The organism is Cryobacterium cheniae (genome assembly GCF_004403395.1).
GTDB classification, from domain to species: domain Bacteria; phylum Actinomycetota; class Actinomycetes; order Actinomycetales; family Microbacteriaceae; genus Cryobacterium; species Cryobacterium cheniae.
Genome location: NZ_SOGN01000048.1, coordinates 1 through 56,297, shown reverse-complemented (window position 1 = coordinate 56,297; position 56,297 = coordinate 1). Strand labels below are relative to the sequence as shown.

Genomic DNA, 56,297 nt, shown 5'->3' with positions numbered 1-56,297 from the left:
GATCCCGCTGAACGACTGGGAACTACAAACCTGTAACTTGTTGGCAGCCTGTGAGTGGTAATCGAACTACCGTGCCGCGCCCGGTTCGGGGTGGTGAGAGTTTGCACAACCCGGAGAGGAGTTTCTACAGGTTGTGCCCAGTTGTATAAACAATTTCCACAGGGTTATCCACAGGTGTGAAAACTGAAGAAAAACCGCTATTTGTAGCGGTGGTTCTGCTTGATGCGGTTCGTCAGCTCGGTCACCTGGTTGTAGATGGACCGGCGCTCCTTCATCAACTCACTGATTTTTTTGTTGGCGTACATCACCGTGGTGTGGTCCCGGTTGCCGAACAATTGGCCGATCTTGGGCAGGGAGAGGTTGGTCAGCTCCCGGCACAGGTACATCGCTATCTGGCGCGCCGTGGCGATCGCCTGTGAGCGTGATGAACCGTAGAGGTCGTCCACAGAAAGCTTGAAGTAGTCCGCAGTGTTGGTGATGATGTCCACCGGCGCGATTACGTTGTCCTCGTCGAGGGTGATCAGATCTTTCAATACCGTCTGCACGAGATCCATATCGACCGGGGTGCGGTTGAGACTCGCGAAGGCCGTCACCCGGATGAGTGTGCCCTCGAGTTCTCGGATGTTCGAGGAGACCTTCGAGGCCATGAACTCGAGAATGTCGTGCGGAACCTGCAGTTTCTCGCTCTGCGCCTTCTTGCGCAGAATCGCGATGCGCGTCTCCAGGTCGGGTGCCTGGACATCCGTGATCAGGCCCCACTCGAAGCGCGACCGCATGCGGTCCTCGAAACCGGTGAGGTGCTTCGGCGGCAGGTCGCTCGTGATGACAACCTGCTTGTTGTGGTCGTGCAGGGTGTTGAAGGTGTGGAAGAAGGCTTCCTGCGTCTCGGCCTTGCCCTGCAGAAACTGGATGTCGTCGATCATCAGGATGTCGATATTGCGGTAGCGCGACTGGAAAGCAGAACCGCGATTGTTGGCGATCGAGTTGATGAAATCGTTGGTGAATTCCTCGGAGCTGACATAACGCACACGAATGCCGGGGTACAGGCTCATGGCGTAGTGGCCGATGGCGTGCAGAAGGTGGGTCTTGCCGAGACCGGACGAGCCGTAGACGAAAAGGGGGTTGTAGGCCTTCGCCGGCGCCTCGGCCACAGCCACCGCGGCCGCATGCGCGAAGCGATTGGACTGGCCGATCACGAAATTGTCGAAGCTGTACTTCGAGTTCAACCGGGTGTCATGAGGCCGCTCGGGCGAGCTGCTTTCGAAAACCGACTGGGGTGTGGCCGGGGTTTCCACATCGGGGGGTGAGCTCGACTCGTGTACCGGACGGATGGATTCCTTTTCCAGCTCGGGATTGACGACCACATAGAAGGTGGACACCGCGGACGCCTCTTCCAGGTGGCCCATCGCGGTGAGGAGAGGCACGCGCATCCGTTGATTGAGCATGCTGGCCGTGAACTCGTTGGGGACCTCGAGGTAGAACGTCCCGGCGGCGATGCCCTTGGGTTCGACCAGATTGAGAAAGCCGTACAGCATTGGCGTGATGCTGTCGTCGGATTCCAGGCTGGTCAAGACGGACCGCCAGGTCTCCGCAATGGGCTGTTCTTCGGTGGCCATGGTGTTCTCCGCTTTTCTCTCGTTGTTGCCTTCTACAACGACGGAGATCGAGGACAGGGCCCGTCTCTGAACGCGTGGTCCAGCCAAAGCATCCACAAGGTTATCCACCGCCTGTGGGTAAAAAAGCCCCAATTCACAGGGTTTGTTGAAAACCTGTGGATAACTTGTTCTCACGGTAGTCAATCAGCGCCAGTCCGGCCAAATTCGTTCGCATTTCGTGCGCGTGTCGATGCTCGGAATGGGCAAATTTGTGTGTAGGAACGACGATTTCTGGAGGTCGAGTTTGACCCACACCTGCCAAAGCCGTAGTTTTAATCAGTTGACCCCAGCCCGAGGGCTACCTCACTCTTTCCCGGCCGCTCAGTTTGGCCTACGGAGATTTAACACGTGGAGACAGAACAATGAGCAAGAGAACGTTTCAGCCGAACAATCGCCGTCGCGCCAAAGTGCACGGCTTCCGCCTTCGCATGAAGACCCGTGCCGGCCGCGCGATTCTCGGTGCCCGCCGTCGCAAGGGTCGCATCGAACTCTCCGCTTAAGCCCACTCGTGCTCGCGGGGGCCCATCGCATCACCGCCGGTGACGACTACAAGTTGGTTGTGCGCCGGGGTGTGCGAATAGTGGGTCCACACCTTGTGACCTATCTGCGCCGGAACCCCGAAAAGGCTCCGGCACGGTTCGGGTTCATTGTGGCGAAAAGCATTGGCGGTGCCGTGCGGCGCAATCGAGTTCGACGTCGTTTGAAGGCGGCGAGCTTCGCTTTACTCGGAAGCACGCGGCCCGGCACGGATGTCGTCATCCGCGCGCTGCCGTCGTCGACGGATGCTCCCTGGTCGATCCTGCATGCGGAACTGTCCGACGCGCTGGAGAAGTTCCAACGTACTTCGGGTCCATCCGGTGCCGGGAAGAATCAGGCCACGATCCGATTGGATCGATGATTGATGATCAGGTTTCTGACAACGCTTCTCCTCCTTCCGCGCAATGCGGGGGTTCTGGTCCTGCGTGCCTACCGGGCCGTGATTTCCCCGCTCTACGGTGATGTTTGCCGGTACTACCCCTCCTGTTCGGCGTATGCACTCGGCGCCGTTCAGGAGTACGGACTGGTCGTGGGATCAGCTCGAGCCGCGCTGCGGCTGGGCCGATGCCATCCGTGGGCCGCAGGCGGGATTGATGACGTTCCCCACAAACGGAAGCGTCGCTACACCGTGACGCCGTTTGGTTTTGTTATCGCAGCGAGCCACGGAAAGGGCTGACGCAAAGATGGACCTCCTAGGTACGATTCTCTGGCCACTGAAATGGGTCGTCGAGGCTCTGCTCGTCGCCTTCCACTCGCTCTTCTCCGTCCTCGGGATGGATTACAACGGGGGTCTGACCTGGGTGCTGTCGATCGTCGGTCTCGTGATCGTCGTGCGGGCCGCCCTGATCCCCATCTTCGTGCGGCAGATCAAGAGCCAGCGCAAGATGCTCGAGGTTGCCCCGCAGCTGAAGAAGATCCAGGACAAGTACAAGGGCAAGAAGGACCAGTTCTCCCGCGAGGCCATGTCCCGCGAGACCATGGATCTCTACAAGCGCACGGGCACCAACCCGCTGAGCTCCTGCCTGCCCCTGCTCCTGCAAATGCCGATCTTCTTCGCCCTGTTCTCCGTGTTGAACGACGCGCAGCGCAGCCAGGCCGGGGTCGGCCCGCTCAACGATGATCTGGCCAAGAGCTTCGGCAACGCCACCCTCTTCGGCGACGCGCCCCTTCACGACTCCTTCGCCTCCCAGTGGTCAAAAATGGTCGCTGGTCAGGACTTCAATGCGGTGGTCATGTGGATCGCGGCCATCATGGTGGTGCTGATGACCGCTTCGCAGTTCATCACCCAGCTGCAGATCGTTTCCAAGAACATGTCTCCGGAGACCAAGGCCAGCCCCATGTTCAAGCAGCAGCGCATCATGCTCTACCTGCTGCCCCTCGTCTTCGCCTTCTCGGGTGTGGCCTTCCCCCTCGGCGTGATGTTCTACTGGCTCACCTCGAACATCTGGACGATGATCCAGCAGTTCCTGGTCATCCGGAACATGCCCACGCCCGGCAGCGAGGCCGCCAAGGCCCGCGAAGAGCGCCTCGCCCGCAAGGGTAAACTCATCGCCACGGATGGTGACGTGATTGTGGTCGAAGAACCCAAGAAGCCGCAGCGTCAGCAGCCGGTCGCAAAGAATCGTGCCAAGAAGCAATCCGGCCCCAAGAAGTAAGAAGAGACCCAACGTGACTGAGAACACTGATGTGATCGCCGCGCCTGGACCGGCAGACGATTCCCCCACGCTCGACCAGCTCGAGCAGGAGGGGGATATCGCCGCGGACTACATCGAGGAGTTCCTCGATATCTGCGACCTCGACGGGGACATCGACATTGACGCACGCAATGGACGGGCGTACTTGTCCGTCAATTCCTCGGATGTCGCGAACCTGCGCCTGCTCTCCAAGCCGGAGACGGTGAACGCCCTCCAGGAACTGACGCGACTGGCGGTGCAGAACAAGACCGGGTCCTTCTCCCGGTTGATCCTCGACATCGGCGGGTCGCGCGACGCCCGACAGGCGGAGCTGGCCTCGTTGGTGGCCCGAGCCGTGGAGCGCATCCAGGCCGGCGCCGCGGAGGCGGCCCTGCCACCCATGTCGTCCTACGAACGCAAGCTCGTGCACGACCTGGTCTCGGAAACGGGTTTCGTGTCCGAGTCCAAGGGCGAGGGCCGGGACCGTCACACGGTCATCTCCGCCGCGTAGCCCGCCCAGCCACTGTGACTGAAACCCTTGAGGCGGAGCCTGCTGCTGCCGCAGAGCTTTTCGGAGACCAGATCGCGGTCGCGCGCGCATTCGTGAGGAACCTCGCCGCCCAGGGTGAGGAGCTCGGCCTGATCGGTCCGCTCGAACTGCCACGACTGTGGAGTCGACATATCCTCAACTGTGCCATCGTGGCACCGTTGCTACGGCCGGGTCTCGTCGGTGATGTCGGGTCTGGTGCCGGGCTGCCGGGCCTGGTTCTGGCCATCGCCCGGCCGGATGTCACGTTCGTGCTGATCGAGCCCATGGAGCGCCGGGTTGCGTGGCTCACCGGTCAGGTGGCCGCGCTCGGTCTCACCAATGCGACCGTGCTGCGGGCGCGGGCGGAGGACGTCCGCCTTCCCCAGCGGCTGGACCAGGTCACCGCGCGTGCCGTGAGCGCCTTTCGAACACTGATCCCGCTGACGGCTCCCCTTTTGAGGCCCGGCGGAGAGCTTGTCCTGATGAAGGGTGCCGGGGCCCCGGGTGAGGTCGAAGCCGCGGCGAAGGCCATCCGTAAGTTCCGACTCCACGATGTTGAGGTGATCACCCTCGGTGAGGGTGTGCTGCAGGACGTGACTCGGGTGATAAGGGCTACAGTGGATTAGTCCCCGGTGTCTGCTTTTTGTCGGTGCTGAGACACAACCGGAGTCCCTGCGGGATGGCTCATCAATCGTCGAACGCGAAGGTTTCACGTGAAACAACCTGGCGAAGACCAGCAATCAAGCAAGACAACCGCGGTGTTTGACAACACGACTCCGCTTGCGCGTGAGATTTCTGACCTGACGCGGCGCCGGCAGCGGATTGCCTCCGACACGCTTCCGAAGCCGGAGAAAACGCGCGTCATCACCATCTCGAACCAGAAGGGCGGCGTCGGAAAGACCACGACTGCGGTCAACCTGGCGGCGGCGCTGGCCCGGCAGGGAGCGCGCGTGCTGGTGATCGATCTGGACCCCCAGGGAAATGCGTCCACGGCGCTGGGCGTCGAGCACCGAGCAGAAACCCCCAGTGTCTATGACGTGATCGTCAACGATCTGGAGATGGCGGCGGTCGTTCAGGCCAGCCCCGAGTTCGGATCTCTGTTCTGCGTGCCGGCAACGATCCACCTCGCGGGTGCGGAAATTGAGCTCGTCTCCCTGGTCGCCCGCGAGCAGCGGCTCAACCGGGCCCTCGAAGTGCATCTGAAGACGATGGATGATCCTTATGATTACGTCTTCATCGACTGCCCGCCGTCTCTGGGGCTCTTGACGATCAACGCCTTCGTCGCCGCCCGCGAAGTGCTCATTCCGATCCAGTGCGAGTACTACGCACTCGAAGGCCTGAGTCAGCTGCTGAAGAACATCGAACTGATCGAAAAGCACCTCAATCCGGAGCTCGCGGTGTCCACGATTCTGCTCACGATGTACGACAGCCGCACCAATCTGGCTAATCATGTAGCCCAGGATGTGCGCGAACATTTCCCCAAGCAGGTGCTGAACACCCTCATTCCGCGTTCCGTGCGCGTTTCTGAGGCTCCGAGCTACGGTCAGAGCGTCATCAGCTACGACCTCAACTCCGCCGGATCACTTTCATACCTCGAGGCAGCAGCAGAGATCGCCCGTCGGGGCGCACCCAAGTCAGGAGTCACAGAGTAATGGCAAAGAGGACTGGGCTCGGCCGGGGGATCGGCGCACTCATCCCCATTCAGGATGACCCGACGCAGGCTCGTCCAGTCGATGTGTTCTTCCCCTATGCCGATGCGGTGCGCCCCAACGAGGACGAGGGGCTGCTCCCGGTTCCCGGTGCACGGCTCGCGCATCTCAATCCCACCGACATCGTTCCCAACCACGTTCAACCGCGGAACAATTTCGATGAGTCCGACCTGGCCGAGTTGGTGCACAGCATCAAGGAAGTCGGAGTGCTGCAGCCCATCGTGGTGCGCTCCATCGTGGAGAGGCCCGGCAAATACGAGCTGGTGATGGGGGAGCGGCGGCTTCGGGCCACGAAGGAAGCCGGATTGACCACCATTCCGGCGATCATCCGCGAAACAGCGGATGTCGATATGCTGCGCGACGCCCTGCTGGAGAACCTCCACCGTGCGCAGCTGAACCCGCTGGAGGAGGCGTCGGCGTATCAACAGCTGCTCGCCGATTTCGGCATCACCCAGGAAGAGCTCGCCAAGAAGATCGGTCGGTCGCGTCCGCAGATCACGAACACCATCCGTCTTCTGAAGCTCCCCGAGTCCGTGCAGCTGCGCGTTGCTGCCGGCATCCTGTCCGCCGGGCACGCGCGTGCGATTCTTTCCGTGGGAGACCCGGCAGGCATGCTCAAGCTGGCCGACAAGATCGTCAATGAGGACCTCTCCGTGCGAGCAGCGGAGGCCGCAGCCGCGACGCAGCCGCGCGTCGAACCCGTCAAACCCACGGGCGGACGCCGTCAGGGACACCTCGACGAGATCGCGGAACACCTGGGGGATCGCCTCGACACTCGCGTGAAGATTCACCTTGGCGCAAGAAAAGGCCAGATCACAGTGGATTTCGCTACCATCGGCGACTTGAACCGCATTCTTGGGGTGCTCGGCGAGCCCGGTTTCGGAGTCAGCTAGCCCCACTCCGGCGGCCCCGGTCGCGGTCTGTTGTTGGTCGACCGCGCCCCGGTGGTCGAGCCTGTCGAAACCCGATACACCGAAGCCTCGTGTTTCACGTGAAACACGCTCCCGTCTCTATCCTGCCGGCTCGCTTCCTTCGTCGGCGATCGGGCCTGTCGGCGATCGGGCCTGTCGGTGGTTGATCCTATCGGTGGTAGAGCGTGTCGAGACCAAGTCCCGACCCGGGCCTATCGGTAGGTCAAGCCTGTCGAGATCCGAGATCCGAGATCCGAGATCCGAGATCCGAGATCCGAGATCCGAGATCCGAGTCCCGAGTCCCGAGATCCGTGCCTGACGATGGTCGAGCGTGGCGGTGGTCGAGCGTGTCGAGACCCGGCAACCATCGAAGGGTCCGATGTCTTCGGCCAGAGCGCCGCGTACGCGAATTGGCGACGGCGCCCTTCGCAATCTGAATCGCGTCATTCTTGCCGAAAACGACTGATTAGACGTCGTCAGGAAGCATCGTAAGCCCCGAGAAAGTCTCCCAGAATTCTCGAATTCCGTCCTTTCAGAGACCAAACTCGTCGAATTGCAGCTCCAAACTCAGAAAACGTGGCGCGCTTCATTTCCGGTTTCGCATTTCGAGTGTCGGCGCGCGTGCACATGGCGAATCCATCGGGCGTTCTCAATGCCCGTCGTTCTGGCAGAACCTGCTCCAGCATCGCCCGATTCAGTGCTCCGAGTTCTGGACAGGATCGACCACCGCAGCATGGATTACCCCGACGGGCCGCCTGCTGGGCGAGCGATCGAGACCTTCGCGCCGGTTTTGTGATTCGGGCGACGTCGAGCGTGACGGGCAGGACCGGCGGGCGTGTCGAGAGCCGCTCTCCTGACTCCCGCCGGAGCCCCCGCCCGAACTTGTCGGGCACGTTGGCCCGCGCGGTGTTTGAGCGTGCCGAGAGGCGGCCCCGCATTGTTCGGCGGGCACGCGTGGACGCTGGGCTATCCGCGGCGGTCGAGCTTGTCGAGACCGGACCTGGGCCACATTCGAACCGGAATCCTTGCTCGACAAGCTGGGCGGATCCGGTCCGACTTCGCCGCGTGTTTCACGTGAAACATGAGCCAAGGCGGCCGCGTCCGTTTTTGCGACATCAGATCGACGGGCGCGGTGTCGTGCGGGGGAGGGTGGCTCTGGTCTCCGCTGCACTGGGAGACTCGGCCCGGATGGTCGGGATCTCATAGTCAGGACCTGACCCCGACGTTACCGAATGATAGTGCCGAAGACGTGCTTCTGGATTCGATCCTGGAGGGTCTGCGGGACCCCTTGGTGAGGGGGATTGGTGTCGAAACACGCAAGCCGAGCCTGGCTCTGCGGATCGGCCCCCGGGGTTCAGCCAATGGAGCGTACTACTGGGCGACGGTCGGTGCGGTGGATATGTTTCACGTGAAACGCGTGTGGGATCCTGGGATGTGAACCATCACGCCATAGTGCGAGCGCGTGAGACCCCGACAGGCTCAATACGGCCTGATGCACCAGCTGGGCGCGCTCTTTGGTTCATCCTGATGTTTACGCCGTGTGCGTGCGGGTAGTTTCGCGTTCGTCCGGCGTATTCAGTCCTGGTCCCGCATGCGTCGGGTCGAAGCGCACATCATTCGGGCTGTGCTCGGACTTGTCGCCTGTCCTGCATGGCGTTCGGCGGGGAAAAATGGCGGATTGCCTGCGCTCGAAGATGCGCTCAGACAGATACCTGCAGATTCGTTCTGTTGCCGTGGCCGGTGCCCATGTCAAAGCCTGTGGCAGCACGGATCGCGTGTGTGGCGGCTCTTGTCCTTGTTTCACGTGAAACGGTGGATGCGGCCAGTCATAGTGGGTTGGGGGAGCGTTCGGCGCCCTGGAAGAACTATGCGAATTTCAGACACCTCGATGTGTGGACCCACAGTGCGGAGGGGCGGATATGGCATGGCGACCATGGGGCCAGGGGCTGTGGATCGGTTGCAGGTGAGGGGCCGCTGTGTGGGATGTGGGCGTGTGGGGAGGGGGCGTCGCCAGCGTGGATGAGGCCGTGACATACCTCACGGCCATGGGTGCTGCGATGATTTTTTTGTCTTGGGAGGGGGTCTCGCCAGGCTCGACCACCGACAGGCTCGACCACCGGTAGTGGGGGAGTGGCGGTAGTGGGGGAGTGGCGGAACCATGTTTCACGTGAAACTTGGTTCCGTGGGGTGGGCTAGGAATCCGCGATGGCCGCGCGGGCGAGAGCGTCGTAGACGGCGCCGAGGGACTGCCCGGAAGCCTCGATGCTCTGGGGCACCAGGGAGGTCTCGGTCAGGCCCGGAAGCACGTTCGCTTCGAGGAACCAGGGAACGCCGTGCGCGTCCACGATCAGGTCGATTCGCGAGATGTGGCGTAGTCCGAGCAAATTGTGGATGGCAACGGCGGTCTGGGCCACAAGGGCCGCTACCTCCTCGTCGATCCGGGCCGGCGTGAAGAACAGTGTTTCGCCCGCGTTGTACCGTGCCTCGAAGCTGTAGACACCATTTAGCGGGACGATCTCCACGGCCGGCAATGCGACGGGGCCGTCACCGATGTCAATGACGGTGACCGCGAGTTCCGTGCCCTCCACCTTCTCCTCCACGAGGGCGACCGAGGCATACGTGTAGGCATCGACCATGGCGCGTGGGAGGCCGGCGGGCGTGTCGATGATGCTGACACCCTGGGCGGAGCCGCCCTCGGCAGGCTTCACCACGAGGGGCGTGGGCAGGGCGGTGAGGAGGTGCTCCAGGACACTGGCGGCGCCGAGATCCCGGAATGTCTCGGTGGACAGTGCGATGGAGTCGGGGGTGGCATAGCCGGCCCGGCGCACGAGCTCCTTGGCGATCGGCTTCGACCAGGCCAGACGGGCAGGGCCTCCTCGGGATCCCACATGTGGGATCCCGGTGGTCTCCAGCAGGGCGAGAAGTGCGCCGTCTTCGCCGGTGGCGCCGTGCACGACCGGCCAGATCACGTCGGGCTTCCGATCGGTCAGATCAGCGAGCAGCCCGGCCTGGGGGTCCAGCAGGGTGACGGTGTGGCCGAGGCTCGTCAGGGCATCCGCAACCCGGCGACCGGAACGCAGTGAAATGTCCCGTTCATGCGAGATTCCGCCCGCGAGAACAACGATGTCAAGTGCCGAAAAATTGCTCATGGTCAGGGCTTTCCTTGCTATTGTCTGTTCTGGAGACCGGGGGAGTCGAACTACAGGATGTCGGCGGGTGGGGAGCTGAAGCGGCCGTCTTCGCGCAACGGGTTCAGGGAACCGGTGCCGGCGAAGGTCTCGAGCAGGTCGAGTTCGTCACGGAGCACTGTCGCAAGACGGCGGATGCCGACCCGGATGTGATCCGGCGTCGGATAGCAGAACGAGAGGCGCATGTTGCGGCGCCCGTCACCGTCGGCGAAGAACGCGGTGCCCGGCGTGTACGCCACGAGCTCCTTGACCGCCCGCGGGAGCATGGCCTTGGAGTCCAGACCCTTGGGGAGAGTGACCCAGACGTAGAACCCGCCGTTGGGATTGGTCCAGGTGAGATCGGGCAGGTATTCCTCGAGGGCGTCCAGCAGTGCGTTCTTGCGCTCATGGTAGACCCCGCGGAAGGTGTTGATCTGGCCCTTCCAATCGGCCGTCGCCAAATACTCGGAAATGACCAGCTGGCTGAACGAGCTGGGGGAGAGCACCGCTGCCTCGTTGGCGAGCACCAGCTTCTCCCGGATGGCGTGCGGGGCCAGGGCCCAGCCGACCCGGAAGCCCGGCGCGAGGGTCTTGGAGAACGTGCCCAGGTAGACGACGCCATCCTCTTCGACCGAACGCATCGCATCCGGTGCCGGCCGGTCGAAGTAGAGCAGGCCGTAAGGGTTGTCCTCCAGCACCAGGATGTCGTTCTCCCGGGCGATCTCGAGGATCTCGAGACGGCGGGCCCAGCTGAGGGTCACCCCGGCCGGGTTGTGGAAGTTGGGGATCGTGTAGAGGAACTTGATGGTCTTGCCGGCGCCTTTGAGACGCTGGATGTGTTGGCGGAGCGCTTCGGGGATCAGCCCCTGCTCATCCATGGGGACGTGGTCGACCTCGGCTTGGTACGACTTGAAGATGACCATGGCGGTGACGTAGCTGGGACCCTCCGAAAGCACCACGTCTCCGGGGTCCAGGAAGAGCTTGCTGACCAGTTCGAGAGCATGCTGCGACCCCGTTGTCACGACGACGTCATCGGCGTGCGCACGGATGCCCTCAAGGGCCATGACCTCGAGAATCTGCTCCCGCAGAACGGGAACTCCCTGACCAGAGCCGTATTGGAGGGCCACGGGGCCCTGCTGACGCATGACCCTGTCCATGGCATTGATGACCAGGTCGGGCGGTAGGGCGGCAACGAAGGGCATGCCGCCGGCCAGGGAGACGACCTCGGGCCGGGAGGCCACCGCGAAGAGGGCCCTGACCTCGGAGGCGCGCAATCCCGCGGCGCGCTCGGCGTAGTGGTGGTACCACGGGTCGAGGTTGTTGCCGGTCTGGGGGGAGCGCTGTGCGGTCACGTCACTTCCGATCTGGTGAGGCTTCAATCGTATGGGGTTGGCCCCATCGGGCCCGAATCCCAAAAAACCCGCCCGGCGTGAGCCGGACGGGTCAGGGCCTCGGAAGAGGCAGGGCTGGTCAGGCCAGGTAGGCAGCCAGATCCTTCTCGAGGGCGACCTTCGGCTTGGCGCCGATGACCGTCTTGACGACCTCACCCTTCTGGAACACCTTCATTGCCGGGATGGAGGTGATCTGGTACTTGGCGGCGAGTGCCGGGAAGTCGTCGACGTTCAGCTTGACGATGTCGAGCTTGTCAGCGTTCTCGCTGGCAATCTGGTCGAGGATCGGGCTGACGGCGCGACACGGGCCACACCATTCCGCCCAGAAGTCCACCAGAACGGTCTTCTCGTTGTTGATGACTTCCTGGTCGAAGGTGACGTCGGTGACGGCGCGTGCAGACATATGGTTACTCCTTGATTGAGGGATGCAGTGAGTTCGATGATGGTTTACGCGAGTGCAGGTTCGCCGGCACTGGCCAGCAGATCCTCGGGAAGAGAGGACAGGTAGTGCTCTGCGTCCAGTGCGGCAACGGTTCCGGATGCCGCGGCGGTCACGGCCTGGCGATAGGTCGGGTCGATCACGTCTCCGGCGGCGAAAACACCGGTTTGGCTGGTCTTTGAGCTGCGGCCGGCGACGGCGATGGTGCCCTCGGGGGTCAGGTCGAGCTTGCTGTGCACGAGGTGCGTGCGTGGGTCGTTGCCGATGGCCACGAAGATACCACCGAGGGGAAGCGAGGTCTCGTCGCCTGAGACCGTGTGGCGCAGAACCAGGCCGTCGACGGCATCCAGGCCCGTGATGCCGACGACTTCAGAATTCCAGATGAATTCGATCTTGGGGTTGGCGAACGCACGTTCCTGCATGATCTTGGAGGCCCGCAGCGTGTCCTTGCGATGCACGACGTAGACCTTGCTGGCGAAGCGGGTGAGGAAGGTGGCCTCTTCCATGGCGGAGTCGCCGCCGCCGATGACGGCGATGGTCTTCTCTTTGAAGAAGAACCCGTCGCAGGTGGCACACCAGGACACGCCCCGGCCGGAGAGGCGCTCTTCGTCTTCGAGGCCGAGCTTGCGGTAGGCGGAGCCGGTGGCGAAGATCACGGCGAGGCCCTCATGCTTCTCACCGCTGCCCAGCGTGACGGTCTTGATGTCTCCGGCCAGATCCAGCTCGGTGACGTCGTCGTAGACGACCTCGGTGCCGAAACGCTCGGCCTGCTCCTGCATCTTGGCCATCAGGTCGGGGCCCATGACGCCGTCGGGGAAACCCGGGTAGTTCTCCACCTCCGTGGTGTTCATCAGCTCGCCGCCGGCTTCGACCGAACTGGCGATCAGAAGCGGCTTCAGGTTCGCCCGGGCGGCATAGATCGCGGCGGTGAAACCGGCCGGTCCGGAGCCGATGATGATGATCTGACGCACGCGTAGACTCCTTCGNGGGGGGGGGGAAGCGATCTCGATTGCCTCGCTGCCGGGTACAACACATCCTAATCCGATGCTATTCCGTGCCTCCTGAGTGCCGGTCAGGCTCCCGCTCAGCGGCGACGGATGCGGGCGACCAGGGGATCGACGAAGACGCGCAGCTCGGCGGTCCGCAGGATCAGCAGCAGGCCGAAGTAGACGGCCGACATGGCCAGTCCGATGACGATCATGGACAGGACGGCCGGGAGCTTCCCCGACAGGGCGAATCCGGCCTCCCGAACGCCGCCGAGTGCGAGCAAAAGCAGAACGCCGGCCAGGATGGCGGGGACGGCAGCTACCGCGTAGGTGGCGAGGCTGCGCAGTATGCGCCGGCCGTCGATGCCGCCCAGTCGCCCGCGCAGCAACCACGCCGCCAGCAGGGCCTGCAGGATGCCGGACACCGTCACCGTGAGGGCGACGCCCGCGGCGATCCAGGCGCTGGGCAGGAGCGCGCAGGCGAGGACGCCGGCGATGACCAGCACCACCTGGAACAGGGTGAAGAAGAACGGCGTGCGGGTGTCCCCGAGCGCGTAGAAGGTGCGCTGGACGACGAACAGGACGCAGAACGCGACGAGGCCGAGCACGTAGGCGATGATGACGTTGCCGATGCTCTGCACCTGGTCGTAGGGGGCGACGAAGACCCGGGCGAACGGGTAGGCGCAGACGGCGATGACGGCCGAGGCGAGCATGATGATCAGGGTGGTGCCGCGGATGGCGGACGAGGCATCCGTTCTGACCAGCGCCAGCTTCCCCACCGAGGCGTGCTCGCTCATCCGGGTGAAATAGGCGGTGGCGACCGAGACGGTGATCACCGAGTGCGGGAGCATGAAGATGAGCCAGGCCGTGTTGAGCGCGGCCACCGAGGCGTCGGAGTCGCCGGCGAGGGTGACGACCCGGGTCTCCACGATTCCGGCCAGGGTGGTCAGCAGGAGCATTCCGAAGGTCCAGCTCGCCATCCGGCCGGCCACGCCGAGACCGACGCCGCGGAAGCGGAAGTCGGGGCGGAAACGCAGGCCGATGCGGTGCCAGAAATAGAACAGGACGACCGCCTGCAGCACGACCCCCAGCGTGGCACTCCCGGCCAGAACCGCGATCATCGCGGGCGTGAATTCGGTGGCCGACCGGGCGCCGTTCGGGTCGGCTCCGTAAAGCCCGGAGAAGATAAGCAGGCCTGCGATGGCCACGACGTTGTTGAGCACGGGAACCCAGGTGAATGGACCGAATGACTTGCGGGCGTTGAGAACTTCACCCAGTACCGTGTACAGGCCGTAGAAGAAGATCTGAGGCAGGCACCAGAATGCGAACGCCGTGGCGAGGGCCAGCGATTCCGGCTTCATGTTCGACCCGTAGAGCAGGGTCAATACGGGGGCGAGGGCCGTGGCCGCGACGGTGGTCGCGGCCAGGATGACCAGGGCGAGTGTGAGGAGCTTGTTGATGTAGGCGGTGCCGCCGTCGGCGTGCAGGCTGGCGCGCACGATCTGCGGCACCAGGACGGCCGTCAGGACCCCGCCGGCAACGATGACGTAGATGGTGTTCGGAAGCTGGTTCGCCACGGCGAAGGCGTTGGTGCTCTGACCGACCTGGCCGATCACCCCCGCCAGCACGATCAGCTTCACGAAGCCGAGGATGCGCGAAACGATGGTTCCGGAGGCGAGGAAGGCGCTTGCCCGGCCGATGCTGTCGGTCTTAGTCACGGGGCTCCGTCGGTACATCGCCCGCGCGGGCGGGGGTCAGCGGGTCGGGTGCCGCGTCGGCGGGTCCGGACTCGGGTTCGAGGTCAGGTGCAGGTTGGGCTGCGGTCCCTGCCTGAGGTTCAGGATCGTCACCTGTGTCAGGTTCATCCCCTGCCTCAGGCGCGGCGCGTTCGCGCCGGCGCCGAAGGAAATTGCGCCACACCCCGAAACCGAAGAAGAGCACCACGAACGCGGCGAACAGGAGGGAGCCGAGCCCTTCCCAATCCGCGCGCACGTTGATCGGGATGAGGGACGGCTGCGAGATGATTGTTCCCGCCGGGGTGAGCAGGGTCACGCGCAGGGTGACGGCACCGTTTCCCACCGCGGCCGTCACTGGAATGGTCACGGTGCGGGCGGACTGGGCTTCGATGGTGGATTCGACCGCCTCGCCGACCAGGAGCCGGCCGTTGGAGGGGACGACCCGCACCATCACCGTCACGGCCTGGTTCAGGGCGTTGTCCAGGGTCACCGGAATGTCGACCTGACTGCCGACCACATTGATGGGGCCCTTGGTCGCGACCGTGATGGACTCCAGCAGTCCCGTGGATGCCGCGAGACTGGTGCCGACGGCATCCGTCCAAGCGGTCTCCTGGGGCACCCAGGAGGTGGACAGGAGGGCCATCAGGTCCAGGCGCTGCGTACCCGTGACAACCACCGGGTCGGACAGTGCGGAGGAGAAGTCGGTGACCTCTTTTTCGCGCTCGAGAAGGCGGGTGGCCAGAGCCACGCGATCCTTCGGCTCGGCCTGACTGTCGAACGTGACCTCCTCGGCGGGGACGGATGCCCGCACCTCCGGCAGGGTGGACGGCGCGTACCACAACAGCCCGGCCAGAGCGTCGATGGTATCGGTGAGTCGCTCTGCGCTGGGCGGCCAGCCGCGGTCGAGAGTGGCCAGGAGAGTGCGTTCGGTTCCGGGACGTTCGGCCGAAACCACCGCCAGCTGAGAGCTGACCTCCGACATGGCTTCGCGCCACGAGTCATCCGTGGTCGCCGCTGCCGCGGTGCGCAGCGCGGCAGCCAGAGGGTCGTCGACAACCAGACCCAGACCCTTGCCGGTACCGAGACCAATGGGCGCGTCGGGGGTGAAGTCGGGCGCGGCCCCGGAGGCGTTCGAACCCCCCAGGATCGTTGTGTTCAGGCCACCGGCCATGAAGACGTCGAGGTCGGCACTGGCGACGGCGCCCTCGGCCGGCCAGCCAATGTCGGTGGCGCTATATTCCCAGGCGAGCAACTCTTCCGAGGTAGGCGGTGTGCCATCGCTCGGGGTCGCGGGCTGGTCGGTCGACGGAACGGGTGTTCCGGTGGCCGATGAGGCGCCGGGGTCGGATGGCGGTGACTCGGCCTGGTCCGTCGCGGCGAACAGGGCCGGGTCGATCGACTGCTCAAAACTGGTGGGCGCCAACAAGGACTCAGCCCCGGCCTGGGCCTGCAGGGCCAGATCCGTATCTGCATAGCTGAGCGGGAATATATCGTTGGGAGCCTGGTCCAGCCGGTTCAGCCAGGCGATCGCGCCGGGCGGTGCCGCCCGGCCGAGGATGCGGATGGAGGCGATGATCATCGGGTCGATGGCGATGGTGACCGGGCCGCCGACGACGCCGTCGAGCTGGCGGCTGAGCACACCGGTCGGGGCGGTGAAGGCTTCCAGGGCCTTCGCCGTGATCAGGCCCGTCGCCTGGGCGGGGACCGTGATCGGCATGATCACCGACAGGTTCACAGGGGTGACCTCTTCATCGGAGTACCAGACGAAGGTGCCCCGGCCCTCGGCGCGGACCTTATCGCCCGTGTTCAGGGTGGCCGCGATGCCGCGGGCACCCCAGGCATTGCCGCTGGTGAGGCCCACGGAGTCGGCCGGCACCGTCAACGTGAAGATCTCGGTGCTGTCCGGCTGAATCGACACCGTCATGGGCTCGCTCAGCATGAGGTCGCCGGGTTTGCTGGACTTCTCGGGATCCAGCCAGCCGTTGAGCGTGTTGCGGCTGATCAGTGCACGTTCCGCGAGGAAGAGGTCGATGGTTCCGGCGGGAATCGTGTTGGAGGTCGCGTTCTCGACGGTGACGGTGACGATGAGGTCCTGGCCGGCCCGGAGGGGTTCCAGTGTCGTCGGGGCCACGCTCAGGTTCACCGCATTGGACGATGCGACGGCGGGGGTCTGTGTGGTTGCCATGGTGGGCACGGTTGCGGATGCGGGCAGACCGGCGGTGACCGGCAGCGCCCCCGCCAGCAGGCCGATCAGAACGGCGCCGATCGGCCTCTTCGTGCGTGACCAGAGGCCCCGCACCGTTCCGGGGAGTGCGGGCCGATGCTTAAGAACAGACTCGGCCACCATGTAGGGGATTCTACGGCGTCGAGCCCGGGATCACGCCGCACCGGGGAGTCGACGACGCTCCAGCAACTAACATGGGGGTCATGCAGAGCGTTGCGACAGCCCTCACGCGGCTGGGTGACCTGGCTGCCACCCCGACCGTTTCCCGACTGGCGACCGCGTTCCATGAATCCGGGCATGAACTGGCCCTGGTCGGCGGTCCAGTCCGCGACGCGTTCCTCGACCGGCCGATCAACGACCTTGATTTCACGACGAGTGCCACGCCGGACCAGATCCTGCAAATCGTGAAGCCGATCTCGGATGCGCACTGGGACATCGGACGCGCTTTCGGCACGATCGGTGCCAGGATCGCCGGCGAAAAGGTGGAGATCACCACCTACCGGTCCGATAGTTACGACGGTCAGACCCGCAAACCCGAGGTGGTTTTCGGTCACCGCCTCGAGGATGACCTGCTGCGCCGCGATTTCACGGTGAACGCGCTGGCCCTGCGTCTGCCGGGACTGACTCTGGTTGACCCGGCGAACGGTATCGACGATCTCCTGGCCGGTGTTCTGCGCACGCCGATCTCCCCGGAGATTTCGTTCGGCGATGACCCGCTCCGCATGATGCGGGCGGCCCGGTTCACGGCCCAGCTCGGATTCACGCTCGACGTCGACACCGCGGAAGCGATGGAAGCGATGGCGGACCGCATCCGTAATATCTCGGCCGAACGCATCGGAGACGAGCTTTCGAAGCTGCTGTGTGCGGACGACCCGCATGTCGGGATCGAGCTGCTGGTGGATTCCGGGCTCTGCGACCGGGTGATGCCGGAGATTCCCGCCCTCCGACTCGAGGTCGATGAGCACCACCACCATAAGGACGTCTACCAGCACACGTTGACGGTGCTGGATCAGGCCATCGGCTACGAGAAATCCCGCGGCAGCTTCGACGGTCCCGACCTGATCGTGCGATTGGCGGCGCTGTTGCACGACATCGGCAAGCCCGGGACCCGCAGGCTTGAGCCGGGCGGAGTGGTCAGCTTCTATCACCACGACCTGGTCGGCGCGAAGCTCGCAAAGAAACGGCTGCGTGCCCTCCGTTTCGACAACGACACGATTTCCGCCGTGGCACGCCTGACCGAACTGCACCTGCGCTTCTTCGGCTACACCGAGGGCGCCTGGACGGACTCCGCGGTGCGGCGCTACGTGCGGGACGCCGGCGACCAGCTCGAGCGACTGCACATCCTGACCCGCGCGGATGTCACCACCCGCAACCGCCGCAAAGCGGACCGGCTCGGCTTCGCTTACGACGACCTGGAACAGCGCATCAAGGAACTCGCCGAACAGGAAGAGATGGCGGCCGTGCGCCCGGATCTCGACGGTGAGCAGATCATGGCCGTGCTCGGTGTGGGGCCGGGCCGCGAGGTCGGCGAGGCGTACCGTTACCTGCTCGAGCAGCGACTGGATGACGGGCCGCTCGGTGAGGAAGAGGCCACGCGCCGCCTGACCTCCTGGTGGGCCGAGCGCGGGCGGTAGGTGCGCTCAACGGGCTCGTCGCCGCGCTGCCGTTTCGCCGAGGCTCGCTGTTTGTGCCGAGAGTAGCCAAGCGGGTGGCGACTCTCGGTTGAATCGGCGACATTCGAGAACCAGTGGAACTGCGCGAGGGGATTTACGACTATCCCTCCACAGGTCGTCCGCCGTCGATTTGGGCCACAGGAGCCGCCATTGCGATCGGAGAAAGTGGGCCGCACCACCAGCATGGGGCTATGAATCCTGACTCCCCGCATGACTGGCGGCCACTGAATCTCGGTCGTGACGCTCGGCTTCTCGGCAGCGATGGGCGCCCTGTTCAGCGGTTGGTCGGCTCCGGTCAAGCGGTTCGCCTGCGGCGTGGCGTTGCCGTCGACGCGACCGGCTGGGACACGATAAGCGATCGCGATCGGTACTTCCTGCGTATGCGCGCTGTGGGGGCCACCAGAAAGTCTCAGCCTGTCTATTCCCACCAATCGGCTGCTGTCCTGTGGGGCCTGCCCATCATCGGCCGATGGCCCGACGAGGTCCACCTCATGGCGAACGGTAAAACCGGCGTGCACTCGAAGAACGGGGTGACCTGGCACCACGATCGACTGCCCGACCAGGATGTCGTGGAGATCGATGGGATGCTTGTCACGAGTCTCCTGCGTACCCTGATCGATATGGCGCGAACGGTGGGATTCCTGTCAGCGGTCGCCGCGCTCGATCAGGGAACGAAACCTCAGTTCATCCTGCCGAATGGCAGGGCCGCGTTCGGGATCGACCGCGACATCCTGCTCGATCGACTCGACTCCGATGGACCCACGCGTGGGGCACGAACCGCTCGGATCGCCATTGCCTTCTGTGACAATCGTTCGGGTTCGGTGGGCGAGTCCCTCAGCCGGGGACAGATTCATCTGTGCGGATTCCCGCCCCCAGAACTGCAAGTCTCCTTCGTGCACGAGGACAGGCAAGAAGACATCACGGACTTCCGGTGGGTACGGAAACAGGAGACCCGCACGCACCGCCTCCTCGGCGAATTCGACGGCAAAGTCAAATACACGCGGGATGCCTTCATGAGCGGGCGCACCATTGAAGAAGTCGTTTGGTCGGAAAAGCTCCGCGAGGACCGGCTCCGCGGGACCGGGCACGGAATGGCGCGATGGATCTGGTCGGTGGCGCTGCGCCGGGAGAGCTTGCTAAGGCTTCTTCTTGCCGCGGGGTTGCGTCCCGAACCGGGGAAACGTCCTGTCGGAGAAGTGAATGTCGCCGTTCGTGCCCAGAATCGCCGATAGAACGGCGATGATCGGCACATTCGGCGATTCTCGCGACAACGGTGATGGCGTCCGCGGCAAAGAGTGCGCCAAACGGGTGAGCGGGCGGGGACGGTGGCGGAGGGCCGTCGCATCCGGTAGTCTTGGCAGGTTGTCTGTGCGCCGGATTCCCGGCCTCCGCGTTCAACACATGCACAACCCTCCTGTTGCAGAGATTCTGCAGCCGTTTAGTCCGAAGGAGGTGGGTTAGTCATGCATCAGTACGAGTTGATGGTTATCCTCGATCCCGAGATCGATGAGCGCACCGTAGCTCCCAGCCTTGACAAGTTCCTCAACGTTGTTCGCAACGATGGTGGAACGATTGACAAGGTTGACGTTTGGGGTCGCCGCCGTCTCGCTTACGAGATCAACAAGAAGTCCGAAGGCATCTACGCCGTTGTCGACTTCACCGCGAACGCTTCTGCCACGGCCGAGCTCGACCGCCAGCTGAAGCTGTCGGAAGCCGTCATGCGCACCAAGGTTCTTCGCGCAGAAGAAGGCATTGCCCAGGTTGCCGTCGCAAGCAAGCTTGCCGCCGAGAAGGCCGCCCGCAAGGCAGCCAACCCGAAGGTAATCGCTGCGAAGGCTGAAGCCGCCGCTGCCGCCCCGACCGCCAAGGTCGCCGCGTCTGTGAAGCCCGCATCGGCAGCTGCTGCCGCCGCGGTCAAGGCTGCTCCGGCCAAGGTCGAAGCCCCGGTTGTCGACGCTCCTGCCCCGGCAGAAGCTGTTGCTCCCGCCCCGGCTGAGTCCGCCGACAAGGCAAGCGACAAGTAGCCTGTGGCCGGCGAGACCGTAATTACCGTGGTGGGCAACCTCACCAGCGATCCGGAGCTGCGTTACACGCAGAACGGGCTGGCGGTTGCCAACTTCACCATCGCATCCACTCCGCGCAATTTCGATCGTGCGACCAGTGAGTGGAAAGATGGCGAGTCGCTCTTCCTGCGCGCGAGCGTTTGGCGTGAATTCGCCGAGCACGTGGCCGGTTCGCTGACCAAGGGTACCCGTGTCATCGCTACCGGGCGTCTCAAGCAGCGTTCGTATGAGACGAAGGAAGGCGAGAAGCGAACGAGCATGGAGCTCGAGATCGATGAAATCGGTCCTTCGCTGAAATACGCCACCGCTCAGCTCACTCGAGCGCAGTCATCGTCATCTCCTCGTGGCGGCGGCGCACCTGCCGTTGCCGGAAACGACGAGCCCTGGGCTGCCAGCGCTCCCGCCGCGAACACCGGCGGAGATGTCTGGAACACTCCGGGCAACTTCAGCGACGAGACACCCTTCTAAGCCGAGCCCTTCAGGCTCTTGGCTGAAAACACTTCTTAAGAAAGTAAGGAAATCATGGCTGGAAAGTCGAGCGGCGACCGCCGCAAGCCGCTCCGCGGAGCTAAGGGTGGCAAGAACGCCGCTCCCGCGAAGTCGATCCGGGTTGGTGTCATCGATTACAAGGATGTCCCCACCCTCCGTAAGTTCATCTCCGAGCGTGGAAAGATCCGCGCCCGTCGCATCACCGGTGTTTCCGTTCAGGAGCAGCGTCTCATCGCCCGCGCCGTCAAGAACGCTCGCGAAATGGCGCTGCTGCCCTACGCCGGTTCAGGCAGGTAGGACACCTCATGTCAAAAATCATTCTGACGCACGAGGTCTCAGGCCTCGGTGCACCCGGTGACATCGTCGACGTCAAGAACGGGTACGCCCGCAACTACCTCTACCCACAGGGATTCGCTGTGTCCTGGACTCGCGGTGGCGAGAAGCAGATTCAGCAGATCAAGGCCGCCCGCGTAGCCCGCGAGCACGCCACCCTCGAAGAGGCGCAGGCCCTGAAGGCTGCACTCGAGAACGCCAAGGTCAAGCTGGTCGTCAAGGCCGGCGAAGGCGGACGCCTCTTCGGCTCCGTCAAGACGACGGATGTTGCGGATGCAGTTGCCGCAGCCGGTCTCGGTGCCCTCGACAAGCGCAAGATCGAGCTCAGCCCGATCAAGATGACTGGTGAGCACCAGGCAACGGTTCGTCTTCGCGACGAGCTGAGCGCGACCATCACCCTGCTGGTGGTAGCTGCCAAGTAAGCATCACAGCTTTACGCTCGGGTAGCGGTGGGTTCCGAAAGGAATCCACCGCTACACCTGTTTAAGCGATGGCGCACACCCAACCGGGGGTGATTTCGGGCGCCGAACATGAGGCGCTGTACACAGGTTTACCCACACCTCGCCAAGGTTCAACGCGAACTTGAAACACGTTTTCTGCACACGGCTGTGAATAGAATTAAACACTGATCAGAATCTATTTACGTGCGAGAAAACTTAAGTTGTCCACAGTTGATTCCACAGCTTGTGCACAAGACACACGGCGTTTCGCGCAGATTTTCCACAGGCTTATCCACAGGGTGGTTTGTTGTCCACCGAACCGGGTACGTAGGGTGGGCACGCGGCCGCAATCGAGGTGTGCACAGGGTTCGGCGGCGATGTCGGAGGGCCCTGATAGAACTGCACCAGGAATAAAGGAGGCACGAGTGTCGATCTCCCACTTGGGTATGGCCGACAAGCGCGGGGCGGACTCGCGCGGTGGACTGGAAGCCCGGCACACCGAGCGCACACTCCCGCACGACCTCCTCGCCGAGCAGAGCGCGCTCGGCGGCATGATGCTGAGCAAGGATGCCGTCGCCGACGTCGTCGAGACCGTGCGCGCCGCGGACTTCTACATCCCCAAGCACGAGATCATCTTCGACGCGATCCTGTCGCTCTACGCCCAGGGCGAGCCGACCGACGTCATCGCCGTCACCGACGAGCTCACCAAACTCGGCGAACTGTCCCGGGCCGGCGGCGCCGACTACCTGCACACGCTCACCAGTCTCGTGCCGACGGCGGCCAACGCCGGTTTCTATTCCTCGATCGTCGCCGAGCGGGCCCTCCTCCGACGCCTCGTCGAGGTCGGCACCCGCATCGCCCAGATGGGCTACTCCGGCGAGGGCGAGGTGCTCGACCTGGTCAACACCGCCCAGGCCGAGGTCTACGCCGTCACGGGCGGCAGTGAAACCGAAGACTACGTTCCGCTGACGGACGCGGTCACCGCCGCGATCGAGGAGATCGAGGCGGCAAAACTCAAAGACGGCCAGATGACGGGTGTTCCGACCGGTTTCGCCGACATGGATGAGCTCACCAACGGCTTCCACCCCGGCCAGCTGATCATCGTGGCGGCGCGTCCCGCCCTGGGTAAGTCCACCCTCGCCCTCGACTTCGCCCGGGCCGCCTCGATCAAGCACGACATGCCCAGCATCTTCTTCTCCCTGGAAATGGGGCGCAGCGAAATCGCGATGAGACTGCTCGCGGCCGAGGCATCCGTACCCCTACAGAGCATGCGCAAGGGCGCCGTGGACGCGCGCGACTGGACCACCATCGCCGCCACCCGCGGCCGAATCAACGACGCCCCGCTCTACATCGACGACAGCCCCAACATGACCCTGGTCGAGATCCGGGCCAAATGCCGCCGGCTGAAGCAGCGCGTCGGCCTGAAAATGGTCATCATCGACTATCTGCAGCTGATGACGTCAGGCAAGAAGGTCGAATCCCGCCAGCAGGAGGTCAGCGAGTTCTCCCGCGCGCTCAAGCTGATGGCCAAGGAGCTGCAGGTTCCCGTCATCGCCCTCTCCCAGCTCAACCGTGGTCCCGAGCAGCGCGCCGACAAGATGCCGGCCATCTCCGACCTGCGCGAGTCCGGTTCGCTCGAGCAGGACGCCGACATGGTCATCCTGCTGCACCGCGAGAGCGCGTACGAAAAAGACAATCCGCGCGCCGGCGAGGCCGACCTGATCGTCGCCAAGCACCGCAACGGCCCCACCCGCACCGTCACGGTCGCGTTCCACGGCCACTACTCCCGCTTCGCGGACATGGTGCCGGGCGCGTAGCGCCCCGCCGTCGACCGGTCATATTCTCCGGGTGGCACCCGAACCCCACTACGCTACGAACGGGGATGAAAGTGCCGCGCAAGCGTACGGAACGGTCCGTTTTCGCTCGTGGCCGGTCGCCACAAAGGAGACATGCGCGTGAGAGTCGGCATCAGACGAGAACCTCTGCCCGGTGAGCGCCGCGTTGCGGCGACTCCCGAGACAGTGACCCAGCTCACGGCCCTCGGACTCGAGGTTCAGGTCGAGTCCGGCGCCGGCATCGCGTCCGGCCACGGCGACGCCGCCTACACGGATGCCGGTGCCACCGTCGTGCCGCACCTGAACGCGGGCGACCTCGACGTCTACTGCCACGTGCGCCCCCTCGCCCCGGAGTCCGCCGCCACTCTCCGTCCCGGGACCGTCACGGTCGGCCTGGCGTCGCCGGCCTCCGAGCCGGCCACCGTCTCCGCCCTGGCCGCGGCCGGCGTGACGGCCTTCGCCCTCGAGCTGGTCCCGCGCATCTCGCGCGCGCAGTCGATGGACGCGCTCACCTCCCAGTCGCTCGTCTCCGGCTACCGGGTGGTGCTCGAGGCCGCCATCCGCTTCCCCCGCTTCTTCCCGCTCTACATGACCGCGGCCGGCACCATTCCACCGGCCCGCGTGCTCGTGCTCGGCGCCGGTGTGGCCGGACTGCAGGCCATCGCCACGGCCAAGCGCCTCGGCGCCCGGGTCTCGGCCTACGACGTGCGCCCGGCCTCGGCCGATGAGGTGACCTCCATGGGCGGCACCTTCGTGAACCTCGACCTGGACGCCGTCGAAGGCACGGGCGGCTACGCCCGCGAACTGAGCGAGGACCGCGCCGTGCGTCAGCGCGACCTGCTTGCGCCCTACGTGGCCGCCGCCGACGTGATGATCACCACGGCGGCCATCCCCGGCCGCGCGGCGCCGCTGCTCGTCACCCACGACATGGTGGCCGCGATGCGCCCGGGCTCGGTGGTGATCGACCTGGCCGCCGAGACCGGCGGGAACGTCGAGGGCGTCGTCGCCGGCCGGGACACGCCGGTGCCCACCCGGGCCGGTGACGGCACCGTGACGCTGGTCGGCATGAAGGATGCCCCATCCACGATGCCCGCGGACGCCTCACGGCTCTTCGCCAAGAACGTGGCCAACCTGCTCGCGTTGATGACTCGCGACGGCCAGGTGACGCCCGACTTCACGGACGAGGTCGTGGCCGGGGCCTGTCTGACCCATGACGGCACCATCCGGCACGAACCGACGGCCGCGGCCATTTCCGCGGCCGCAGCCGGGACAGGAGAAAACTGATGGATCCGATCACCCTGCTGACCGTCGTCGTACTGGCGGTCTTCGTCGGTTTCGAGGTCGTCTCTAAGGTCTCGAGCACGCTGCACACTCCGCTGATGAGCGGGGCCAACGCCATCCACGGCATCATCCTGATCGGCGCCATCATCGTGGCTGGGCAGACCCTCGAGCCGTGGCTGCTCGCGGTCGCCCTGCTCGCCGTGGTGTTGGCCACCGCGAACCTTGTCGGCGGCTTCGTCGTGACCGACCGGATGCTCAAAATGTTCGCCCCCCGCAAACCGGCCGGCGCCGACCCGAAGGACGCGAAGAAATGAGCCTGCTCACCCCCGAGTGGACCGGTCTGCTCTACCTGATCGCCGCGGTCTGCTTCATCCTCGCCCTGCGGGGACTCTCCTCTCCGAAGACCGCCCGCCGCGGCAACCTGATCGGAGCCGCCGGCGCGCTGCTGGCCGTGATCACGGTCTTCCTCTCCGCGCGGATCGAGAACATCCCGTTCATCCTGATCGCCATCGCGGTGGGGTCGGCGATCGCCGCCCCCATCTCGCGGCGGGTGGAGATGACGCAGATGCCCCAGCTCGTCGCGCTCTTCAACGGGGTGGGCGGCGGCGCCGCCGCGCTGGTCGCCGTGCTGGAACTCGGCAGCAGCGACAGCCTGGGGAGCAAGGTCGCGGTCGTCTTCACGATGCTCATCGGCGCCGTCTCGTTCTCCGGTTCCGCGGTCACCGTCGGCAAGCTTCAGGGACTGATCAGTTCACGACCGCTCATCTTTCCCGGCCTCGCGATCGTGATGGGCGGCGTCGTTCTGGCGGCCCTCATCGCCGGAGGCTTCGTCGTCGCCACCGGTGCGGCCGGCTGGGCCATCGCCCTGCTCGTGCTGGGGCTGCTCGTCGGCGCGTTGCTGGTCCTCCCCGTCGGAGGGGCGGACGTGCCGATCGTGATCTCCCTGCTCAACGCCTTCACCGGCCTGGCGGTCGCGGCCTCCGGCATCGTGCTCGGCAACCTGCTCCTCGTGGTCGCCGGCACCCTCGTGGGTGCCAGCGGCACGATCCTGACCAGGGCCATGGCATCCGCCATGGGGCGGGGCGTGAGCGGGATCCTGTTCGGGGCCTTCAAGGGCGGTTCCACCGCCGGATCGACCACGCAAAGCGACCGGCCCGTGCGCAGCTCCAACGCGGAAGACGTCGCCGTGCTGCTCAACTACGCCCAGCGCGTGGTCATCGTGCCCGGCTACGGCCTCGCCGTGGCGCAGGGCCAGCACACAATCGCCGAACTCGCCACGACCCTCGAGGCGCGTGGGGTCGAGGTCGTCTTCGCCATCCACCCGGTGGCCGGACGCATGCCCGGGCACATGAACGTTCTCCTCGCCGAGGCGAATGTGCCCTACGAGGCGCTCAAGGAAATGGCCGAGGTCAACCCCGAATTCAAGAACACGGATGTCGCCCTCGTCGTCGGTGCCAACGACGTGGTCAACCCGGCCGCGAAGACGTCACCCGGCTCGCCGATCTACGGCATGCCGATCCTCGACGTCGGTGAGGCCCGGCAGGTGGTGTTCCTCAAACGGTCCATGCGTCCCGGTTTCGCCGGCATCGAGAACGAGCTGCTCTACGACCCGAAGACGACGCTGCTGTTCGGCGACGCCAAGGACTCGCTCACCAAGGTGCTCGGCGCGGTCAACGCGCTCTGAATCTGACCGCCGCCCGGTCCCGGCGCACAGGTCCGGGCGGTAGGGTTCAGTCAGGGATTCAACCCCGATCGGGGCGGTCCGGGTGCGAGGGAGAGCCATGACGAGCAGGTGGGCGCGATTCGGTCGCGGCTGGCTGACCGCATCCGTTGCCGTCTTCGTCGCCGCCCTGTCGCACCTGGCCGCCGGCGGCAACGCTCCCGGCTGGCTCAGCGTGGGACTGGCCCTCGCCTTCGCGGGGATCGCGTCCGTTTTCCTGACCGGAAAGAGCCTGTCGCTGCTGCGCCTGTCCCTCTCCGTCGGGGTCAGCCAGCTTCTGCTGCACTTCCTGTTCGGTCTCGGCGGGACCTCCAGCGTGACGATGACGAGCACGTCCCATCATGGCGCGGTCACCCTGGCCGACGCGGCGGCCCCGCACCTGATGCACGCGACGACCGGCTCCCTGTCGGGCGCCTGGATGTGGGTGGCGCACGCTCTCGCCGCTGTCGTCACGATCGCCGCACTGTATCGCGGTGAGAAGACTTTCCGGGCTCTGCTCGAGGAGACGACGAACCGTCTCATCGCGGTCCTGATCGAACGCCTTGTTCCGGCCCCGGTCAGCGCGAATGCGGCGGCGCTGCGCTCGGCCTTCCGCCAGGTCTTCGTGCCGGAGGATCTCGGCGTGCTGCTCTCGAGTGTGCTGCGGCGCGGTCCACCCCTGCGCGGACCGGCCCTCTGACCCCTGCGCTCTGACCCACGAACCCTCTGACGCCCGCCCGAACAATTTCGGTCGCACTCGGTGCGGTCCGGCGTCTGCGCGCCCGGCCGCGGGACGACCGGCACGACCGTGCCCGGTATTCCCGCGTCATCCACCGCCGCACCACTCGCCCGCCACCTATCGGAGACTTCGATGACTCTTGCCCCACAGCGACGCTCGGCAGCAGCCGCAATCCTGACCTTGATCGTGATCGCTCTGTCCATTCTCGGCCCGACGGCTCCCGCGGCGAACGCGCACGACGCGGTGTTGTTGACCGTGCCGACCGACGGAGAGCAGGTCGACGTCGCTCCCACCGAGATCGCCATCACGTTCACGGACGACATCCTCGAGCTCGGCGCCATCGTCATGGTCGTCGACGCCGAGGACGAGAACTGGGCCGAAGGCGACATGCGGGTCGACGGGGCGCAGGCCACCCAGCCCGTGGCAGCGGACCTGCCCGACGGTGCCTACGACGTTCGCTGGCGGGTCGTCTCCGCCGACGGGCACCCGGTGTCGGGCACCTTCGCCTTCACCGTCGGAGCCGTGGCCGAACCCGGGCCGCAGGAGACCGCGGGTGCGACCGCGACGGCCGACCCGCCTCGCGACGGCGATGCGACATCCGCCGCCTTGGAAGAGGACACCGCCGGACAAGGCCTTCCACTGGTCGTGGTGGGCCTCCTCGGCGCCGTGGGCGGGCTCACCGTCTTCGCCCTGTTCACTCTCTGGCGTGCCCGGCACCGCCGCAACCCGTAAAAACCTGAAGCACCTGAAGCACCTGAAGCACCTGATACACCGCACTGTTTCCCGATCACGCCACCACGCACACCAGGAGAACCTCTCATGAAGCTCACCACCGCTCCCACCCGCCTCGCCGTAACCGCCGCCGCACTGATCCTCGCCCTGTCGGGCTGCGCCGGCGCGACCGAAACGCCCGCAGCGACGACCGAAAGCGCCACCTCGGCCGACACCCTGACCATGACGGATGCCTGGGTCAAGGCGAACGAGTCCGGCATGACCGGCGCCTTCGGCCTGCTCGCGAACTCCGGCAGCGCCGACATCACCGTCGTCTCGGCCGAGACGACCGCGGCCTCGAAGATCGAACTGCACGAAACCGTCGCCAACGACGCCGGTGACATGGTCATGCAGGAGAAGCCGGGCGGTTTCGTGGTCCCGGCCGGCGGCTCCATCGAGCTCGCCCCGGGCAGCAACCACATCATGCTGATGGGGCTCACCGGCCCCCTGACGGCCGGCGATGAGACCACCTTCACCCTGTCCCTCGACGACGGGTCGACCCTTGAGTTCTCCGCACCGGTGAAGGACTACACCGGCGCCAACGAAACGTACGAGGGTGGCACCGAGATGGATATGGACGCCGACAACTAGTGAGCCTCGATCCAGAGCACGACAAGCGCGAACAGCCGGGGCCGGCGGCCGGGCCCGGCCGCCGGCTCAGCCGCCGCCATCTCCTCCTGGGTGGTGCGGCCGCGGGGATCGGTGCCGCAGGTGCCATCGGCGTCGACCTCGTCGCCAAGACCGGGAGCGGCGGGTCCGCGCCCCCGCCGGCGCCTCTCGTCAGCGGCACCGATACCGTACCCTTCTTCGGGGTGCACCAGGCCGGCGTCGATACCGAAGCGCAGTCGCGGGTCACGTTCGTGGCCCTCAACCTGCTCGCGGATGTCGACCGGGCCGCACTCAGACGCATGATGCGCATCCTGACCGACGACGCCGCCCGGCTCACCCAGGGAGAGGCCGCCCTGGCCGACTCCGAACCCGAGCTCGGCGTCGTGCCTGCACGGCTGACGGTCACCTTCGGTTTCGGGCCCAGCCTCGTCGCCGTCGCCGGGGGACTGGCTCCCGGCTGGCTGAAGCCCCTGCCCGCGTTCACGATCGACCGGCTCCAGCCGGAGTGGAACGACGGGGACCTGCTGCTGCAGATCGCCGCCGACGATCCGATGACGGTCGCCCATGCCACCCGGATGCTTCTGAAGGACCTGCGTTCCTTCGCGACGGTGCGCTGGGTCCAGTCCGGCTTCCGCCGTGCGGCCGGGTCCGAGAAGCCCGGCACCACCATGCGCAACCTGTTCGGCCAGGTGGATGGCACCGTGAACCCCGTTGCCGGCACGACCGACTTCGAGGCCCTGGTCTGGGACACGGCCTCCGGTCCCCGCTGGATGGTGGGAGGCACCGGCTTCGTCCTGCGGCGGATCAGCATGAACCTGGACAAATGGGACGGGCTCGACCGCTCGGGCCGTGAGTCCACAATCGGGCGCACACTGGCCACCGGCGCACCACTGACGGGCACAAGGGAGCGCGACGAACCCGACTTCACGGCGACCACCGCGCTCGGGTTCCCGGTCATCCCCGAGTTCTCCCACCTGCGCCGGGCCCGGTCCGAGGACACGACCCAGCGCATCCTGCGCCGCGGCTACAACTACGACGACGCGCCCTCCGGGGGCGGGGTTTCCAACTCCGGCCTGCTGTTCGCCAGTTTCCAGGCGGATGTCGACGCGCAGTTCGTGCCCATCCAGACGCGCCTCGACACCCTCGACCTGCTCAATGAGTGGACCACTCCGATCGGCTCCGCGGTGTTCGCGATTCCGCCGGGATGCACGATGAACGGCTATATCGGCGACACCCTGTTCTGACCTCGCCGGGCGCCCGGGCCCGGCGGAGGGCCGAGGCCGCCCGCGTAGACTGAACCCGTCTCGAATCCGCAATGAAAGAGGTCGCCGCGTGGCGAATGCCCAGGCTCCACACTCCACCACCGCCCGGTACTGGCTGGTGCCGGTGCTGCGCGCCGTCATCGCCCTCGTACCGGCGGCCGCGATCACCTTCAACGCCGATCATTCCGCGGAATTCGGCCTGAACATGTTCGGCTCCTTCGCCCTGATCAGCGGCCTCACGGTGGGCCTGCTCAGCCGGGGCACGCTGGCCGACCCGCGGGAGCGTTCCCTCTTCCTGGTGCAGGGTGCCGTGGGCGTCATCGCCGGCCTCCTCGCGGTGATCTTCCACGCCGGCGGGCTCGGCTTCTTCCTCTTCCTGGTCTCCGTCTGGGCGGCGGTGACCGGTTTCCTCGAGCTGTTCAGTGGCATCCGTGCGCGTCGGCGCGACCCGGCCGACCGAGACTGGCTGCTGGTCGGTGCCGTCACCGCCCTGCTGGCCGTGATCTTCCTGCTGCTGCCGCCCAACGCCGTGGTGTCGGTCGGCCTGTTCGGTGCCTACCTCGTGATGCTCGGCGTCTACCTCGCCATCGCCGGGCTCTCCCTCAAGTGGGCCGGCACGGATGTCCCCCGCACCCTCACGGCCTCACCCAACGATTCGGACACCCTGTGACTCAGAACACCCCGCGCAAGCCCAGCCGTTCCGAGAAGCTCAAGCCGATCGAACTCGTCGGATTCTCCGGCGTGATGGCCCTGTTCCTCGGCCTCGTCGTGCTGATGAGCACCCGGGACGTGGTGCTGGCGCTGATCGGGTTCGGCGGCACGTTCATCCTCGTGCTGGCCGTGATCGCCCTGCTCATGCTCGGGATGAAGCCGAACCCGGCCAAACGGTCCGACCTCGAGGAGTAGACCGCGCCACTGAAGCGAAGCCGACCGCGCCTGGGCGGTGCGCGGGGCGTGCGCGGGTGCTGCGCCGCCGCGCGGGTGGCACGCCACGCGCGGAACGGCGCAGCACCCGCGTAGCCGCTACGGCAGGTAGTCGAGCAGCGGGTCCGCGAGGCCCACATAGCTGCCGGGTGTCAGCTCGAGCAGCCGCGCCTTGGCGGCGTCGCCGATCTCCAGGCCGGTGACGAAGGCCACCAGGTCGTCCCGGTTGATGCGCTTGCCGCGGGTGAGTTCCTTGAGCAGGGCGTAGGGGTCCGCGATCGTGGAGCGCCCCGCCGACACCTCGGCGCGGATCACGGTCTGGATCGCCTCGCCGAGGATCTCCCAATTCGCGTCAAGGTCTCGGGCGAGCATGGCACGGTCGATGTCGATCTCGCCGAGGCCCCGCGCGATGTTGTCGAGGGCGAGCAGGGAGTGCCCGAAGCCCACCCCGATGTTGCGCTGCGTGGTGGAGTCGGTCAGGTCTCGTTGCAGCCGCGAGGTCACCAGCGTCGCCGCGAGTGAGTCGAGAATGGCGCTGGACAGCTCGAGGTTGGCCTCCGCGTTCTCGAAGCGGATGGGGTTGATCTTGTGCGGCATGGTCGATGAGCCCGTGGCCCCGACCTGCGGGATCTGGCGGAAGTAGCCGAGTGAAATGTAGGTCCAGACATCCGTCGCCAGGTTGTGCAGCACCCGGTTCGCGTGGGAGACGCGAGAGTAGAGCTCGGCCTGCCAGTCGTGGGACTCGATCTGGGTGGTCAGCGGGTTCCAGGTGAGTCCGAGGCCCTCGACGAAACCGCGGGACACGGCCGGCCAGTCGACGGCGGGATCGGCCGCGACGTGGGCGGCGAACGTGCCGGTGGCGCCGCTGAACTTGCCCAGGTACTCGCTGCCGTCGATCTGTGTCGCCAGGCGTTCGAGCCGGTAGACGAACACCGCGAGCTCCTTGCCCACGGTGGTGGGCGTGGCCGGTTGGCCGTGTGTGCGGGCCAGCATGGAGTCGGCGCGGTACTCGAGGGCGCGCAGGCGCAGGGCGCCGATCACGGCGCGGAACTTGGGCAGCCAGACCTCGCGCACGGCGTCGCTCACGGTCAGCGCGTAGGACAGGTTGTTGATGTCTTCGCTGGTGGCGGCGAAGTGGGTGAGTTCGCTGATGTGGTCGAGGCCCAGCGTGGTCAGGCGGCGGCGCACGAGGTACTCGACGGCCTTCACGTCGTGCCGGGTGGTGGCTTCCAGTACGGCGAGTTCGTCGATCTCGGCCTGGCCGAAGTCGGTGACGAGGGCGCGCAGGGCCAGCTTCTGCTCGGCGGTCAGCGGCGTGGAGCCGAACAGGCTGCGGTCGGTGAGGGTGATCAGCCACTCCACCTCGACCCGCACGCGGGCCCGGTTGAGACCTGCCTCGGACAGGTACTCGCCCAATTCGGTGACGGCGGCGCGGTAGCGGCCATCGAGTGGGCTGAGGACCTGGGGCGGTAACGGACTCATCGGACTCCCTGTCGGATTGCGGGTGCAAGTTGCGCGAAGAGCGCTTCATTTGCGCTCTCAATCATGCCAAGAACCGTGCCAAAGAAGGCATCGTCGGAATAGTAGGGGTCCGGAACGTCCAGCAGCGGCGCCTGGGCCGCATCGAAGCTGAGCAGCAGTCGCACCTTGCTGCGGTCCCGGTCGGTCGTGGCCCAATTGCGCAGGATGCGTTCCTGCGCCCGGTCGAGCACCACGACGAGGTCGAGGTCGAGGAACCATTCCGGGTCGAACTGACGGGCCCGGTGGTGGCTGCCGTCGTAGCCGCGGGCGGCCAGGGCGGCGATCGTGCGGACATCGGCCTGCTCCCCGACATGCCAGTCGCCCGTGCCGGCGGAGCTCGTGGTGATCAAACGGCCCAGGCCCGAGCGGGTGATCAGGTCGCGCAGCATCACCTCGGCCATCGGTGAACGGCAGATATTGCCGGTGCAGACGAAAACAATGCGGAACGGTGTCGACTCATCGGGAGCGATCGACGCAAAGTTCATCTCCCCATTCTGTTGCACCGGCACCCCTCCACAGCCGCCTCCGGGTGGCATATTCCGTGAACTCTCGGATTCGGTGCGACGGTCCGGCCCGGGGGTGGCACGCTCACTGGCAGCGAATCGGCAGCGCACAGGAGGGCAGACATGGGGATTCCGGGCGACACGATCGTGACCGGCACGGTCTTGACCGACACGATCCTGAGTAACTACGGGCTGGAAAGGCGCCTCGGCGAACTCCGGCAGCGACGGATGCTGCTGCGGCTGCTCCGCGACGATGTCGACTACGCTGCGGGCCGGCTCACCGCCGGCGACCTGACCGGCTCCTGGCGCTCAGGCGCCCAGCGGGGCTACGACCGCCGGCGCAGCGACCTGGCCGGGGAGCTGCGCCGGGCCGCGGGGCTCCTCGACGCCGCCCTCACCGAGGTGGTGGCCGCGATCGATCAGGTCGGGGCTGACCTGGACGCGGTCCCGGCACCCGGCCGGGTTCCGGCCCGGGGGCCGCAATGACGGGGGAGGGTCCCGGTGACAGTGGCGACATCCTGACCGTGTCCGGCGGCGGGAGCACCCTGGTCGCCACCGACACGCTGCTGGCCGAGGCGACGCGGCTTCGGCTGCTGCAGGGCGACGCCGAGGCCTGGCTGGCGCGGCTGGCGCGCATCCAATCGCTGGATTCCGACCCGGCCGCGGGTCCGCTGATGATCCTGCCCAGCGCCGGGATGAACGTGCACGCGGCCCGGAGCGCCCTGGGCGGAGTCGCGGAGCGCAGCCAGGCCCTCGCCGATGCGCTGATCTCGGCGGCGGAGGGCTACGGCCGGGCCGAGCGGATGCGGGACTGGGGCGCGAGCGTGTCCGGGGCCTGGCTGGGCTCCACCCTGGGGTTGCTGGCGCCCTTCCTGGCTTTGGCGGCCGTTCCCGGATTGGCGGTCGGGGCGGTGGGGCTTCTGGTCGGCGGGATGCTCACCGGTCGGCGCCCGGGAGACGCGTTGACCGATGTCGCCGGCTGGCTCCAGGCGCATCCGCGGGCACTGACCAACCCCGTCCTGGTCGCCGCGGTGCGGGTGATGGTCTCCTCGACCGACGACGCGGCCGCCGGCCGTGCCGGTGTGCCCGTCCCGGTGTCCCTGGCTCTCGGCGACGAGGGTCTCGGCCTGCTCGGTGTGACGACGTCCGCGGCAGGACTGGTCGGACTTGCCCGACCTCTCGGCCTGCTGCGCGAGACTCCCGTGTCGGTGGAGCGGATCGATGCCCCGGCCCGCCCCCTCGGCCCGCCGCACCCTGGTGCGCTCCTCGGCCCGCCGCATCCGGGTGCCTCGCTGCCCGGTGCCGCTCCCGCGAGCCGGCCCGTGGCTCCGCCGACCGGTTTCGGGGATCTGGCCGACCGCATCCCCTCGGTGTCGGATGACGCCCCGCAGGTGCGCATCGAGCGCTACGGCGGGCCGGATGACGCGTCCTGGGTGGTCTACATCGGTGGGACGGCGGCGTGGAGCCCGGTCGCCGGCGAACAACCGTGGGACCTGACCTCCAACCTCGCCGCCGTCGCCGACCAGGGTGCCGGTTCCTACCGGGCGGTCGTGCAGGCCATGCGGGAGGCCGGGGTGGCGCCGGGTGACCCGGTGGTGCCGGTGGGCCATTCGCAGGGCGGGCTGGTCGCGGCCCAACTGGCGGCATCGGCGGACTTCAACACCGTCGCGGTGGCAACCTTCGGTGGTCTCACCGCCCAGGTGACCCTGCCCGCAGACGTGGTAGCCGTCACGGTCGAGCACACCGACGACATCATCCCGGCGCTGGGGGGAACGGCCACCGGAGACGATGAGCGGCTGTCGGTCCGACGCGAGGTCTTCGCTGAGAAGGCGGTGCCCGTCGACCAGCCGCTGCCGGCCCACGCCCTCACCGCCTATCGGGACACCGGGCGGCTCATGGACGGCTCCGCGGAGCCTCGATTGCAGGAGTTCCGGGCGACACTGGGGGAGGTCCTCGGCGCGGAAGCCGGCGAGTCGTCCCGGTGGCGAGGCATCCGACTGGCCAACGACGAACCTGAGCTATGAGCGCGGGGTGACCGGTCGGATCAGCACGCCGAGGATCCAGCTGATGATGCCCAGCACGAGGGCGCCGAGCACGCCCCACCAGAAGTCGTCGACCACGAGCCCGAAACCGACCAGATCCGAGAACCAAGCCACAAGCATCAGCAGGAAACCATTCACGATCAGGGAGATCAGTCCGAGGGTGAGGAGGTAGACCGGGAACGCGACGACGCGCACGAAGCCGCCGACCACGCTGTTGACGAAGCCGAAGACCAGTGCGACCAAGAGGTAGGTGACCAGGGTGGGGATCGTGCCCTCTGAGTAGGGCTCCACGCGGACTCCGGTGACGAGCAGGGTCGTGAGCCACAGGGCGAAGGAGTTGAGGATCAGCTTGATCAGGAATCTGGCCATACCCCAACTATGGCATCGGTGGTCCCTGGGCGCACGGAGGAGCCACTGACGGGGCATGGCTATGCGGCCACGTGAATATGCTGCGGCGTAGACTCGCCGGGTGAGCCCATCAGACCCGCCCTCGGTCCGCCTGCGCCCCGAGATTGTCGCCCTCCCGGCCTATCGGCAGGGTCAACCTGCCGCCGCCAGCGCGTTCAAACTCTCGAGCAACGAGAACCCGTTCGATCCGCTGCCCGGCGTCATCGCTGCCGTGCACGCCGAGACCGCGTTCAACCGCTATCCGGATGCCTCGGCCCTGGCCCTGCGCGAGCGGCTGGCCGAGCGTTTCGACCGGAGCGTCGACGAGGTGCACGTCGGTGCCGGCTCCGTGGCCCTCCTGGCCCAGTTCATCCTCGCCGCCGCGGGACCGGGCGACGAGGTGCTCTACTCGTGGCGCTCCTTCGAGGCCTACCCCGGCCTGGTCACCGTCGCCGGGGCCACGAGCGTGCAGGTGCCGAACCGCCCGGACCACGGCCACGACCTGCCCGAAATGGCCACCCGCATCACGGCGCAGACCCGGGCCGTGATCATCTGCAGCCCGAACAACCCGACCGGCACCATCGTCACCGCCGACGAGTTCGAATCGTTCATGGCCGTCGTCCCGTCAGACCTCCTCGTCATCCTCGACGAGGCCTACTGCGAATTCGTCACCGACCCCGAGGCGGTCAACGGCCTGCCGCTGCTGTCCCGGTTCCCGAACCTGGTCGTGCTCCGCACCTTCTCCAAGGCCTACGGCCTGGCCGGCCTGCGCGTCGGCTACGCCCTCGGACCCGTCGCCGTGCTCGACGCGGCGCGGTCCACCGCCATCCCGCTCTCGGTCACCGGCGTGGCCGTCGCGGCCGCGATCGCCTCCCTCGATGCCTCCGATCAGCTGATGCGGCGCGTGCGCGCCCTGACCGAGCGGCGCGACCGGGTCTGGCGCCTGCTGGGCGAACAGGGGTGGAGCATCCCCGCGCCCCAGGGCAACTTCATCTGGCTGCCCACCGCCCAGGACACCACCGACATCGCCGACGTCCTGTCGGCCGTCGGTCTCATCGTGCGACCGTTCCCCGAGGGCATCCGGATCTCGATCGGTGAAGAAGAATCCGTGGAGAAGCTCCTAGGTATTTGCGCGGACATTGTGGACGATCTACCACCGGGCCACCCTGCCCGGAAGCTAGGTTAGGACGGTGTCAGCGACCCCCAACGCCTCTCCCACGGTGCGACTGCTCTCCCCGGAGGGAGTCTTCGCCCCGAGCGATTCCGCGGCCGAATTCCTGCCCTACCTCGATCGACTGACCGAGGCCGACTACCGGCGGTTCTACCGCGACATGGTGGTGGTGCGCCGCTTCGACACCGAGGCCGCCAACCTGCAGCGTCAGGGCCAGTTGGCCCTCTGGGTGCCGAGCCACGGCCAGGAGGCCGCCCAGGTCGGCTCCGCCCACGCGACCCGGCCGCAGGACCACGTCTTCCCCTCCTATCGCGAGCACGTCGTCGGCATGATCCGAGGCCTCGACCCCGTCGACATCCTGCGGATGCTGCGCGGCGTCACGCTCGGCGGCTGGACCCCCGAGGACCACGGCAACTTCCACCTCTACACGCTCGTGCTGGCCTCGCAGACCCTGCACGCCACGGGCTACGCGATGGGCATGCAACTCGACGGCGCGACGGCGACCGGCAACCCCGAGACCGACCAGGCCGTCATCGTGTACTACGGCGACGGGGCCTCGTCGCAGGGCGACGCCAACGAGGCGCTGGTCTTCGCCGCCAGCTACCAGACCCCGCAGGTCTTCTTCCTGCAGAACAACCACTGGGCCATTTCGGTGCCGGTGACCCGGCAGTCCCGCACGCCGCTCTACCTGCGCGCCGCCGGCTTCGGGATGCCCGGCACCCAGGTCGACGGCAACGACGTGCTCGCCAGCTTCGCGGTGACGGCCAAGCACCTCGACGACGCCCGCGCCGGAAAGGGCCCCGCCCTGATCGAGGCCCTGACCTACCGCGTCGGCGCCCACACCACGGCCGACGACCCCACCAAGTACCGCGACCCGGAGCAGCTCGCCTACTGGGTCGCCCGCGACCCGATTGTGCGCTTCCGCAGCCATCTGCAGGGCCTCGGCGTCGAGCAGGAGTTCCTCGACGCCGTCGACGAGGAGGCCGATGACTATGCCGCGGATGTGCGCCGTCGCGCCCTCGACATCCACTCCCCGGAGAAGGCCGTCATCTTCGACAACGTCTACGCCGAACCCCACCCGCTGATCCAGGAACAGAAGGCATGGCTCGACCGCTACGAGGCATCCTTCGAAGGAGGCGACGCGTGAGTGACACGATCGTGACGAGCACCACCGGGCCGGCGACGCCGACCACCGCGACCCCGGCGACGGCGTCCCCCGCCACCGCCGAGCGGGTCCTCTCCGGCACCGGCACGGCGACCCTTCCCATGACCAAGGCCCTCAACGCGGGCCTGCGCCAGGCCATGCGCGACAACCCCCGGGTGCTGATGATGGGCGAGGACATCGGCCCGCTGGGCGGGGTCTTCCGCGTCACCGAGGGCCTGTTCGCCGAATTCGGCGACAAGCGCGTGCTGGACACCCCGCTGGCCGAGTCCGGCATCATCGGCACGGCCATCGGCCTGGCCCTGCGCGGCTTCCGCCCGGTCTGCGAGATCCAGTTCGACGGCTTCGTCTTCCCCGGTTTCGACCAGATCACCAGCCAACTGGCCCGGATGCGGAACCGGCACGAGGGCGGCGTGTCCATGCCCGTCGTGATCCGCATTCCCTACGGCGGCCACATCGGCTCGATCGAGCACCACCAGGAGAGCCCGGAGACGTACTTCGCGCACACACCGGGCCTGCGCGTGGTCAGCCCGTCGAACCCGCACGACGCCTACTGGATGATGCAGCAGGCCATCGCCTCGGACGACCCGGTCATCTTCTTCGAGCCCAAGAGTCGTTACTGGCCCAAGGGCGAGGTGAACCTCGCCGAGAGCGGCACACCCCTGCACGCCAGCCGCGTGGTGCGAAGCGGCACGGATGCGACGGTCGTCGGCCACGGCGCCATGGTCAGCGTTCTGCTGCAGGCCGCCGACCTCGCGGCGGCGGAGGGAACCAGCATCGAGGTCATCGACCTGCGCTCGATCTCGCCGATCGACTACGGCCCCATCCTCACGTCGGTGGAGAAGACCGGTCACCTGGTCGTCGCGCAGGAGGCCCACGGCTTCGTCAGCGTCGGATCGGAGATCGCCGCCACCGTCATGGAAAAGGCCTTCTACCTGCTCGAGGCTCCCGTGCTGCGCGTCTCCGGCTTCGATACGCCGTTCCCGCCGGCGGCCGTCGAGACGCACTTCCTGCCCAGTCCGGACCGTGTCCTCGAGGCCATCGACCGCGCTCTCTCCTACTGATATGACCCGGCCCCGGGATTCTCGCCTCACCAATCGCAAGGAGCGCACTCGATGAGCGTGTCGAAGTTCACACTGCCCGACGTCGGCGAGGGTCTCACCGAGGCCGAAATCGTGGAATGGAAGGTCGCGCCCGGCGACACCGTATCGATCAACCAGGTGCTGGTCGAGATCGAGACGGCGAAGTCGCTGGTCGAGCTGCCGTCGCCCTACGTCGGCGTGGTCGGGGAGATCCTGGTGCAGCCCGGGACCACCGTCGACGTCGGAACGGTGATCATCACCATCCTGGCCGAGGTCGTCGCCGGAGCCCCGAGCGCCCTGCCGACGAACGGCGCCGGCGATCTGGCCGCCGCGGCAGCGGATGCCGGGTCCACCATCACGGACGAGCCGGCCGAGACGCAGGGCCCGGTCCTGGTCGGCCGCGGCGCCGCGGCGACCATGCCCACTCGGCGCAAGCGCCACGGGGTCACCCTGGTCGCCCATGAGTCGATCGCACCCCCTCCCGTGCACCCGGAACGCCCGGCCGGCCTGCCGCTTCCGCAGCTGCCGCGCGCGGCCTCCGCCGGCCCCGTCGTCGCCAAGCCCCCCATCCGCAAGCTGGCCAAGGACCTCGGCGTCGACCTCTCCCAGGTCGAAGCGACCGGCCCGGTCGGCGACGTCACCCGCGAGGACGTGCTGCGGGAGGCCACCCAGGCCAGTGTGTTCCGCAACATCCAGACACCGGAATGGCCCAGCGACCGTGAGGAGCGCATCCCGGTCAAGGGCGTGCGCAAGGCCATCGCCCAGGCCATGGTCTCGAGCGCCTTCGCCGCGCCGCATGTGAGCCTCTTCGTCGATGTGGACGCCACCCGCACCATGGAGTTCGTCAAACGACTGAAGGCCTCCACCGACTTCGCCGGCGTGCGCGTGTCCCCGATGCTGATCATGGCCAAGGCCCTGATCTGGGCGGTGCGGCGCAACCCCACGGTCAACTCGGTGTTCACCGACGAGGAAATCGTCATCAAGCACTACGTGAACCTGGGCATCGCCGCGGCCACTCCGCGCGGGCTCATCGTTCCCAATGTGAAGGAAGCCCAGGACATGAGCCTGCTCGAGCTGGCCCGCGCCCTCGAGACGCTCACGATCACTGCGCGGGACGGCAGAACAGCCCCGGCCGATATGGCGAATGGCACCATCACGATCACCAACATCGGTGTCTTCGGCATGGACACCGGCACACCCATCCTCAACTCCGGTGAGGCCGGCATCGTCGCCCTGGGCACGATCAAGCCCAAACCGTGGGTCGTCGACGGCGAGGTGCGGGTGCGTCAGGTGACGACCATCGGTGCGAGCTTCGACCACCGCGTCGTCGACGGGGATGTCGCGAGCCGCTTTCTGGCGGATGTCGCGAGCATCATCGAGGAGCCCGCTCTGCTGCTCGAGTAACCGGCTAAAAGTATAGGAAGCCTAACCTCACCAGCTCTTTTGATATCCGATGAGGTAAGGCTGTCCACGCTGGCGGCGGGGTGCCGGCCTGTGTTCTGATATCTGAATGACCTCCCTCGCCCCCGCCGGAATCGTTCCGCTCACCCCCTCGGTCGCTGTTGCCGTCGCTGCCGTCGAACAAAAGCGCGCGGAGAGCCATGCCGGCCGGCTGAACTGGCTCCGTGCCGGGGTGCTCGGCGCCAACGATGGCATCGTCTCCGTCGCGGCCCTCGTGGTCGGCGTGGCCGGGGCGACCGGCTCGACCGCCGCCATCGCCGCGGCAGGCACCGCCGGCCTCGTGGGTGGGGCCATCTCGATGGCGCTCGGCGAGTATGTCTCGGTCAGCAGCCAGAGCGACAGCCAGCGCACCCTGATCGAGCGCGAGAAGCGCGAGCTCCGTGCCGACCCCGAAGGCGAACTGGACGAACTCGCGCAACTCTACGAAGAGCAGGGGCTCGCCCCCGCGACGGCCCGCCAGGTTGCCGTCGAATTCACGGCGATCGATCCGGTGCGCGCTCACCTGCTCGCCGAGCACAACATCGTCGAGGACGACGTCGTCAGCCCCTGGCGCGCAGCCTGGGTCTCCGCCGCGGCCTTCACTCTCGGCGCGTTGCTCCCGTTCCTGGCGATCCTGCTTCTGCCCACGAGCGTCCGCATTCCGATCACGTTCGGAGCCGTGCTGATCGCCCTCGCGGTGCTCGGCACGACCGGCGCCCACCTCGGAGGCAGCCCCAAGCTCCGCGCGACCTTCCGGGTCGTGCTCGGCGGGGCCGCGGCGCTGAGCGTCACCTTCCTGATCGGTTCCCTCCTCGGCACGGCCGGCGTTGTCTGAGCCGGCCCCGGCACGGGCGGAGCGTTCCTATTGGTGTTGACAATCATTATCATTAGGCGTAGCGTTGCCGCGTGCTTCAGAAACGATTCGTCCTACCCGCCCTGGCCGCCATTGCCGCTCTCACCCTGGCCGGCTGCGCGCCGACCGCCGGTTCCGCCGGCGACAATGCCGAGGGCGACCTCGCGGTTGTCGCGACGACCACCCAGGTGGCGGACCTCACTCGCAACGTCGTCGGCGACACCGACGGCGTGTCGGTGGCTCAGCTCATCCAGCCCAACCAGAGCGCGCACAGCTACGACCCGTCGGTGGCCGACCTGACGGCGCTCGGCGAAGCCGACGTGCTCGTGATCAACGGCGTCGGCCTCGAAGAATGGCTCGACGACGCGGTCAGCGCCAGCGGCTTCGACGGCATGACCATCGACTCCGACAAGGGGATCGAGATCCAGGACATCGCGGCCGGCGACGAGGACCACGCCGACGACGCAAGTGCGACGGATGACGTCGAGCACTCCCACGAGGGCGGCAACCCGCACATCTGGACGGACGTGTCCAACGCCGAGACCATGGTCGGCACCATTGCCGCGGGTCTCGCCGACGCCCGACCGGACCTTGCCGCCGACTTCGAGGTCAACGCGACCGCGTACACCGGTCAGCTCGCCGACCTCGATGCGTGGATCCGCGCCAACATCGACACCGTACCCCCCGAGCGGCGGCTGCTCGTGAGCAACCACGACGCGTTCGGCTACTTCACCGACGCCTACGGCCTCACCTACGTCGGCTCCATCATCCCGAGCTTCGACGACAACGCCGAGCCCAGCGCCGCCGCGATCGACGAACTCGTCGCCGCCATCACGGCCACCGGGGTCAAGGCCGTCTTCTCCGAGGCCTCGATCAGCGCGAAGGCCGCCGACACCATCGCCAACGAGGCCGGCGTCACCGTGTACTCGGGCGAAGACGCGCTCTACAGCGACTCGCTCGGCGCGAAGGACAGCGACGGCGCCACCTACATCAGCTCGCAGCTGCACAACGTCACGCTGATCCTCGAATCCTGGGGAGCCGAGCCGACCGCGGTGCCCGCGGACCTGCGATAGTTGATCAGTGATCGAGGATCCTTCTCAAGTACGGCAGAGCGCACCCGTGACGCTCAAGGTGGCGGGCGCCTCCTTCTCCTACGGCCAGAAGCCGGCCCTGGACGACATCGATTTCGAGGTGCGCGCCGGCGAGGCCGTGGCGCTGATCGGACCCAACGGGTCCGGCAAATCCACGCTGCTCAAGGGCATCCTCGGCCTGATCCAGCGCGTGAGCGGCACCGTGGAGGTGCTGGGGGCGGCATCGGCCCCGGCCGGATCCATCGGCTACGTGCCCCAGGCCGACGAGATCGACCAGCAGTTCCCGGTCACGCTCGAGCAGGTCGTCATGATGGGGCGCTACCGCGCGCTGGGCTGGCTGCGGCTGCCCGGCAAGCCCGACCGCCAGGCCGTGGCGCATGCGCTCGACGCGGTGGGCCTCGCGCACCGCGCGAAGACCCGCTTCGGTGAACTCTCCGGTGGCCAGCAGCAGCGCGGACTGCTCGCGCGGGCCGTGGCCGCCGGGCCCCGCCTACTCCTGCTCGACGAGCCGTTCAACGGGCTCGACCAGCAGAACCGCGACGCGCTCGTGGGCACCGTGAAGCGCCTGAAGGAGGATGGGGTGGCCGTGGTCGTCTCCACCCACGACCTCCAGCTCGCCCGCGAGGTCTGCGAGCAGGTGCTGCTGCTCAACGGCACCCAGGTGGCGTTCGGGCCGCGTGAATCGGTGCTGATCCTGGAGAACGTGCAGCGCACGTTCCGGGAGGTCGGCGTGGAAATCGACGAGCACACCGTGGTCGTGCCCGGGCACACCGGTCACTGAGATGGACGTCCTCAACCTGCTGGTCGACACCTTCGCCCTGCCGTTCATGACCCGGGCCCTCATCGTGCTGGGCGCGCTCAGCCTGGTGGCCGGCGTCGTCGGGGTGTTGGTCAACCTGCGGGGACTCGAGTTCATCAGCGACGGCCTCACCCACGCGGTCTTCCCCGGAATCGCCATCGGCTTCGTCTGGGGCGGTCGGGACGGGCTCTTCGTCGGGGCGATGGTCGCCGCCCTGGTCGCGGCGGTCATCCTCACCCTGATCATGCGCCAGTCCGTGTCCTCGGATGCCGCGATCGCCATCGTCTTCACCGCCATGTTCAGCGTGGGCATAATTCTGGTCTCCCTGGAGACGAACTACGTCGGCCAGCTGGAGCAGCTTCTCTTCGGCCGCCTCCTCACGGTCAGCCCGGCCGAGGTCGTGCAGACCGTCGCCATCTGCCTCGTGGCACTGGTCCTGATCGGGCTCACTCTCAAGGAGGAGGTGTTCCGCGCCTTCGACCAGGGCGGCTTCGCCGCGGCCGGGTACCGCACGCTCCTGCTCGACCTCGTACTCAACGTGGCGATCGCCCTCGTTGTCGTCGCGGCCTCCAGTGCCGTCGGCAACCTGCTCGTCCTGGCCGTGCTGATCGTGCCCGGCGCCGTGGCCCGGCTCATCACCAACCGGCTCTGGCTGCTGTTCCCGATCGCGGCCGGTTTCGCGGCCCTCGGCGCCTGGCTCGGACTCGTAGTCGGCTTCCAGGCCTCCGTGCAGTCCGGCGTCGACCTGCCCAGCGGCGCGACCGTGGTGCTGGTGCTGGTCGCCGGCTACGCCGTGGTGCTGCTGGCGCGGCTGACCGTCGACGGGTTGCGCCGGCTGCGCTCGCCCGGCCCGCGGCGACCGCACACCCCGCCCCGCCGCCGGCAGGCCCCCGAACGGCTGGTGACGTGATGGGATACTTCGAGAAAGCACTCCTCGCGGCCGCCGTGATCGGCGCCCTCAGTGGACTGGTCGGGTCCCTCGTCGTCCTGCGCCGCCGCACCTTCTTCGCCCAGGCCCTCACCCACGCCACCTTCCCGGGCGCCGTGGCCGCCACGATCGTCGGGGTCAGCATCCCGCTCGGGGCCGCCCTGGCGAGCATCCTGATCGTCGGCATCATGACCCTGATCGGCCGGGTGAAGCGGCAGGGCACCCAGGTGGCGTCCGGCATCCTGCTCACCGCGGGCTTCGCGCTCGGCGTGCTCCTGCAGGCCCTGAACCCGGCGCTTCCGGTGCAGGTCGACTCCTACCTGGTCGGGTCGATCCTCACCGTCACGACCGGCGACCTGACGCTGGCGGTCGGCGTGCTCGGGGCGGCCGTGGCCGTGATCGTGCTGCTGGGCAAGGAGATCCTGTTCTCCACCTTCGACCCGAGCGGATTCCGCGCCGCCGGATTCCGGGAAGGGCCGATCGAGCTGCTCACGCTCACCCTGATCACCGCCACCGTGGTCACCGCCATGCCGGCCGTCGGGGCGATCCTCGCGATCGCGCTGATCGCGGCCCCGGCGGCCGCAGCGCGTCTGGTCACGCAGACCGCCACCCAGATCCTGGTGCTGGCGCCGGTGCTGGGCGCGGCCGCCGGCCTGGTCGGCGTGCTCCTGTCCCGGGCGATCGACGTGGCCGCGGGGCCTGCGATCGCCCTCACCGCGGCCGCCTTCTTCCTGCTGGCCCTCCTCGGTCGCCGCCTGGTGCGTGCGCGGTTACGGTTGAAAGCATGAAGCGAAACACCTGGCAGCGCGAGGCCGTGCGCACCGCGCTGAGCGAGACCGAGGGATTCGTCAGCGCCCAGGGTCTGCACGCCGGACTGCACGCCACCGGTTCGCCCATCGGGCTGGCCACGGTCTACCGGGCCCTGTCCGACCTGGCCGGCGAGGGCGAGGCCGACTCGCTGCAGTCGCCAGACGGTGAGGCGCTCTACCGCGCCTGCAGCACGACCGACCACCACCACCACCTGATCTGCCGCAATTGCGGTCTCACCATCGAGATCGAAGTGGATGCCGTGGAAAACTGGGCGAACAACGTGGCCGCCGAGCACGGGTTCACCCAGGCCGCCCATGTGGTCGACGTGTTCGGTCTCTGCGCGGCCTGCTCCGCCGCATCCGTCGATTAGCGAGTTTGCGCCGGGGGAGAGCACCGCGTAGTGTTGAACGCTGCTGCGCATATCTGTGCGTGCACTGCTGGTTCACCTCGCTCTCACCTTCGTGGGAGTGTCGTCGTTCCAGCCGACAAGAGATCTTGGGAAGGGCATTCGCCCTTCGGTATTGGAGGAGAACCATGGCAGCTACTTGCCAGGTGACCGGAGCCGTTCCCGGCTTCGGACACAACATTTCGCACTCGCACCGACGCACCAAGCGTCGCTTCGACCCGAACGTTCAGACCAAGAAGTACTACGTACCGTCGCTTCGCCGCAACGTCACGCTGACCCTGTCCGTCAAGGGCATCAAGGTCATCGACGCCCGTGGCATTGAATCGGTCGTCAAGGACCTTCTCGCCCGTGGGGAGAAAATCTAATGGCCAAGCAGCATGACGTCCGCCCGATCATCAAGCTCCGTTCGACGGCCGGCACCGGTTACACCTACGTGACCAAGAAGAACCGTCGCAACGACCCCGACCGTCTCGTACTCAAGAAGTACGACCCCGTAGTGCGCAAGCACGTTGACTTCCGTGAGGAGCGCTAAAAATGGCGAAGAAGAGCATGATTGCCAAGAACAACCAGCGCAAGGTTATCGTCGAGCGCTACGCCGCGAAGCGCCTTGAGCTCAAGAAGGCCCTCGTTGACCCGGCCGGCACCGACGAGTCGCGTGAAGCTGCTCGCCTCGGCCTGCAGAAGCTTCCCCGCAACGCGTCGCCGGTTCGCCTGCGCAACCGCGACGCGGTTGACGGCCGTCCCCGTGGACACCTCAGCAAGTTCGGAATCTCGCGCGTTCGTTTCCGCGACATGGCTCACCGCGGCGAACTGCCCGGCATCACCAAGTCCAGCTGGTAACACCGCACAGGGCCGCTTAGCCGGTCATTCGGAACCTCGGTTCTGAAACGAGAGGATGTCGACTTCGGTCGGCATCCTCTCTCTTTTTTCGCGCACAGCGAAAATGGGGCCGTTCCGGGGGATAAACCCGCTGAAAACGCCGCAAATCCGCGGAATTCCGCGGTTGTCTGTTAGATTCAACCCGGTCCAACCGGCCAAACGGAGTCGCTTTTCGAAAGCGTCGCCCGCAATACGTGAATACCTGTTTTTACAGACAAAGGTCCGAGGAGGACACTCAATGGCTGACAAGTCGCTGAACAAGACCGAGCTCGTTGCCAAGGTTGCCGCAGACTCTGGCCAGAGCCAGGCAGCAGTCGACAGCGTGCTGAACGCTTTCTTCGCAACTCTCGCCGACACCGTCGCGAACGACGGCAAGGTCACGATCCCGGGCTGGCTCGGAGTCGAGCGCACCGCTACCGCAGCGCGCACCGGCCGCAACCCGCAGACCGGCGAAGAGATCGCCATCGCCGCGGGCCACCGCGTCAAGCTGACCGCTGGTAGCAAGCTCAAGGCTGCCGCCAAGTAGGTTTCGCACCAAGAACAGGGCGTCGACTTCGGTCGGCGCCCTGTTTGGGTGTGGGGCTCCCCTCGTGCAGCGTGGGTCCGCCAGGCACGGTTAGGCTGAGTCAGTGCCTCGTCTCGTGCGTATCTCCGGTCCGGCCGTGCTCCTGTTGGTCGCAACGCTGGCGACGCTCGTCGCGCTGGCCTACGGCGGCGGCGCGTCGGCGCAGCTGCTGGCCGATCCGGGACCGGTCGTGCGCTGGGGACTGCCGGTGGCCAAGCTCCTCGTCAACGTCAGTGCCGCGGGCGCCATCGGTGCCCTCGTGCTCACCCTCTTCGCCCTGAGCCCCCGGGAGTCCGAGTACAACGCGGCCCTGGACTTCGCCGCCGGTTCCGCGGCCGTCTTCACCGTGGCATCCGCCCTCACCGGCTTCTTCACCTTCCTGCAGGTGACCACCATCCCGCTCAGCTTCGACGACAGGTTCAGCGCCACCGCGGGACAGTTCTTCAGCGACATCGAGATCGGGCAGGCCTGGCTGGCCACCACCCTGATTGCGGCCTTCGTCACCGTGTTGTGCTTCGCGGTGCGGTCCCTGACCGGGCTCGTCTTCGTCACGGTCCTCGCCGTGGGCGCCCTGGTGCCCATGGCGTTGCAGGGACACGCGGCGGGCGCCGAGGGGCACGACGTGGCCATCACCGCCCTGGGGCTGCACCTCGTCTTCGCCGCGGTCTGGCTGGGCGGGCTGCTGACCATCATCGTGCTGCAGAAGCACCTGGCCGGCGGCCGCATCGACCCGGTCATCGCGCGGTACTCCTCGCTCGCCCTGGTCTCCTTCATCGTCGTCGCCGCGTCCGGCTACGTGGGCGCCGAACTGCGACTGGGGGCCTGGGACCGGCTGCTCTCGCCCTATGGAATCCTCGTCCTGGTCAAGGTCTTCGCCCTCACCGCCCTGGGCGCTTTCGGCGTGCTGCAACGCCGGTTCCTGATCGGGCGGATGCTGCGGAGCACCCCCGCGGACGCCACGGCCGCAGCACCCCGCCGCCGGGTCTGGTTCTGGTGGCTTGTCGTCACGGAACTGGCGTTCATGGGGCTCGCCTCCGGGGCCGCCGCCGCCCTCGCCAAGACCGCAACGCCGGTCGAGCAGATCACGGCGACCGAGATCCCCACCTCGACGCCCGCCCAAATCCTGACCGGCGAGCTGCTGCCGCCGCCACTCACCTTCAGCCGCTACTTCACCGAGTGGAACTTCGACCTGGCCTGGGTGCTGTTCTGCGCATTCGGCATCTTCTTCTACCTGGCCGGGGTGCGCCGACTGGCCCGCCGCGGCGACAAGTGGCCCGTCTTCCGCACCGTGCTCTGGGTGACCGGCATGCTGGTCCTGTTCTACATCACCAACGGCGGCGCGAACCTCTACGCGAAGTACCTCTTCTCTTCCCACATGCTCATGCACATGGCCCTGACCATGCTCGTACCCGTCTTCCTGGTGCCCGGGGCACCGGTCACGCTCGCCGCCCGCGCCATCCGCAAGCGGCAGGACGCCAGTCGTGGCCCGCGCGAGTGGATCCTGCTGGCCGTGCACTCGAGGTACGCGGGCTTCTTGGCCAATCCGCTGGTCGCGGCCGTGCTCTTCGCCGGTTCGCTCTGGGTGTTCTACTACTCCTCGCTGTTCAGCTGGGCGACGACCGACCACATCGGCCACGAGTGGATGATCGTGCACTTCCTGATCACCGGCTACCTGTTCGTGCAGTCGCTGATCGGTATCGACCCGGTGCCCTACCGGCTGCCCTACGCGGGCCGCCTGCTGCTGCTTCTCGGCACGATGGCGTTCCACGCCTTCTTCGGCGTGACCATGATGACGGGCACCGGGCTGCTCCTCGCCGACTGGTACGGGGCCATGGGCCGCGACTGGGGGCTCAGCGGCATCGAGGACCAGCAGATGGGCGGCGGCATCGCCTGGAGCGTCGGCGAGATTCCGACGATCGCCCTGGCCATCGCGGTGGCCATTCAGTGGAGCCGCAGCGACGAGAAGGAAACCCGCCGCAAGGACCGCAACGCGGAGCGCACCGGCGACGCCGAACTGCTCCAGTACAACGCCTCACTGGCCCGGCTCGCCGCGCACGACCGCGTGGAGTAGTCGGCAGGCCGGGAGGGCGGTGGCGGCCGGTCCCCCCGGTCAGCGCAGTTGGAGGGCGAGCGAGCCGTCCGGGTTCACGGTCACGCTGATCGCGACCGCGAAGGCCACGTCCTCGTCCCGCACTTCGACCTCGCCGTCGAAGAGTGACTGAACCTCGACCACGATGTGCGCCTGCCCCTCGGTGTCGGGCATCTCGAACGTGGAGTCTCCGGCGGCCAGGGTGACCGGGGGATACTCGGCGATCGACCAGATCGGGGCGTCCCGCACCCGATCGTTGATCTCGATTCCGAACGGGCAATTCGAGGGCTGCAGCACCTGTTGCGTGGTGCAGTCGTCGAGGAAACGGTCCAGCTCGGCCTGAACCTGGCCGATGAATTGGGCGTTGGGCTGGGCGTCGACCGTGACATCCGTCGCCCCGGAGGCAACGACCGGAACCGTCTGCGGGGCCGCGTCGAGCAGGGCTGAGGTGTGCTCGAACGAGTACAGGGCGGGGGCGAAGGCCAGGTAGGCGGCCTGGTTCGAGAACGTTTCCGGCGCGTCGTCGGCGGCGTGCGCACGCGTGTCGAGGGTCAGCTTGTTCACCGAGAATGTGGCCTGATGCAGCACGGCCACCCGCAGAACGGCCAGCGGGCTGGTCGCGAAGCGCCAGCTGTTGAAAACGCCGAAGAACGTGCCCGCACGCTCAACCTGGAAGGTCATCGTCGCGGGCGTGCCGTCGAGACGGAACCCGTATTCGATCGTGTGCCGACCGTCGGCCGACTCGTCGTCGCCGGTCAGCCGGATGTCGGTGAGTTCCCCCAGCACGGAGTCCCGCAGCAGGGTGTCCGGCAGGTCCTTCGGCAGCGAGGCCGCTTCGAGCTCGGCAGCCGTGGGCTTGACGCCGGGCAGCAGCAATGCACTGGCGGTGTCTTTGCGGGCCAGGGCGTCGAGATACTGGCCCACGAAGCTGCCGGGGCTGTAGAGGTCGCGGTTGAGCGAACCGATCGTCGCGGCCAGGCCGGCGCCGAGGAGGGCGGCGATGATGACCACGGCCACGATGGCGCCGCGCTGGTTGTGCCGGCGCCTGCCGTCCCGGTTGCTCACTCCCACATCCTACGTGGCCGGTTCCCCACCGACTCGCAGGCCGGGGCCGACTTGAACAGCCGGGCCGGATACAGTGGAATGTCCCGTCCGTACTCCACCGAAAGCGTCCCCGTGTCTGAGATTCCGCTTTCTCGCGAGCAGGCCGAAGTGTTCCAGGCCATCGAGGGAACCCGGCAGAACGTGTTCGTCACCGGGCGTGCCGGCACGGGCAAGTCGACGCTGCTGAACCACCTCTCCTGGAACACGAGCAAGCAGATCGTGATCGCGGCTCCCACCGGGGTTGCGGCCCTGAACGTGGGCGGCCAGACCATCCACTCCCTGTTCCGCCTGCCGATCGGGGTGATCGCGGACAATGCGATCGATCAGTCCGACCAGGTGCGCAAACTCCTCAACACGATCGACACGGTCGTCATCGACGAGGTGTCGATGGTCAACGCCGACCTGATGGACGCGATCGACCGCAGCCTGCGCCAGGCGCGGCAACGGCCGAATGACACGTTCGGCGGCGCGCAGATCGTGCTCTTCGGCGACCCGTATCAGCTTGCCCCGGTGCCGGGGGATTCCGACGAGCGCGCGTACTTCGCGGACACCTACCGGTCGATGTGGTTCTTCGACGCGAAGGTGTGGCGGGACGCCGACCTGCGCATCTTCGAGCTCACCGAGGTTCACCGCCAGCGCGACGCCGACTTCAAGCACATGCTCAATGCGGTGCGGCACGGGCAGGTCACGGCCGAGATCGGCGGCGCGCTCAATGCCGCGGGCGCCCGCACCCCGCCGAGCGAAGGCGTGATCACGCTGGCAACCCGCAACGATTCGGTGAATCGCATCAACGCATCCGCTCTTAAACGGCTCTCCGGCAAGGCGCTGACGGCCAAGGCCGACGTCACCGGCGACTTCGGCGGGCGCACATTCCCGGCCGACGAGGTGCTCGAGCTGAAGGTCGGGGCGCAGGTGATGTTCCTGCGCAACGACTCCAATCAGGACGGCGGCCCGCGCTGGGTGAACGGCAGCATCGGCACCGTCACCCGCGTCGACTCCACGGTGTACGTGGACATCGACGGTGAAACGCACGAGGTCGAACCCGCGGTGTGGGAGAAGTTCAAGTACACCTACAACCCGACCACGAAGAAGCTGCGCAAAGACGTCGTGGCCGAGTTCACCCAGTTCCCGCTGCGGCTGGCGTGGGCGGTCACCATCCACAAGTCGCAGGGCGCCACCTATGAGCGCGCGGTCGTCGACCTCGGCGCGCGCGTTTTCAGCCCCGGCCAGACCTACGTGGCCCTCAGCCGGCTGACCAGCCTGGACGGCCTCTACCTGACCCGTCCCCTGCGCCCGAGCGACATGATCGTGGACGAGAACGTGCGGCGGTTCATGCGGGGTCCGCGGCCCCCCGGGGCACCCGACTAGCCCCCGAATCCGCGGTGCGGCCGGGCGGTGCGGCCGGGCGGCGAGGTGAGTACACTCCGTCGTGCAGGGGCACCCTGCGTGGGCCGCGACGCGACGGGGGTCAGGCAATGAAGCTCGGACCGGCACCAGCCAGCCAGGCACCAACCGGCCCCGCACCTCATCGGCGGCGCCGCCGGCGGCGGCGCCAGGGGCTGCCGGCTCTCGTGTTGGCTGCCGCCCTGGTTCTGACGGCGTGCACCGCGGCGACGGATGCCTCCCCGGATGCCAGCAGGGAGGCGGCGGCCCCGTTCTCGGCCGAGGTCACGGCCCGGCTGGACGCCGTGCTCTCCGAAGCGAAGACCCTGTCCGGCTCCACCGGGGCCATCGCCGGGGTCTGGGCTCCGTGGGCCGGCACCTGGGTCGTCTCGCCCGGTTCCGTCTCGACCACGTCTCCCGGCGCGCTCACCCCGAAGATGCGTTTCCGGATCGGCACCAACACCACGGCGCTGACCTGCACGGTGCTGCTCCGGCTCGTCGAGGAGAAGGAGGTTCGCCTCGACGACCCGGTGTCGACCTACCTGCCCCGGGTCGTGGGGTTGGACGGGATCACCCTCGGGCAGCTCTGCCGCAACACGTCCGGTCTGGGTGATCATTCCCCTCTGCTGGCTCCACGGATCGTGGCCAACCCCGGCCGCAAGTGGTCGACGCGAGAGGTCGTCGAAACCGGCACGGGAGCCCCTCGGGTGGCGTTGCCCGGCGGGGCCTGGTCCCCGTCGGACACCGGGGTTGTGCTGCTCGGCCTCGCCCTGCAACAGGCGACCGGACGTAACTGGCCGTGGCTCTACCGGCACTACGTCTTCGAACCGCTGGGCATGGCGAACACCAGCCTGCCGGCACCGGGCGAGCCGGCGATTCCGGGTCCGAGTCCCCGCGGCTATACTGCGGCGCTCGATCCGGCCGGCAACGCCCGCTGCGACAGTGTGATCGATGTGACCGAGCTGTCGCCCTCGGTGGGCGGGGTGGCCGCCGGGGTCGTCTCGAACCTTCCCGACATGAAGATCTGGACGCAGGCTTTGGCCGCGGGCACCCTCCTGTCGACGGAATCGACGGCTGCGCAGTGGGCGCCGGTTCTGCCGGGGGCCGGAGCCTCATCCTGGCGGCAGCACGGCTTCGGGGTCGAACGGTTCGGCCCGCTGCGCGGGCAGTCCGGGGAGATCCCCGGCTTCATCTCGGCGGCGATGGCCGACCCGGCCAGCGGACTCACCGTGGCGGTCGCCTTCAACAATTCGACCTCCGGCCGTGAATTCGCCGAGGCGGTCGCCCGCCGCCTCGCCGCCGTCGCCGGTGCCGCGCCCGCGTCCGGCGAGGCCCCGGCACCCCGGCTGGACCTGCCCTGGACCGAGGCGCAGGTCGCGGGCGAGATCCGGGCGGCCGCCGCCTGCGACCCGAACCAGGAAGAATAGACGGGGCTGGAGCCCGAGCCCGGTCAGTGGTGGGACTGCGGTTCCTCCGGCAGGACGGCGGGGCCCGAATCGCTGTGGGACCCGTGCGGAACCGCCTGCGTGCCGGCATCCGTTGCGGCCAGGGCCGGAGTGGTCAAGCCGGATACCAGCACCCCGCCGAGCGTCAGTGCGGCAAGGAAACGCCAGCTCTGCGGGGCGGGCTCGACAGCGGCGGCGGACACCCCTTCGCGGCGGCCGGCACCCCGCCGGGTGAGGGCGAGGGAGCCGGCCACGAACAGGCTGAACAGGGTCGCGACGGTCATCGGGAAGACCGGCAGCACGGTGACATCGGCCGGCACCGCGGAGGTGCTGCGAAGCCCCGCCGCGGCAGCCCAGACCACGAGGGGAAGGAGCGCGCCGACGAGCGCCTGGTTCGGCATGGGGTATCGCCCGCGAACGAGCGTCGCCACACCCCAGCCGAGCTCGGCGACGCCGAGCCCGACGAGAATGACGGAGAGGAGCACCGGAGCGCTCGCACCCACGGCCAGGTGGATCGTACCGGCACCGATGGCAGCGAAAGCGCACCAGAGGCGGCTGATCTGGATCATGGGATTCCTCTGTTCGCGGGTGGCGCGCGTCGGCTAGGCGGTGACGGTGCGCGGAGCGTGCTTGTCGGCTGCGAGGCCGGCACCGAGCAGCACGATGGCGCTGGCCAGGTGCAGGAAGTGGTCCGCCGTGTTGAGGGCGAGGATGTTGAGCGCGGTGTCGGCGATGAAGAACCCGACGATGCCGAGCAGCAGGTACACCGCGCCGACCGTGGTGTTGACGGCCTTGGCAGCGGGGACCGTGGACAGACCGGCGATCAGCAAGGCTGCACCGATCAGAAGGTGGGCCACGTTGTGGAGGGGGTTGACCTCGAAGATGCCGAGCAGCAGGCCACCCTCGGTGGCGAAGAAGTCGACGCCTCCGGTCACAAAGAAGCCGAGCACGCCGACCAGGACGTAGATGGCGCCGAAGACGGTGGCGAGGATTCGATTGGGGGATGTGCGCATGAGAAGACCTCCGATAGTTAGGTGTCACGGTCAACCCGTGCTCGAACAATGTTCGGAATCAACGACGGTTCGGTTTGGAGTGCGGTTTCGCCGTCGCCGAACTCGCTTGAGCGCTCATCCCGCGCCCGGCCCTCAAGCTCGGCGAGGACGACCCCGCTGTCCGGCGCCGGAGGGCACTCGATCGCCAAAAAATGGGCACAAAAAAAGCACGAACGAACGGGCGCACCCCCCAATAGTGCGCCCGTTCGTTCGTGCTGGTGTGCGGCCGAGAATTAGGCCCGCTTGCGACGTCCCACAAGAGCGCCGTAGATGACGAGAACGATGACGGAGCCGGCGATGGCGAGAAGCCAGGTCGAGATGTCGAAGAAGTTCTCGAGGCCGGTGCCGAAGATGACCGAACCGAGGAAGCCGCCGAGGAAGGCGCCGAGAACACCGAGGATCAGGGTGATGACCCAGCCGCCGCCCTGGTTGCCCGGGAGGATGGCCTTTGCGATTGCGCCGGCGATGAGTCCGAGAATGAGGAATCCGATGAAGCCCATGATTTGTCCTTGCGTCTTTCTGTTTGATTGCGTTCTGGAGTGGGGAAGTGCTGGTAAGGGTGAGTATAGGGCCGGACTAGTCCGGCAGGGAGTCTGCTTCGTCGGTGTCGGTGACTGCGTCGTCTGATGTCTGGTGCACGTCCTTGACGGTTACGTCCACCGCGGTGACCTGCATGCCGACGATCGTTTCGATGGCCGTTTCGACCGCGCTGCGCACCTCGCCCGCGACTTTCTGCAGTTCGTGCGGGTACTCGACGACGATGGAGATCGCGACGGATGCCGTGCCGCCCTGAGTGGTGACGCTCACCCCGGGGGAGAGGTCGGCACCGCTGATGGCTTCCCGGATCGCGCCGAGTGCACGGGCAGCGCTGCCGCCGAGCGCGTGAACGCCCGATACCTGGCGTGCGGCGATGCCGGCGACCTTTGCGACGACGCCATCGGCGATAACGGTCTTCCCGGGTCCGGTGAGGGAAATTCCTGGAGATACGGGGGTGCTTTGTACAGCGATGGCGAACTCCAATCTGTCGCGGCACGAGATACGAGCCGGGCGACACTAGTAAGACGTGGGCCGTCGGCGATTCGTCACGCGGATGCAGAAAAAAGTTTCCGCGGGTCGGCTCCGGGGTCAGTTTTCAGACGGTGACTTCGAAGACGACGGTCGTCGTGTGACTCCGGCCGGCGTCCAGGCGCACCTGGTCCCGGCGCACGTTCGCGGTCTCCACGCAGAGCATGCCGGGCCACTCATCATCGCCGAAGTCGGCCATCCGGGCGGCCTTGTCGATCCAGGGGTTCCAGACCACGGTGCTGTCCGAGCCGTCGGATTCGATCGTGACGGTGCGACCGTCCGGGTCGGCCACGGTGGCACGTCCGCGGCTGCCCGGATAGAGGCGATCCGTCTCGGTGGCGAAGCCGACGGGATTGTTCTCCGCGGGCTCCGTGACCCCGGTCAGCTGGTTCAGGAACGCGGTGCCCTGCAGCCCGGCAACGGTCGTGCCGCGCACATCACTGACCCGCAGATAGGTGTGCAGAGCCTCCTCGTAGGTGAACGCATCCGTCTCTCGGTTGGTCACCTGCAGGGCGAGGGTCAGACGGGCGCCGATGCTGACCGTGTAACGGGCTTCGAAGCGGTGCGGCCAGGCCGAGGCGCGAGTGGCGGGCGTATCGGTGAGAAGGAAGGTCAGCACGACATCGTCGTCGGATTCGTGCGCGTCCACGAACTCCCATTCGCCGAGGCGGGCGAAACCGTGCGCCGGCGCGGCCGGATCGAGCGCGTGAGCACCGAACCAGGGGAAGCAGATCGGCACGCCGCCGCGGATCGCGGCGGCGGCCTCGAACCGGCTCGCGCCGCTCAGGAACAGCACCGGCTGCCCGCCCACCGGGGTGAAGTCGGTGACCTGCGCGCCGTGCAGGTAGATCTCGGCGGAGCCGGCGCGGCCGGCCACCCGCACCACGGTCAGGCCACCCCGGCCCTCTGCGAGTCGAACGGATGCGGGCAGAGAGGCGGGGGCAGCGCTGACGGAGGACATGAATCCATTTTCGCGCTTTCGCCGACCGAGTGCAGACCGCCCCTTTCGGCGTAGGCCGGCGGCGGTAGGCTGACGGCCCAACAGTGCAATACGGCGGCTGACGTGACCGCTCGAGTCGCGTCAGCCGCCTTTGTCAGCCGCAGCCGTCAGCCGGTCAGTCCCGCAGGTACTGCTCCAGGCAGGGCACCTTCAAGAGGGCCAGCGCCCGCTTCTCGATCTGGCGCACACGTTCCCGGGTCACGCCCTGTACGACGGCGATCTGATCGAGGGTCTGGGGCGCGCCCCCGTCGAGGCCGAAGCGGGACATCAGGATGGACCGTTCGCGCGGGGGAAGGGCGCTCATATAGAACCCGATGTCCGACGCCCGCATGGTCAGCACCGCGTGCTCCTCGGGCTGGGGCAGGTCGTCGTCGATGATCAGCTCGGAGATGTCGCCGAGGCCGTCGCCGACGGGCGACTGCAGGGACATCGGCTCGTTGTCGTA

59 protein-coding genes and 1 pseudogene are annotated in these 56,297 nt (G+C 66.9%); 43 read left to right on the top strand and 17 right to left on the bottom strand.

What is annotated here, in order from left to right; genetic code table 11:
* Positions 1-197 precede the first annotated feature (197 nt).
* Positions 198-1,616, bottom strand: a complete 1,419-nt coding sequence (dnaA, locus tag E3T23_RS11755; RefSeq protein WP_134370570.1) for a chromosomal replication initiator protein DnaA — start codon at positions 1,614-1,616, stop codon at positions 198-200.
* A gap of 401 nt (positions 1,617-2,017) precedes the next feature.
* Between dnaA and rpmH the strand changes: the two genes are divergently transcribed.
* The 8 genes from rpmH to E3T23_RS11715 all read left to right on the top strand — a co-directional run bounded on the left by rpmH (position 2,018) and on the right by E3T23_RS11715 (position 6,996).
* Positions 2,018-2,155, top strand: coding sequence for a 50S ribosomal protein L34 (rpmH, locus tag E3T23_RS11750; RefSeq protein WP_104100646.1), 138 nt, complete (start codon positions 2,018-2,020; stop codon positions 2,153-2,155).
* A gap of 8 nt (positions 2,156-2,163) precedes the next feature.
* Entirely contained in the window at positions 2,164-2,553 is a 390-nt protein-coding gene (gene rnpA, locus E3T23_RS11745; protein WP_134370568.1) for a ribonuclease P protein component, read from the top strand.
* A gap of 3 nt (positions 2,554-2,556) precedes the next feature.
* Complete coding sequence (gene yidD / locus E3T23_RS11740) at positions 2,557-2,868, top strand: membrane protein insertion efficiency factor YidD (protein WP_134370567.1); 312 nt, start codon at positions 2,557-2,559, stop codon at positions 2,866-2,868.
* A 7-nt stretch (positions 2,869-2,875) separates the two neighbouring features.
* Positions 2,876-3,847, top strand: coding sequence for a membrane protein insertase YidC (yidC, locus tag E3T23_RS11735; protein ID WP_134370565.1), 972 nt, complete (start codon positions 2,876-2,878; stop codon positions 3,845-3,847).
* 13 nt (positions 3,848-3,860) lie between these two features.
* Positions 3,861-4,376, top strand: a complete 516-nt coding sequence (locus tag E3T23_RS11730; RefSeq protein WP_134370563.1) for a Jag family protein — start codon at positions 3,861-3,863, stop codon at positions 4,374-4,376.
* 14 nt (positions 4,377-4,390) lie between these two features.
* The gene (gene rsmG, locus E3T23_RS11725; protein ID WP_134370561.1) at positions 4,391-5,020 is read left to right on the top strand and encodes a 16S rRNA (guanine(527)-N(7))-methyltransferase RsmG; all 630 of its coding nucleotides are present in this window, start codon (positions 4,391-4,393) and stop codon (positions 5,018-5,020) included.
* A 132-nt stretch (positions 5,021-5,152) separates the two neighbouring features.
* Positions 5,153-6,046, top strand: a complete 894-nt coding sequence (locus E3T23_RS11720; protein ID WP_134370662.1) for a ParA family protein — start codon at positions 5,153-5,155, stop codon at positions 6,044-6,046.
* Positions 6,046-6,996 carry a ParB/RepB/Spo0J family partition protein gene (locus E3T23_RS11715; RefSeq protein ID WP_134370560.1) on the top strand — a complete coding sequence of 317 codons (951 nt, stop codon included), beginning with the start codon at positions 6,046-6,048 and terminating at the stop codon, positions 6,994-6,996. Before E3T23_RS11720 ends, E3T23_RS11715 begins: the two co-directional genes overlap by 1 nt.
* A gap of 2,210 nt (positions 6,997-9,206) precedes the next feature.
* On the opposite strand, the gene E3T23_RS11710 is transcribed toward E3T23_RS11715, so the two are convergent.
* From E3T23_RS11710 to E3T23_RS11685, 6 genes are all read right to left on the bottom strand, one after another.
* Positions 9,207-10,163: a D-alanine--D-alanine ligase family protein gene (locus E3T23_RS11710; protein ID WP_134370558.1), complete on the bottom strand. Its 957-nt coding sequence runs from the start codon at positions 10,161-10,163 to the stop codon at positions 9,207-9,209.
* Between the two features lie 50 nt (positions 10,164-10,213).
* Positions 10,214-11,533, bottom strand: a complete 1,320-nt coding sequence (locus E3T23_RS11705; protein WP_134370556.1) for an aminotransferase-like domain-containing protein — start codon at positions 11,531-11,533, stop codon at positions 10,214-10,216.
* A 118-nt stretch (positions 11,534-11,651) separates the two neighbouring features.
* The gene (gene trxA, locus E3T23_RS11700) at positions 11,652-11,975 is read right to left on the bottom strand and encodes a thioredoxin (RefSeq protein WP_104100656.1); all 324 of its coding nucleotides are present in this window, start codon (positions 11,973-11,975) and stop codon (positions 11,652-11,654) included.
* A 44-nt stretch (positions 11,976-12,019) separates the two neighbouring features.
* Positions 12,020-12,982: a thioredoxin-disulfide reductase gene (gene trxB / locus E3T23_RS11695; RefSeq protein WP_134370554.1), complete on the bottom strand. Its 963-nt coding sequence runs from the start codon at positions 12,980-12,982 to the stop codon at positions 12,020-12,022.
* A gap of 113 nt (positions 12,983-13,095) precedes the next feature.
* Positions 13,096-14,715, bottom strand: coding sequence for a murein biosynthesis integral membrane protein MurJ (gene murJ / locus E3T23_RS11690; protein ID WP_241977871.1), 1,620 nt, complete (start codon positions 14,713-14,715; stop codon positions 13,096-13,098).
* On the bottom strand, positions 14,708-17,080 hold the full coding sequence (locus E3T23_RS11685; protein ID WP_134370551.1) for a DUF6049 family protein: 2,373 nt from the start codon (positions 17,078-17,080) through the stop codon (positions 14,708-14,710). Before E3T23_RS11685 ends, murJ begins: the two co-directional genes overlap by 8 nt.
* Before the next feature lie 80 nt (positions 17,081-17,160).
* Here E3T23_RS11685 and E3T23_RS11680 point away from each other — a divergent pair, with 80 nt between their 5' ends.
* From E3T23_RS11680 to E3T23_RS11605, 16 genes and pseudogenes are all read left to right on the top strand, one after another.
* Positions 17,161-18,591 carry a CCA tRNA nucleotidyltransferase gene (locus tag E3T23_RS11680; protein WP_134370549.1) on the top strand — a complete coding sequence of 477 codons (1,431 nt, stop codon included), beginning with the start codon at positions 17,161-17,163 and terminating at the stop codon, positions 18,589-18,591.
* 230 nt (positions 18,592-18,821) lie between these two features.
* Positions 18,822-19,862: a hypothetical protein gene (locus E3T23_RS11675; protein WP_134370548.1), complete on the top strand. Its 1,041-nt coding sequence runs from the start codon at positions 18,822-18,824 to the stop codon at positions 19,860-19,862.
* 231 nt (positions 19,863-20,093) lie between these two features.
* A pseudogene (rpsF, locus tag E3T23_RS15925) lies at positions 20,094-20,462 on the top strand (30S ribosomal protein S6); the annotation flags it as partial.
* 195 nt (positions 20,463-20,657) lie between these two features.
* Positions 20,658-21,161 (top strand): single-stranded DNA-binding protein, encoded by a 504-nt coding sequence (locus E3T23_RS11665; RefSeq protein ID WP_134370544.1) that lies wholly within the window; start codon positions 20,658-20,660, stop codon positions 21,159-21,161.
* A 54-nt stretch (positions 21,162-21,215) separates the two neighbouring features.
* Positions 21,216-21,479, top strand: a complete 264-nt coding sequence (rpsR, locus tag E3T23_RS11660) for a 30S ribosomal protein S18 (protein ID WP_035835236.1) — start codon at positions 21,216-21,218, stop codon at positions 21,477-21,479.
* Positions 21,480-21,487: 8 nt separating this feature from the next.
* Entirely contained in the window at positions 21,488-21,937 is a 450-nt protein-coding gene (gene rplI, locus E3T23_RS11655) for a 50S ribosomal protein L9 (protein WP_134370543.1), read from the top strand.
* Between the two features lie 443 nt (positions 21,938-22,380).
* On the top strand, positions 22,381-23,772 hold the full coding sequence (dnaB, locus tag E3T23_RS11650) for a replicative DNA helicase (protein WP_134370542.1): 1,392 nt from the start codon (positions 22,381-22,383) through the stop codon (positions 23,770-23,772).
* A 138-nt stretch (positions 23,773-23,910) separates the two neighbouring features.
* Positions 23,911-25,074 carry a Re/Si-specific NAD(P)(+) transhydrogenase subunit alpha gene (locus E3T23_RS11645; protein WP_134370540.1) on the top strand — a complete coding sequence of 388 codons (1,164 nt, stop codon included), beginning with the start codon at positions 23,911-23,913 and terminating at the stop codon, positions 25,072-25,074.
* Positions 25,074-25,385, top strand: coding sequence for an NAD(P) transhydrogenase subunit alpha part 2 (locus tag E3T23_RS11640; protein ID WP_134370539.1), 312 nt, complete (start codon positions 25,074-25,076; stop codon positions 25,383-25,385). Before E3T23_RS11645 ends, E3T23_RS11640 begins: the two co-directional genes overlap by 1 nt.
* Complete coding sequence (locus tag E3T23_RS11635; protein ID WP_134370538.1) at positions 25,382-26,755, top strand: NAD(P)(+) transhydrogenase (Re/Si-specific) subunit beta; 1,374 nt, start codon at positions 25,382-25,384, stop codon at positions 26,753-26,755. Before E3T23_RS11640 ends, E3T23_RS11635 begins: the two co-directional genes overlap by 4 nt.
* 97 nt (positions 26,756-26,852) lie before the next feature.
* Positions 26,853-27,470: a hypothetical protein gene (locus tag E3T23_RS11630; protein WP_134370537.1), complete on the top strand. Its 618-nt coding sequence runs from the start codon at positions 26,853-26,855 to the stop codon at positions 27,468-27,470.
* A gap of 171 nt (positions 27,471-27,641) precedes the next feature.
* Positions 27,642-28,241, top strand: coding sequence for a copper resistance CopC family protein (locus E3T23_RS11625; protein WP_134370536.1), 600 nt, complete (start codon positions 27,642-27,644; stop codon positions 28,239-28,241).
* Positions 28,242-28,328: 87 nt separating this feature from the next.
* The gene (locus E3T23_RS11620) at positions 28,329-28,871 is read left to right on the top strand and encodes a copper chaperone PCu(A)C (RefSeq protein WP_134370535.1); all 543 of its coding nucleotides are present in this window, start codon (positions 28,329-28,331) and stop codon (positions 28,869-28,871) included.
* Positions 28,871-30,133 carry a Dyp-type peroxidase gene (locus E3T23_RS11615; RefSeq protein ID WP_134370534.1) on the top strand — a complete coding sequence of 421 codons (1,263 nt, stop codon included), beginning with the start codon at positions 28,871-28,873 and terminating at the stop codon, positions 30,131-30,133. The genes E3T23_RS11620 and E3T23_RS11615 overlap by 1 nt, the downstream gene beginning before the upstream one ends.
* An 88-nt stretch (positions 30,134-30,221) precedes the next feature.
* Complete coding sequence (locus E3T23_RS11610; protein ID WP_134370533.1) at positions 30,222-30,821, top strand: HdeD family acid-resistance protein; 600 nt, start codon at positions 30,222-30,224, stop codon at positions 30,819-30,821.
* Entirely contained in the window at positions 30,818-31,057 is a 240-nt protein-coding gene (locus E3T23_RS11605; RefSeq protein WP_134370532.1) for an ABC transporter ATP-binding protein, read from the top strand. Before E3T23_RS11610 ends, E3T23_RS11605 begins: the two co-directional genes overlap by 4 nt.
* 117 nt (positions 31,058-31,174) lie before the next feature.
* Here E3T23_RS11605 and purB read toward each other — a convergent pair whose 3' ends face one another.
* Both purB and E3T23_RS11595 read right to left on the bottom strand, forming a co-directional pair.
* The gene (gene purB, locus E3T23_RS11600; protein WP_134370531.1) at positions 31,175-32,557 is read right to left on the bottom strand and encodes an adenylosuccinate lyase; all 1,383 of its coding nucleotides are present in this window, start codon (positions 32,555-32,557) and stop codon (positions 31,175-31,177) included.
* On the bottom strand, positions 32,554-33,081 hold the full coding sequence (locus E3T23_RS11595; protein ID WP_134370530.1) for a low molecular weight protein-tyrosine-phosphatase: 528 nt from the start codon (positions 33,079-33,081) through the stop codon (positions 32,554-32,556). Before E3T23_RS11595 ends, purB begins: the two co-directional genes overlap by 4 nt.
* Before the next feature lie 141 nt (positions 33,082-33,222).
* On the opposite strand from E3T23_RS11595, the gene E3T23_RS11590 reads away from it, so the two are divergent.
* Positions 33,223-33,585, top strand: a complete 363-nt coding sequence (locus E3T23_RS11590) for a hypothetical protein (RefSeq protein ID WP_134370529.1) — start codon at positions 33,223-33,225, stop codon at positions 33,583-33,585.
* Positions 33,582-35,123, top strand: coding sequence for a hypothetical protein (locus tag E3T23_RS11585; protein ID WP_134370528.1), 1,542 nt, complete (start codon positions 33,582-33,584; stop codon positions 35,121-35,123). Before E3T23_RS11590 ends, E3T23_RS11585 begins: the two co-directional genes overlap by 4 nt.
* Here the strand turns inward: E3T23_RS11585 and E3T23_RS11580 are convergent.
* Positions 35,118-35,510: a phage holin family protein gene (locus E3T23_RS11580; RefSeq protein ID WP_134370527.1), complete on the bottom strand. Its 393-nt coding sequence runs from the start codon at positions 35,508-35,510 to the stop codon at positions 35,118-35,120. The two genes, E3T23_RS11585 and E3T23_RS11580, sit on opposite strands and share 6 nt — an antisense overlap.
* Positions 35,511-35,610: 100 nt before the next feature.
* Here E3T23_RS11580 and E3T23_RS11575 point away from each other — a divergent pair, with 100 nt between their 5' ends.
* The 15 genes from E3T23_RS11575 (at position 35,611) to E3T23_RS11505 (ending at position 48,785) form a co-directional block, all read left to right on the top strand.
* Positions 35,611-36,714 carry a histidinol-phosphate transaminase gene (locus E3T23_RS11575; RefSeq protein ID WP_134370526.1) on the top strand — a complete coding sequence of 368 codons (1,104 nt, stop codon included), beginning with the start codon at positions 35,611-35,613 and terminating at the stop codon, positions 36,712-36,714.
* 4 nt (positions 36,715-36,718) lie between these two features.
* Positions 36,719-37,846, top strand: coding sequence for a thiamine pyrophosphate-dependent dehydrogenase E1 component subunit alpha (locus E3T23_RS11570; RefSeq protein ID WP_241977869.1), 1,128 nt, complete (start codon positions 36,719-36,721; stop codon positions 37,844-37,846).
* 119 nt (positions 37,847-37,965) lie between these two features.
* On the top strand, positions 37,966-38,925 hold the full coding sequence (locus tag E3T23_RS11565; RefSeq protein ID WP_241977880.1) for an alpha-ketoacid dehydrogenase subunit beta: 960 nt from the start codon (positions 37,966-37,968) through the stop codon (positions 38,923-38,925).
* Between the two features lie 51 nt (positions 38,926-38,976).
* Positions 38,977-40,347 (top strand): dihydrolipoamide acetyltransferase family protein, encoded by a 1,371-nt coding sequence (locus tag E3T23_RS11560; RefSeq protein ID WP_134370524.1) that lies wholly within the window; start codon positions 38,977-38,979, stop codon positions 40,345-40,347.
* Positions 40,348-40,453: 106 nt separating this feature from the next.
* On the top strand, positions 40,454-41,218 hold the full coding sequence (locus tag E3T23_RS11555; protein WP_134370523.1) for a VIT1/CCC1 transporter family protein: 765 nt from the start codon (positions 40,454-40,456) through the stop codon (positions 41,216-41,218).
* A 71-nt stretch (positions 41,219-41,289) separates the two neighbouring features.
* Positions 41,290-42,309 carry a metal ABC transporter substrate-binding protein gene (locus tag E3T23_RS11550; RefSeq protein ID WP_134370522.1) on the top strand — a complete coding sequence of 340 codons (1,020 nt, stop codon included), beginning with the start codon at positions 41,290-41,292 and terminating at the stop codon, positions 42,307-42,309.
* 46 nt (positions 42,310-42,355) lie between these two features.
* Positions 42,356-43,108 (top strand): metal ABC transporter ATP-binding protein, encoded by a 753-nt coding sequence (locus E3T23_RS11545; protein ID WP_241977867.1) that lies wholly within the window; start codon positions 42,356-42,358, stop codon positions 43,106-43,108.
* A 1-nt stretch (position 43,109) separates the two neighbouring features.
* Complete coding sequence (locus E3T23_RS11540; protein WP_134370520.1) at positions 43,110-44,036, top strand: metal ABC transporter permease; 927 nt, start codon at positions 43,110-43,112, stop codon at positions 44,034-44,036.
* Positions 44,036-44,842 (top strand): metal ABC transporter permease, encoded by an 807-nt coding sequence (locus E3T23_RS11535; RefSeq protein WP_134370658.1) that lies wholly within the window; start codon positions 44,036-44,038, stop codon positions 44,840-44,842. Before E3T23_RS11540 ends, E3T23_RS11535 begins: the two co-directional genes overlap by 1 nt.
* A complete protein-coding gene (locus E3T23_RS11530) occupies positions 44,839-45,234 on the top strand; it encodes a Fur family transcriptional regulator (RefSeq protein ID WP_134370519.1) in 396 nt (131 codons plus the stop codon). The genes E3T23_RS11535 and E3T23_RS11530 overlap by 4 nt, the downstream gene beginning before the upstream one ends.
* A 164-nt stretch (positions 45,235-45,398) precedes the next feature.
* Complete coding sequence (rpmB, locus tag E3T23_RS11525; protein WP_104099753.1) at positions 45,399-45,635, top strand: 50S ribosomal protein L28; 237 nt, start codon at positions 45,399-45,401, stop codon at positions 45,633-45,635.
* A complete protein-coding gene (gene rpmG, locus E3T23_RS11520; protein ID WP_104099752.1) occupies positions 45,635-45,802 on the top strand; it encodes a 50S ribosomal protein L33 in 168 nt (55 codons plus the stop codon). The genes rpmB and rpmG overlap by 1 nt, the downstream gene beginning before the upstream one ends.
* A gap of 2 nt (positions 45,803-45,804) precedes the next feature.
* A complete protein-coding gene (gene rpsN / locus E3T23_RS11515) occupies positions 45,805-46,110 on the top strand; it encodes a 30S ribosomal protein S14 (protein ID WP_134364793.1) in 306 nt (101 codons plus the stop codon).
* Between the two features lie 277 nt (positions 46,111-46,387).
* Positions 46,388-46,675, top strand: a complete 288-nt coding sequence (locus tag E3T23_RS11510; RefSeq protein WP_104099750.1) for an HU family DNA-binding protein — start codon at positions 46,388-46,390, stop codon at positions 46,673-46,675.
* A gap of 103 nt (positions 46,676-46,778) precedes the next feature.
* Positions 46,779-48,785: a bifunctional copper resistance protein CopD/cytochrome c oxidase assembly protein gene (locus tag E3T23_RS11505; protein WP_174843876.1), complete on the top strand. Its 2,007-nt coding sequence runs from the start codon at positions 46,779-46,781 to the stop codon at positions 48,783-48,785.
* A gap of 39 nt (positions 48,786-48,824) precedes the next feature.
* Here E3T23_RS11505 and E3T23_RS11500 read toward each other — a convergent pair whose 3' ends face one another.
* Positions 48,825-49,868: a hypothetical protein gene (locus E3T23_RS11500; protein ID WP_134370518.1), complete on the bottom strand. Its 1,044-nt coding sequence runs from the start codon at positions 49,866-49,868 to the stop codon at positions 48,825-48,827.
* A 111-nt stretch (positions 49,869-49,979) separates the two neighbouring features.
* On the opposite strand from E3T23_RS11500, the gene E3T23_RS11495 reads away from it, so the two are divergent.
* Both E3T23_RS11495 and E3T23_RS11490 read left to right on the top strand, forming a co-directional pair.
* Positions 49,980-51,275, top strand: a complete 1,296-nt coding sequence (locus tag E3T23_RS11495) for an ATP-dependent DNA helicase (RefSeq protein ID WP_134370517.1) — start codon at positions 49,980-49,982, stop codon at positions 51,273-51,275.
* Between the two features lie 107 nt (positions 51,276-51,382).
* Positions 51,383-52,717, top strand: coding sequence for a serine hydrolase domain-containing protein (locus E3T23_RS11490; protein ID WP_134370516.1), 1,335 nt, complete (start codon positions 51,383-51,385; stop codon positions 52,715-52,717).
* Positions 52,718-52,740: 23 nt separating this feature from the next.
* Here E3T23_RS11490 and E3T23_RS11485 read toward each other — a convergent pair whose 3' ends face one another.
* The 6 genes from E3T23_RS11485 to E3T23_RS11460 form a co-directional block, all read right to left on the bottom strand.
* Entirely contained in the window at positions 52,741-53,304 is a 564-nt protein-coding gene (locus E3T23_RS11485; RefSeq protein WP_134370515.1) for a hypothetical protein, read from the bottom strand.
* 33 nt (positions 53,305-53,337) lie between these two features.
* The gene (locus E3T23_RS11480) at positions 53,338-53,748 is read right to left on the bottom strand and encodes a DUF4383 domain-containing protein (RefSeq protein ID WP_134370514.1); all 411 of its coding nucleotides are present in this window, start codon (positions 53,746-53,748) and stop codon (positions 53,338-53,340) included.
* Positions 53,749-54,020: 272 nt separating this feature from the next.
* On the bottom strand, positions 54,021-54,287 hold the full coding sequence (locus E3T23_RS11475) for a GlsB/YeaQ/YmgE family stress response membrane protein (protein ID WP_134370513.1): 267 nt from the start codon (positions 54,285-54,287) through the stop codon (positions 54,021-54,023).
* Between the two features lie 76 nt (positions 54,288-54,363).
* Complete coding sequence (locus E3T23_RS11470) at positions 54,364-54,807, bottom strand: Asp23/Gls24 family envelope stress response protein (RefSeq protein ID WP_241977866.1); 444 nt, start codon at positions 54,805-54,807, stop codon at positions 54,364-54,366.
* 112 nt (positions 54,808-54,919) lie between these two features.
* Entirely contained in the window at positions 54,920-55,813 is an 894-nt protein-coding gene (locus E3T23_RS11465) for a D-hexose-6-phosphate mutarotase (protein ID WP_134370511.1), read from the bottom strand.
* Positions 55,814-55,967: 154 nt separating this feature from the next.
* Positions 55,968-56,297, bottom strand: a 330-nt coding sequence (locus tag E3T23_RS11460; RefSeq protein WP_277612464.1) for a sigma factor-like helix-turn-helix DNA-binding protein, incomplete at its 5' end; no start/stop codon positions are given.

Bases quoted from the DNA above. Each gene is read 5' to 3' on its own strand.
- E3T23_RS11510 (WP_104099750.1), top strand. From the start codon at position 46,388: ATGGCTGACAAGTCGCTGAACAAGACCGAGCTCGTTGCCAAGGTTGCC.
- E3T23_RS11480 (WP_134370514.1), bottom strand. From the start codon at position 53,748: ATGCGCACATCCCCCAATCGAATCCTCGCCACCGTCTTCGGCGCCATC.
- E3T23_RS11585 (WP_134370528.1), top strand. From the start codon at position 33,582: ATGACGGGGGAGGGTCCCGGTGACAGTGGCGACATCCTGACCGTGTCC.
- E3T23_RS11685 (WP_134370551.1), bottom strand. From the start codon at position 17,080: ATGGTGGCCGAGTCTGTTCTTAAGCATCGGCCCGCACTCCCCGGAACG.
- E3T23_RS11490 (WP_134370516.1), top strand. From the start codon at position 51,383: ATGAAGCTCGGACCGGCACCAGCCAGCCAGGCACCAACCGGCCCCGCA.
- E3T23_RS11465 (WP_134370511.1), bottom strand. From the start codon at position 55,813: ATGTCCTCCGTCAGCGCTGCCCCCGCCTCTCTGCCCGCATCCGTTCGA.
- E3T23_RS11540 (WP_134370520.1), top strand. From the start codon at position 43,110: ATGGACGTCCTCAACCTGCTGGTCGACACCTTCGCCCTGCCGTTCATG.
- E3T23_RS11715 (WP_134370560.1), top strand. From the start codon at position 6,046: ATGGCAAAGAGGACTGGGCTCGGCCGGGGGATCGGCGCACTCATCCCC.
- dnaA (WP_134370570.1), bottom strand. From the start codon at position 1,616: ATGGCCACCGAAGAACAGCCCATTGCGGAGACCTGGCGGTCCGTCTTG.
- rpmH (WP_104100646.1), top strand. From the start codon at position 2,018: ATGAGCAAGAGAACGTTTCAGCCGAACAATCGCCGTCGCGCCAAAGTG.
- rplI (WP_134370543.1), top strand. From the start codon at position 21,488: ATGTCAAAAATCATTCTGACGCACGAGGTCTCAGGCCTCGGTGCACCC.
- E3T23_RS11680 (WP_134370549.1), top strand. From the start codon at position 17,161: ATGCAGAGCGTTGCGACAGCCCTCACGCGGCTGGGTGACCTGGCTGCC.
- yidD (WP_134370567.1), top strand. From the start codon at position 2,557: ATGATCAGGTTTCTGACAACGCTTCTCCTCCTTCCGCGCAATGCGGGG.
- rpsR (WP_035835236.1), top strand. From the start codon at position 21,216: ATGGCTGGAAAGTCGAGCGGCGACCGCCGCAAGCCGCTCCGCGGAGCT.
- E3T23_RS11475 (WP_134370513.1), bottom strand. From the start codon at position 54,287: ATGGGCTTCATCGGATTCCTCATTCTCGGACTCATCGCCGGCGCAATC.
- rpsN (WP_134364793.1), top strand. From the start codon at position 45,805: ATGGCGAAGAAGAGCATGATTGCCAAGAACAACCAGCGCAAGGTTATC.
- yidC (WP_134370565.1), top strand. From the start codon at position 2,876: ATGGACCTCCTAGGTACGATTCTCTGGCCACTGAAATGGGTCGTCGAG.
- rpmB (WP_104099753.1), top strand. From the start codon at position 45,399: ATGGCAGCTACTTGCCAGGTGACCGGAGCCGTTCCCGGCTTCGGACAC.
- E3T23_RS11560 (WP_134370524.1), top strand. From the start codon at position 38,977: ATGAGCGTGTCGAAGTTCACACTGCCCGACGTCGGCGAGGGTCTCACC.
- E3T23_RS11530 (WP_134370519.1), top strand. From the start codon at position 44,839: ATGAAGCGAAACACCTGGCAGCGCGAGGCCGTGCGCACCGCGCTGAGC.
- E3T23_RS11535 (WP_134370658.1), top strand. From the start codon at position 44,036: ATGGGATACTTCGAGAAAGCACTCCTCGCGGCCGCCGTGATCGGCGCC.
- trxA (WP_104100656.1), bottom strand. From the start codon at position 11,975: ATGTCTGCACGCGCCGTCACCGACGTCACCTTCGACCAGGAAGTCATC.
- rpmG (WP_104099752.1), top strand. From the start codon at position 45,635: ATGGCCAAGCAGCATGACGTCCGCCCGATCATCAAGCTCCGTTCGACG.
- E3T23_RS11675 (WP_134370548.1), top strand. From the start codon at position 18,822: ATGAATCCTGACTCCCCGCATGACTGGCGGCCACTGAATCTCGGTCGT.
- purB (WP_134370531.1), bottom strand. From the start codon at position 32,557: ATGAGTCCGTTACCGCCCCAGGTCCTCAGCCCACTCGATGGCCGCTAC.
- E3T23_RS11485 (WP_134370515.1), bottom strand. From the start codon at position 53,304: ATGATCCAGATCAGCCGCCTCTGGTGCGCTTTCGCTGCCATCGGTGCC.
- E3T23_RS11630 (WP_134370537.1), top strand. From the start codon at position 26,853: ATGACGAGCAGGTGGGCGCGATTCGGTCGCGGCTGGCTGACCGCATCC.
- E3T23_RS11590 (WP_134370529.1), top strand. From the start codon at position 33,223: ATGGGGATTCCGGGCGACACGATCGTGACCGGCACGGTCTTGACCGAC.
- E3T23_RS11635 (WP_134370538.1), top strand. From the start codon at position 25,382: ATGAGCCTGCTCACCCCCGAGTGGACCGGTCTGCTCTACCTGATCGCC.
- E3T23_RS11595 (WP_134370530.1), bottom strand. From the start codon at position 33,081: ATGAACTTTGCGTCGATCGCTCCCGATGAGTCGACACCGTTCCGCATT.
- E3T23_RS11620 (WP_134370535.1), top strand. From the start codon at position 28,329: ATGAAGCTCACCACCGCTCCCACCCGCCTCGCCGTAACCGCCGCCGCA.
- E3T23_RS11555 (WP_134370523.1), top strand. From the start codon at position 40,454: ATGACCTCCCTCGCCCCCGCCGGAATCGTTCCGCTCACCCCCTCGGTC.
- E3T23_RS11710 (WP_134370558.1), bottom strand. From the start codon at position 10,163: ATGAGCAATTTTTCGGCACTTGACATCGTTGTTCTCGCGGGCGGAATC.
- E3T23_RS11580 (WP_134370527.1), bottom strand. From the start codon at position 35,510: ATGGCCAGATTCCTGATCAAGCTGATCCTCAACTCCTTCGCCCTGTGG.
- E3T23_RS11640 (WP_134370539.1), top strand. From the start codon at position 25,074: ATGGATCCGATCACCCTGCTGACCGTCGTCGTACTGGCGGTCTTCGTC.
- E3T23_RS11625 (WP_134370536.1), top strand. From the start codon at position 27,642: ATGACTCTTGCCCCACAGCGACGCTCGGCAGCAGCCGCAATCCTGACC.
- E3T23_RS11565 (WP_241977880.1), top strand. From the start codon at position 37,966: ATGACCAAGGCCCTCAACGCGGGCCTGCGCCAGGCCATGCGCGACAAC.